Source organism: Tritonibacter horizontis, assembly GCF_001518015.1.
Taxonomy (GTDB): domain Bacteria; phylum Pseudomonadota; class Alphaproteobacteria; order Rhodobacterales; family Rhodobacteraceae; genus Epibacterium; species Epibacterium horizontis.
The window spans coordinates 1-55,635 of record NZ_LPUY01000063.1 but is presented as its reverse complement, the minus strand read 5'-3'; the positions used below and the strand labels follow the sequence as shown (position 1 = coordinate 55,635).

At 64.0% G+C, this 55,635-nt stretch carries 53 protein-coding genes and 1 pseudogene (1 of these 54 only partly in view); 30 read left to right on the top strand and 24 right to left on the bottom strand.

Annotated features, from left to right (window positions below; all coding sequences use genetic code 11):
• The 3 genes from puuE to TRIHO_RS10725 form a co-directional block, all read left to right on the top strand.
• Nucleotides 1–135, top strand: the 3' end of a protein-coding gene (gene puuE / locus TRIHO_RS10735) for an allantoinase PuuE (RefSeq protein ID WP_068243061.1). 1,281 nt of this gene lie to the left of the window's left edge; the window shows 135 of its 1,416 coding nt (coding positions 1,282–1,416); its start codon lies beyond the left edge, outside the window; its stop codon occupies nucleotides 133–135.
• Complete coding sequence (locus TRIHO_RS10730) at nucleotides 132–626, top strand: ureidoglycolate lyase (protein WP_068243058.1); 495 nt, start codon at nucleotides 132–134, stop codon at nucleotides 624–626. The genes puuE and TRIHO_RS10730 overlap by 4 nt, the downstream gene beginning before the upstream one ends.
• A 73-nt stretch (nucleotides 627–699) precedes the next feature.
• Complete coding sequence (locus tag TRIHO_RS10725) at nucleotides 700–2,106, top strand: uracil-xanthine permease family protein (RefSeq protein ID WP_068243055.1); 1,407 nt, start codon at nucleotides 700–702, stop codon at nucleotides 2,104–2,106.
• Nucleotides 2,107–2,194: 88 nt separating this feature from the next.
• Here TRIHO_RS10725 and TRIHO_RS10720 read toward each other — a convergent pair whose 3' ends face one another.
• Nucleotides 2,195–3,025 carry a bifunctional allantoicase/(S)-ureidoglycine aminohydrolase gene (locus TRIHO_RS10720; RefSeq protein ID WP_068243053.1) on the bottom strand — a complete coding sequence of 277 codons (831 nt, stop codon included), beginning with the start codon at nucleotides 3,023–3,025 and terminating at the stop codon, nucleotides 2,195–2,197.
• Between the two features lie 194 nt (nucleotides 3,026–3,219).
• Here TRIHO_RS10720 and TRIHO_RS10715 point away from each other — a divergent pair, with 194 nt between their 5' ends.
• A complete protein-coding gene (locus TRIHO_RS10715; RefSeq protein WP_068243050.1) occupies nucleotides 3,220–4,485 on the top strand; it encodes a glycerate kinase type-2 family protein in 1,266 nt (421 codons plus the stop codon).
• A 16-nt stretch (nucleotides 4,486–4,501) separates the two neighbouring features.
• Here TRIHO_RS10715 and hpaR read toward each other — a convergent pair whose 3' ends face one another.
• Nucleotides 4,502–4,936, bottom strand: coding sequence for a homoprotocatechuate degradation operon regulator HpaR (hpaR, locus tag TRIHO_RS10710; protein WP_068243048.1), 435 nt, complete (start codon nucleotides 4,934–4,936; stop codon nucleotides 4,502–4,504).
• 141 nt (nucleotides 4,937–5,077) lie between these two features.
• Here hpaR and TRIHO_RS10705 point away from each other — a divergent pair, with 141 nt between their 5' ends.
• Nucleotides 5,078–6,490 carry a pyridoxal phosphate-dependent decarboxylase family protein gene (locus TRIHO_RS10705; protein WP_068243046.1) on the top strand — a complete coding sequence of 471 codons (1,413 nt, stop codon included), beginning with the start codon at nucleotides 5,078–5,080 and terminating at the stop codon, nucleotides 6,488–6,490.
• A gap of 66 nt (nucleotides 6,491–6,556) precedes the next feature.
• Here TRIHO_RS10705 and TRIHO_RS10700 read toward each other — a convergent pair whose 3' ends face one another.
• The 3 genes from TRIHO_RS10700 to TRIHO_RS10690 form a co-directional block, all read right to left on the bottom strand.
• Entirely contained in the window at nucleotides 6,557–6,889 is a 333-nt protein-coding gene (locus TRIHO_RS10700) for a hypothetical protein (RefSeq protein ID WP_068243043.1), read from the bottom strand.
• A gap of 130 nt (nucleotides 6,890–7,019) precedes the next feature.
• Nucleotides 7,020–8,657 (bottom strand): DUF4139 domain-containing protein, encoded by a 1,638-nt coding sequence (locus TRIHO_RS10695; RefSeq protein ID WP_068243040.1) that lies wholly within the window; start codon nucleotides 8,655–8,657, stop codon nucleotides 7,020–7,022.
• A 123-nt stretch (nucleotides 8,658–8,780) separates the two neighbouring features.
• Complete coding sequence (locus TRIHO_RS10690) at nucleotides 8,781–9,803, bottom strand: aspartate-semialdehyde dehydrogenase (protein WP_068243037.1); 1,023 nt, start codon at nucleotides 9,801–9,803, stop codon at nucleotides 8,781–8,783.
• Nucleotides 9,804–10,073: 270 nt separating this feature from the next.
• On the opposite strand from TRIHO_RS10690, the gene TRIHO_RS10685 reads away from it, so the two are divergent.
• On the top strand, nucleotides 10,074–11,231 hold the full coding sequence (locus TRIHO_RS10685; RefSeq protein ID WP_068243034.1) for a DUF3095 domain-containing protein: 1,158 nt from the start codon (nucleotides 10,074–10,076) through the stop codon (nucleotides 11,229–11,231).
• A gap of 19 nt (nucleotides 11,232–11,250) precedes the next feature.
• Here TRIHO_RS10685 and TRIHO_RS10680 read toward each other — a convergent pair whose 3' ends face one another.
• Nucleotides 11,251–11,901: a carbonic anhydrase gene (locus tag TRIHO_RS10680; protein ID WP_068243032.1), complete on the bottom strand. Its 651-nt coding sequence runs from the start codon at nucleotides 11,899–11,901 to the stop codon at nucleotides 11,251–11,253.
• A 197-nt stretch (nucleotides 11,902–12,098) separates the two neighbouring features.
• On the opposite strand from TRIHO_RS10680, the gene TRIHO_RS10675 reads away from it, so the two are divergent.
• The 3 genes from TRIHO_RS10675 (at nucleotide 12,099) to TRIHO_RS10665 (ending at nucleotide 14,696) form a co-directional block, all read left to right on the top strand.
• Nucleotides 12,099–12,437: a hypothetical protein gene (locus TRIHO_RS10675; protein WP_068243029.1), complete on the top strand. Its 339-nt coding sequence runs from the start codon at nucleotides 12,099–12,101 to the stop codon at nucleotides 12,435–12,437.
• 121 nt (nucleotides 12,438–12,558) lie between these two features.
• Nucleotides 12,559–13,959, top strand: coding sequence for a leucyl aminopeptidase family protein (locus tag TRIHO_RS10670; RefSeq protein ID WP_068243086.1), 1,401 nt, complete (start codon nucleotides 12,559–12,561; stop codon nucleotides 13,957–13,959).
• The gene (locus tag TRIHO_RS10665) at nucleotides 13,956–14,696 is read left to right on the top strand and encodes a C40 family peptidase (RefSeq protein WP_068243026.1); all 741 of its coding nucleotides are present in this window, start codon (nucleotides 13,956–13,958) and stop codon (nucleotides 14,694–14,696) included. The genes TRIHO_RS10670 and TRIHO_RS10665 overlap by 4 nt, the downstream gene beginning before the upstream one ends.
• Before the next feature lie 18 nt (nucleotides 14,697–14,714).
• Here the strand turns inward: TRIHO_RS10665 and TRIHO_RS10660 are convergent, their stop codons facing one another.
• The 3 genes from TRIHO_RS10660 to TRIHO_RS10650 form a co-directional block, all read right to left on the bottom strand.
• Nucleotides 14,715–15,059 (bottom strand): DUF2794 domain-containing protein, encoded by a 345-nt coding sequence (locus TRIHO_RS10660; RefSeq protein ID WP_068243023.1) that lies wholly within the window; start codon nucleotides 15,057–15,059, stop codon nucleotides 14,715–14,717.
• Nucleotides 15,060–15,090: 31 nt separating this feature from the next.
• Nucleotides 15,091–15,804, bottom strand: coding sequence for an ArsR/SmtB family transcription factor (locus TRIHO_RS10655; protein ID WP_068243020.1), 714 nt, complete (start codon nucleotides 15,802–15,804; stop codon nucleotides 15,091–15,093).
• A 73-nt stretch (nucleotides 15,805–15,877) separates the two neighbouring features.
• A complete protein-coding gene (locus TRIHO_RS10650; protein ID WP_068243017.1) occupies nucleotides 15,878–16,081 on the bottom strand; it encodes a hypothetical protein in 204 nt (67 codons plus the stop codon).
• Between the two features lie 2 nt (nucleotides 16,082–16,083).
• On the opposite strand from TRIHO_RS10650, the gene TRIHO_RS10645 reads away from it, so the two are divergent.
• A complete protein-coding gene (locus tag TRIHO_RS10645) occupies nucleotides 16,084–16,533 on the top strand; it encodes a c-type cytochrome (RefSeq protein ID WP_068243015.1) in 450 nt (149 codons plus the stop codon).
• 47 nt (nucleotides 16,534–16,580) lie between these two features.
• On the opposite strand, the gene TRIHO_RS10640 is transcribed toward TRIHO_RS10645, so the two are convergent.
• Nucleotides 16,581–17,195 carry a TetR/AcrR family transcriptional regulator gene (locus TRIHO_RS10640; protein ID WP_068243012.1) on the bottom strand — a complete coding sequence of 205 codons (615 nt, stop codon included), beginning with the start codon at nucleotides 17,193–17,195 and terminating at the stop codon, nucleotides 16,581–16,583.
• Nucleotides 17,196–17,432: 237 nt separating this feature from the next.
• Between TRIHO_RS10640 and TRIHO_RS10635 the strand changes: the two genes are divergently transcribed.
• From TRIHO_RS10635 to TRIHO_RS10620, 4 genes are all read left to right on the top strand, one after another.
• Entirely contained in the window at nucleotides 17,433–18,365 is a 933-nt protein-coding gene (locus tag TRIHO_RS10635) for an AEC family transporter (RefSeq protein WP_068243083.1), read from the top strand.
• Nucleotides 18,366–18,551: 186 nt separating this feature from the next.
• On the top strand, nucleotides 18,552–19,385 hold the full coding sequence (gene fghA / locus TRIHO_RS10630; RefSeq protein WP_068243010.1) for an S-formylglutathione hydrolase: 834 nt from the start codon (nucleotides 18,552–18,554) through the stop codon (nucleotides 19,383–19,385).
• A 4-nt stretch (nucleotides 19,386–19,389) separates the two neighbouring features.
• Nucleotides 19,390–20,874 (top strand): Si-specific NAD(P)(+) transhydrogenase, encoded by a 1,485-nt coding sequence (gene sthA / locus TRIHO_RS10625; RefSeq protein WP_068243007.1) that lies wholly within the window; start codon nucleotides 19,390–19,392, stop codon nucleotides 20,872–20,874.
• Entirely contained in the window at nucleotides 20,871–21,323 is a 453-nt protein-coding gene (locus tag TRIHO_RS10620; protein ID WP_068243005.1) for a YaiI/YqxD family protein, read from the top strand. The genes sthA and TRIHO_RS10620 overlap by 4 nt, the downstream gene beginning before the upstream one ends.
• A 544-nt stretch (nucleotides 21,324–21,867) precedes the next feature.
• Here TRIHO_RS10620 and TRIHO_RS23710 read toward each other — a convergent pair.
• Nucleotides 21,868–22,065 (bottom strand): hypothetical protein, encoded by a 198-nt coding sequence (locus TRIHO_RS23710; protein WP_131811194.1) that lies wholly within the window; start codon nucleotides 22,063–22,065, stop codon nucleotides 21,868–21,870.
• Here TRIHO_RS23710 and TRIHO_RS10615 point away from each other — a divergent pair.
• From TRIHO_RS10615 to TRIHO_RS10600, 4 genes are read left to right on the top strand one after another with little or no spacing between them, the layout of a single operon-like run.
• Nucleotides 22,028–22,990, top strand: coding sequence for a DMT family transporter (locus TRIHO_RS10615; RefSeq protein ID WP_068243080.1), 963 nt, complete (start codon nucleotides 22,028–22,030; stop codon nucleotides 22,988–22,990). The genes TRIHO_RS23710 and TRIHO_RS10615 overlap by 38 nt on opposite strands.
• Before the next feature lie 14 nt (nucleotides 22,991–23,004).
• Nucleotides 23,005–23,625 carry an HAD family hydrolase gene (locus TRIHO_RS10610; protein ID WP_068243002.1) on the top strand — a complete coding sequence of 207 codons (621 nt, stop codon included), beginning with the start codon at nucleotides 23,005–23,007 and terminating at the stop codon, nucleotides 23,623–23,625.
• Entirely contained in the window at nucleotides 23,622–24,539 is a 918-nt protein-coding gene (locus TRIHO_RS10605) for an ornithine cyclodeaminase family protein (RefSeq protein WP_068243000.1), read from the top strand. Before TRIHO_RS10610 ends, TRIHO_RS10605 begins: the two co-directional genes overlap by 4 nt.
• Complete coding sequence (locus TRIHO_RS10600; protein ID WP_068242998.1) at nucleotides 24,536–25,471, top strand: alpha/beta fold hydrolase; 936 nt, start codon at nucleotides 24,536–24,538, stop codon at nucleotides 25,469–25,471. The genes TRIHO_RS10605 and TRIHO_RS10600 overlap by 4 nt, the downstream gene beginning before the upstream one ends.
• Nucleotides 25,472–25,551: 80 nt before the next feature.
• Here TRIHO_RS10600 and TRIHO_RS10595 read toward each other — a convergent pair whose 3' ends face one another.
• Nucleotides 25,552–26,793 (bottom strand): MFS transporter, encoded by a 1,242-nt coding sequence (locus tag TRIHO_RS10595; protein ID WP_068242997.1) that lies wholly within the window; start codon nucleotides 26,791–26,793, stop codon nucleotides 25,552–25,554.
• A 162-nt stretch (nucleotides 26,794–26,955) separates the two neighbouring features.
• On the opposite strand from TRIHO_RS10595, the gene zapE reads away from it, so the two are divergent.
• Together zapE and TRIHO_RS10585 are read left to right on the top strand one after the other, a co-directional pair.
• Nucleotides 26,956–28,023 (top strand): cell division protein ZapE, encoded by a 1,068-nt coding sequence (zapE, locus tag TRIHO_RS10590; protein WP_068242994.1) that lies wholly within the window; start codon nucleotides 26,956–26,958, stop codon nucleotides 28,021–28,023.
• Nucleotides 28,024–28,164: 141 nt separating this feature from the next.
• Nucleotides 28,165–28,917, top strand: a complete 753-nt coding sequence (locus tag TRIHO_RS10585; RefSeq protein WP_068242993.1) for a DeoR/GlpR family DNA-binding transcription regulator — start codon at nucleotides 28,165–28,167, stop codon at nucleotides 28,915–28,917.
• A 21-nt stretch (nucleotides 28,918–28,938) separates the two neighbouring features.
• Here TRIHO_RS10585 and TRIHO_RS10580 read toward each other — a convergent pair whose 3' ends face one another.
• The 3 genes from TRIHO_RS10580 to TRIHO_RS10570 all read right to left on the bottom strand — a co-directional run bounded on the left by TRIHO_RS10580 (nucleotide 28,939) and on the right by TRIHO_RS10570 (nucleotide 34,456).
• Nucleotides 28,939–30,213: a bifunctional folylpolyglutamate synthase/dihydrofolate synthase gene (locus tag TRIHO_RS10580; RefSeq protein WP_068243077.1), complete on the bottom strand. Its 1,275-nt coding sequence runs from the start codon at nucleotides 30,211–30,213 to the stop codon at nucleotides 28,939–28,941.
• Nucleotides 30,214–30,321: 108 nt separating this feature from the next.
• Entirely contained in the window at nucleotides 30,322–31,278 is a 957-nt protein-coding gene (gene accD, locus TRIHO_RS10575; RefSeq protein ID WP_068242980.1) for an acetyl-CoA carboxylase, carboxyltransferase subunit beta, read from the bottom strand.
• A 70-nt stretch (nucleotides 31,279–31,348) separates the two neighbouring features.
• Nucleotides 31,349–34,456 (bottom strand): ABC transporter transmembrane domain-containing protein, encoded by a 3,108-nt coding sequence (locus TRIHO_RS10570; RefSeq protein ID WP_068242978.1) that lies wholly within the window; start codon nucleotides 34,454–34,456, stop codon nucleotides 31,349–31,351.
• 311 nt (nucleotides 34,457–34,767) lie between these two features.
• On the opposite strand from TRIHO_RS10570, the gene TRIHO_RS10565 reads away from it, so the two are divergent.
• From TRIHO_RS10565 to TRIHO_RS10555, 3 genes are all read left to right on the top strand, one after another.
• Entirely contained in the window at nucleotides 34,768–35,607 is an 840-nt protein-coding gene (locus TRIHO_RS10565; RefSeq protein WP_068242974.1) for a hypothetical protein, read from the top strand.
• Nucleotides 35,608–35,729: 122 nt separating this feature from the next.
• On the top strand, nucleotides 35,730–36,491 hold the full coding sequence (locus TRIHO_RS10560) for a DUF6478 family protein (protein ID WP_068242972.1): 762 nt from the start codon (nucleotides 35,730–35,732) through the stop codon (nucleotides 36,489–36,491).
• A gap of 24 nt (nucleotides 36,492–36,515) precedes the next feature.
• Nucleotides 36,516–36,893, top strand: coding sequence for a hypothetical protein (locus TRIHO_RS10555; protein ID WP_068242969.1), 378 nt, complete (start codon nucleotides 36,516–36,518; stop codon nucleotides 36,891–36,893).
• 9 nt (nucleotides 36,894–36,902) lie between these two features.
• On the opposite strand, the gene TRIHO_RS10550 is transcribed toward TRIHO_RS10555, so the two are convergent.
• The 6 genes from TRIHO_RS10550 to TRIHO_RS10525 form a co-directional block, all read right to left on the bottom strand.
• Nucleotides 36,903–37,988: a bifunctional transcriptional activator/DNA repair enzyme AdaA gene (locus tag TRIHO_RS10550; protein WP_068243075.1), complete on the bottom strand. Its 1,086-nt coding sequence runs from the start codon at nucleotides 37,986–37,988 to the stop codon at nucleotides 36,903–36,905.
• 156 nt (nucleotides 37,989–38,144) lie between these two features.
• Nucleotides 38,145–39,482: a S41 family peptidase gene (locus tag TRIHO_RS10545; RefSeq protein WP_068242967.1), complete on the bottom strand. Its 1,338-nt coding sequence runs from the start codon at nucleotides 39,480–39,482 to the stop codon at nucleotides 38,145–38,147.
• Between the two features lie 7 nt (nucleotides 39,483–39,489).
• Nucleotides 39,490–40,641 (bottom strand): murein hydrolase activator EnvC family protein, encoded by a 1,152-nt coding sequence (locus TRIHO_RS10540; protein ID WP_068242963.1) that lies wholly within the window; start codon nucleotides 40,639–40,641, stop codon nucleotides 39,490–39,492.
• Nucleotides 40,638–42,158: a 2,3-bisphosphoglycerate-independent phosphoglycerate mutase gene (gene gpmI, locus TRIHO_RS10535; protein ID WP_068242959.1), complete on the bottom strand. Its 1,521-nt coding sequence runs from the start codon at nucleotides 42,156–42,158 to the stop codon at nucleotides 40,638–40,640. The genes TRIHO_RS10540 and gpmI overlap by 4 nt, the downstream gene beginning before the upstream one ends.
• 134 nt (nucleotides 42,159–42,292) lie before the next feature.
• Nucleotides 42,293–42,766 (bottom strand): GNAT family N-acetyltransferase, encoded by a 474-nt coding sequence (locus TRIHO_RS10530; protein ID WP_232367769.1) that lies wholly within the window; start codon nucleotides 42,764–42,766, stop codon nucleotides 42,293–42,295.
• 18 nt (nucleotides 42,767–42,784) lie between these two features.
• On the bottom strand, nucleotides 42,785–43,714 hold the full coding sequence (locus TRIHO_RS10525; protein ID WP_068242956.1) for an ABC transporter ATP-binding protein: 930 nt from the start codon (nucleotides 43,712–43,714) through the stop codon (nucleotides 42,785–42,787).
• A 70-nt stretch (nucleotides 43,715–43,784) separates the two neighbouring features.
• On the opposite strand from TRIHO_RS10525, the gene TRIHO_RS10520 reads away from it, so the two are divergent.
• Both TRIHO_RS10520 and TRIHO_RS10515 read left to right on the top strand, forming a co-directional pair.
• Nucleotides 43,785–43,967: a zinc-finger domain-containing protein gene (locus TRIHO_RS10520; RefSeq protein WP_068242953.1), complete on the top strand. Its 183-nt coding sequence runs from the start codon at nucleotides 43,785–43,787 to the stop codon at nucleotides 43,965–43,967.
• 45 nt (nucleotides 43,968–44,012) lie between these two features.
• Nucleotides 44,013–44,498, top strand: a complete 486-nt coding sequence (locus TRIHO_RS10515) for a flavodoxin family protein (protein WP_068242950.1) — start codon at nucleotides 44,013–44,015, stop codon at nucleotides 44,496–44,498.
• Between the two features lie 67 nt (nucleotides 44,499–44,565).
• Here the strand turns inward: TRIHO_RS10515 and TRIHO_RS23280 are convergent, their stop codons facing one another.
• Nucleotides 44,566–45,099 carry a hypothetical protein gene (locus TRIHO_RS23280; RefSeq protein WP_082705106.1) on the bottom strand — a complete coding sequence of 178 codons (534 nt, stop codon included), beginning with the start codon at nucleotides 45,097–45,099 and terminating at the stop codon, nucleotides 44,566–44,568.
• A 30-nt stretch (nucleotides 45,100–45,129) separates the two neighbouring features.
• Here TRIHO_RS23280 and polA point away from each other — a divergent pair, with 30 nt between their 5' ends.
• The gene (gene polA / locus TRIHO_RS10510) at nucleotides 45,130–47,937 is read left to right on the top strand and encodes a DNA polymerase I (protein WP_068242947.1); all 2,808 of its coding nucleotides are present in this window, start codon (nucleotides 45,130–45,132) and stop codon (nucleotides 47,935–47,937) included.
• 86 nt (nucleotides 47,938–48,023) lie between these two features.
• Here polA and TRIHO_RS10505 read toward each other — a convergent pair whose 3' ends face one another.
• Both TRIHO_RS10505 and TRIHO_RS10500 read right to left on the bottom strand, forming a co-directional pair.
• The gene (locus TRIHO_RS10505) at nucleotides 48,024–48,791 is read right to left on the bottom strand and encodes a hydroxypyruvate isomerase family protein (RefSeq protein WP_068242944.1); all 768 of its coding nucleotides are present in this window, start codon (nucleotides 48,789–48,791) and stop codon (nucleotides 48,024–48,026) included.
• A 264-nt stretch (nucleotides 48,792–49,055) separates the two neighbouring features.
• Nucleotides 49,056–49,637 (bottom strand): DUF1285 domain-containing protein, encoded by a 582-nt coding sequence (locus TRIHO_RS10500; RefSeq protein WP_068242941.1) that lies wholly within the window; start codon nucleotides 49,635–49,637, stop codon nucleotides 49,056–49,058.
• 64 nt (nucleotides 49,638–49,701) lie between these two features.
• Here TRIHO_RS10500 and TRIHO_RS10495 point away from each other — a divergent pair, with 64 nt between their 5' ends.
• The 4 genes and pseudogenes from TRIHO_RS10495 to TRIHO_RS10480 all read left to right on the top strand — a co-directional run.
• A complete protein-coding gene (locus tag TRIHO_RS10495) occupies nucleotides 49,702–50,709 on the top strand; it encodes an AAA family ATPase (protein ID WP_068242939.1) in 1,008 nt (335 codons plus the stop codon).
• Between the two features lie 50 nt (nucleotides 50,710–50,759).
• Complete coding sequence (locus tag TRIHO_RS10490; RefSeq protein ID WP_082705105.1) at nucleotides 50,760–51,614, top strand: DUF58 domain-containing protein; 855 nt, start codon at nucleotides 50,760–50,762, stop codon at nucleotides 51,612–51,614.
• Nucleotides 51,611–54,391, top strand: coding sequence for a DUF4159 domain-containing protein (locus TRIHO_RS10485; RefSeq protein WP_068242934.1), 2,781 nt, complete (start codon nucleotides 51,611–51,613; stop codon nucleotides 54,389–54,391). The genes TRIHO_RS10490 and TRIHO_RS10485 overlap by 4 nt, the downstream gene beginning before the upstream one ends.
• Before the next feature lie 44 nt (nucleotides 54,392–54,435).
• Nucleotides 54,436–55,635, top strand: a pseudogene (locus tag TRIHO_RS10480) (hypothetical protein); the annotation flags it as partial.

The window sequence follows — 55,635 nt, the reverse complement described above, 5'->3', positions numbered from 1 at the left end:
CGCGACAACAACAAGGCCTCTATCCTGGCCGCCTTCCAGCGCCGCATCGACAATGACCGTGCCACAGAATTCGCCGAGGCCTGCCGCCAGGTTGAACGGATCGCCCAGTTCCGGCTGGCGGATCTTTTCCCATGACACGCGCGCTGATCGCCCGCCCGCTGACCGCCACGGGCTTCGCGCCGTTTGGCGACGTGCTGGAGCCAAAGCCGCACCCGGACAAGATCATCAACCAGGGCAAATGTGGGCGCCACCACGATCTGGCGCAGGTCGATTTCGCCGACGGGCGGGCCGGCATCAGCCTGTTCGACGCCGAGGCCCGGACCCTGCCCTATACCGTCGAACTGGTCGAACGTCACCCGGAGGGCAGCCAGGCCTTTGTGCCGCTCAACGGCGTGGCGATGCTGGTGATCGTCGCCCCCGACGCGGGCGGACAGCCGGGCACGCCCTTGGCCTTCGTCAGCCAGCCGGGCCAGTCGGTCAACCTGCATCGCGGCACCTGGCACGGGGTGCTCGCGCCCCTCGGCGCGCCGGGGCAATACATTGTCATCGACCGGATCGGACCCGGCGACAATCTCGAAGAACACTGGTTCGAAGACCCGCCTGTGGTCACCGAAATCGCAGACTGACCCATTCACAAACCGGATCATCCTGACCAGACAAGAAGCCAGGAGATCCCGAAACCAACAGGGAACAGAAACATTGACTGACACTTCGATAGGGACGCCGGAACAGCTGCGGGATCCCGACTATATGCCACCGCTCGCCAAGGCCATTCCGCTGGGCATCCAGCATGTGCTGGCGATGTTTGTCTCCAACGTCACCCCTGCGATCATCATCGCCGGGGCGGCGGGCTTTGGCTTCGGCTCCAACTCGCCGGATTTCCCAGAGCTGTTGTACCTGATCCAGATGTCGATGCTCTTTGCCGGCATCGCGACGCTCTTGCAGACCATCTCGCTGGGTCCTGTCGGGGCGCGGCTGCCGATTGTGCAGGGCACATCTTTCGCCTTTCTGCCGATCATGATTCCGCTGGTCGCTGGCAAGGGCGTCGATGCGCTGGCCGCACTGTTTGGCGGCGTGCTGATCGGCGGGCTGTTCCACGCCTGCCTCGGCCTGTTCATTGGCAAGATCCGCTTTGCCCTGCCACCGCTGGTCACCGGGCTGGTGGTGACCATGATCGGGCTGGCGCTGGTCAAGGTCGGCATTCAATACGCAGCCGGCGGTGTGCCCGCCATTGGCACGCCGGAATATGGCTCGCTGCTGAACTGGTCTGCCGCCGTCGTCGTGATCCTCGTCACCCTGGGGCTGAAGTTCTTCACCCGTGGCATGCTCTCGGTCTCGGCCGTGCTGCTGGGGTTGATCGCGGGCTATATCTACGCGCTGATGGTCGGGATGCTGACCTTTGACGCCATCGCCGGTTCCTGGAGCCGCGCGGCCAGTTTTGCTCTGCCGCAGCCCTTCAAATACGGGTTCGAGTTCTCCCTCGCGGCGATCATCGGCTTCTGCCTGATGGCCTTTGTGTCGGCTGTCGAAACCGTTGGCGATGTCTCCGGCATCACCAAGGGCGGCGCCAAGCGCGAAGCAACCGATGCGGAAATCGAAGGCGCGACCTTTGCCGACGGGATCGGCTCCGCCGTGGCGGGGATCTTTGGCGGCTTGCCAAACACCTCCTTCAGCCAGAACGTCGGCCTGATCGCCATGACCGGCGTCATGAGCCGCCATGTGGTCACCTGCGGGGCGATCTTCCTGATCATCTGCGGCCTGATCCCAAAGGTGGGCGGCGTCATCCGGACCGTCCCGATCGAAGTGCTCGGCGGCGGCGTTATCGTCATGTTCGGCATGGTGGTCGCAGCCGGCGTGTCGATCCTGTCGGATGTGGACTGGAACCGCCGCAACATGGTGATCTTTGCGATCTCGCTCTCGGTTGGCCTCGGCCTGCAACTGGAGCCGGGCGCGCTGCAGCACGTTGCGGACACCCCGCGTATCCTGCTGACCAGCGGTCTGCTGCCCGCCGCCGTGATCTCCATCGCGCTGAACCTGCTGCTGCCCGAAGAGCTGACGGCGGAATCCACCGAAGAGGTCTCTGGCGGCATGGCCGGTCACAAGTAACCTCTGACGGACCTGCAACAGCACAAAAGGGCCGCATCACGCGGCCCTTTTTCATCAATCGCAGCCCGGTGGTCTTAGCCCGGCGGCCCTAGCGCAGCGGCGCCAGCGGCATATGGCGGTTCACATCTTTATAGAGCAGATAGCGGAACAGCCCCGGCCCGCCGGCATAGCAGGCCTGCGGGCAGAAGGCGCGCAGCCACATGTAATCGCCGGCCTCGACCTCGACCCAATCCTGGTTCAGCCGATAGACCGCCTTGCCCTCCAGCACGTACAATCCGTGCTCCATCACATGGGTCTCGGCAAAGGGGATCACCGCCCCCGGCTCAAAGGTCACCACGGTCACATGCATGTCATGGCGCAGGTCTTCGGGGTCAACGAACCGCGTGGTGGCCCATTTGCCATCGGTGCCCGGCATCGCCTTGGGCGCGACCTCCTGTTCGTTGGTGACAAAGGCCTCGGGCATGTCGATGCCCTCAACCGCCTGATAGGCCTTGCGGATCCAGTGGAACCGCACCGGCGCATCACTGGTGTTGGTCAGCTTCCAGGCCGCACTTGGTGGCAAAAAGGCATAGCCGCCTTCGGCCATCTCATGTTCGGCGCCGTCGATGGTCAGCACCATCTGGCCTTCGACCACGAACAATACCGCCTCGACGCCAGCCTCGGTTTCCGGGCGCTCCGATCCACCGCCAGGCTGCACCTCGGCGATGTAATGCGAAAACGTCTCGGCAAAGCCCGAGAGCGGCCGCGCGATGACCCAGAACCGGGACTTGCCCCAGAACGGCAAGAAGCTGGTCACGATGTCGCTGTTGGTTCCCTTGGGGATCACCGCATAGGCCTCGGTGAACATGGCGCGGTCCGTCAGCAATTGGGTTTGCGGCGGCAATCCCCCCTTGGGGGCGTAATAAGTCGGTTTTGTCATGGCGTGGCTTTCTGAAACGAATGCCCCAACCAAACCCTGCCTGCGGCCAAAGGCCAATCACAAAGACGTCCCGGAATGCAGAAAGGATCATATGGCCTAATTTGAAAGCCCCGCCGCCTTCGGCCATTGACCCCTTGGTCCGAAGCTCTCCAATATGGCGCCGAAGACGTACCCCAAAAACGGAAAGGCTGGGAATGACCACGCCGCTGACGGACACTGCCCTCGATCTATTTCACACCGCAATCGCGCGGGCCGACCCGGCCGCAGCGGTGGCGCAGCAGCTGGCGCGCGCCCCGCTGGCACCGCTGCCGACCGGTGGCCGCCGCATCGTGATCGCGGTGGGCAAGGCTGCCGTGCCGATGATGCGCGCGGCCCTGTCGCAGTTGCCACAGCCGCCAGCCGTCGCCCTGGCGATCACCAATCCCGAAAACCTGACCGAGCTGGCCGGGGCACAGGTCATTGCCGGCGCCCATCCGGTCCCGGACGCCTCCAGCGCCGCCGCCGGCCAGCAGGTTCTCGACAGCCTCGCCGATCTGCGCGCCGAGGATCAGGTGCTGATGCTGATCTCCGGCGGTGGCTCCGCCCTGATGGTCGCGCCTGCCCCCGGCGTCACCCTGGCGGACAAGGCCGCCGTGAACGAAATCCTTCTGGCCTCCGGGCTGGAGATCAACCGCATGAACCTCGTCCGCCAAGCGCTGTCGCGGCTCAAGGGGGGCGGCATCTGTCGCGCGGCGGCCCCCGCCCGCGTCACCGCGCTGATCCTGTCGGATGTGATCGGCGACGACCTGCGCGCCATTGCCTCCGGCCCGACCGTCAGCCCGCTTGGCGACCGCAAGGCCGCCGCCGCGCTGCTGCAAACCGAAGGGCTCTGGGACAAGCTCCCCGTCTCGGTCCAGCAGGCGCTGTCGGCGCCGGAACAGCAACAGGACACGCCCACGGCCGACAACATCCTGATCGGCTCCAACCGCTTCAGCCTGGATGCGATGGCAGAGCGGGCCCGCGCCTTAGGGTGGGAGGTCGCAAGTGTGGTGGATGACCTCACCGGCGATGTGGCCGACGCCGCCCAGCGCATTCTTGACACAACGGAGGCCGCCGCCTCTGCCCACCCGCAGGCGCTGTTGTTTGGCGGTGAAACCACCGTGCGTCTGGCCGGAACCGGGCGGGGGGGGCGCAATCAGGAACTGGCGCTGCGCATTGCCGAGGCCGCGGACCAGATCGACGGCGACTGGCTGTTCCTGTCCGGCGGCACCGATGGCCGCGATGGCCCGACAGAGGCGGCCGGCGGCATCGTCACGCCCCAGACCTGGGCCGACATTGCCGCCACCGGCGCCGATCCAAAGGCGCTGTTGTCCAATAACGACAGCAACGCGGCGCTGAAGGCGGCAGGGGCCCTGGTCACCATTGGCGGCACCGGCACCAATGTCGCGGATGTGCAGATTTTCCTGCGCCGCCCCGCCTGACCGCCCCCAAACCGGGTTAGATGTCCAGTTCGTGGAGATCGTTCAACAGGTCCAGCAGCGTTTCATAGCGCTCTGGCCCCATTTTCTCACGGGTGCGCTCTATCAATTCGAGGCTGGCGTCGATGTTTTCCTCGATCACCGTCAGACCGGCAGAGGTCAGGGTGACAACCTGACGCCGTCGGTCCGCCTCGTCCCGGACCCTGTCGATCAGGCCCTTTTCCTCGAGCTTTTGCAGAATACGCGTCAGGCTGGGCAGCAACAGACAGGCTTGGTCCGCAATCTGCGTCGGGTCGATCGGCCCGCCTTCCTGCACCACCCGCAGCACGCGCCATTGCTGTTCGGTCAGGTCTGCATCTGTCAAAAGATAGCGGATCGGGCCCATGATCCGTTCCCGCGCGCGCAACAGGGCAATGGGAAGGGACCGGTTCGTGGATGGCAAAGACTGTTTCATGCGCTCCTGTATCGCCCGCCCGGCGCCACTTGGCAACAACTTAGCAAAGTTAAGTATTTCGGCGACTGGCGTTGACAGGGTCGGTGAATTATACAACATGTTAAGCAAATGCGCGCGGGATGTCGCCCCAAGGAGGACCACATGAACTGGAATGACTTCGCAGGCTGGGGACGCAAGGTCGCCGACTGGGCCCAGGACTACCACCTGACCGTGGGCGACCGCCCGGTGCGCGCCCAGACCAAACCCGGCGATATGCTGAACGCCCTGCCCCAGACGCCGCCGGAACAGGGCGAAGGGATGGAGGCGATCTTTGCCGATTTCGAGGAAAAGGTGATGCCCGGCATCACCCATTGGCAGCACCCACGCTTTTTTGCCTATTTCGCCTCCAATGCCGCCGCGCCTTCGGTGCTGGCAGAGTTCCTGACCTCTGCCATCGCGCCGCAATGCATGCTCTGGCAGACCTCCCCCGCCGCCACCGAGATGGAAACCCGGATGATGGACTGGCTGCGCCAATCGCTTGGCCTGCCAGAGGATTTTCAGGGCGTCATTCAGGACAGCGCCTCCTCGGCCACGCTTGCCGCCGTGCTCACCATGCGGGAACGGGCGCTGAACTGGCAGGGCAACCAGCAGGGTCTGTCCGGCCTGCCCACCCTGCGCATCTATTGCTCCTCAGAGGTCCATACCTCGGTGGATCGGGCGATCTGGGTGGCCGGCATCGGACAGGCCAATCTGGTGCGCGTGCCGATCAAAGGCGACTGGCGCGGCATGGACCCCGCCGCGCTTGAGACCGCCATCCAGGCCGACAAAGCCGCCGGGCTGCAACCCGCAGGCGTGATCCTCTGTGTCGGCGGCACCGGCACCGGCGCCACCGATCCCATCGCCGACTGCATCACAATCGCGCAAAACCACGGGCTTTATACCCATGTGGATGCCGCCTGGGCGGGGTCCGCGATGATCTGCCCGGAGTTCCGCACCTATTGGCCCGGCATCGAGGGCGCCGACAGCATCGTGTTCAATCCGCATAAATGGCTCGGCGCGCAGTTCGACTGCTCCGCCCATTTTCTGCGCAACGCCGACGATCTGGTGCGCACCCTTGCTATCAGCCCGGAGTATCTGAAGACTCACGGCCATGATGGCATCATCAATTATTCAGAATGGTCGGTGCCGCTGGGGCGCCGGTTCCGCGCGCTGAAGATCTGGTTCCTGATCCGCACCTACGGCATCGAAGGATTGCGGCAGCGCATTCGCAATCACGTCGCATGGTCGCGTCAGCTGCACAGCGCGCTGACGGCCGAACCCGATTTTGAAGCCATCACGCCGCCGATGTGGTCGCTCTGGACCTTTCGCTACGCGCCCAAAGGGGCGACGGATCTCGACGCGTTAAACCTGGCGCTGGTCAATGCCATCAATGACGATGGCCGCATCTATCTGACCCAGACCCGGGTCGATGGCGCGCTGGTGATCCGCTTTCAGGCCGGGGCGTTTGAAACCACCGAGGCCGATGTCATGCTGGCCCATCAGGTCATCTGTGACATGGCACGAAACCTGACGTAATCCGCTGTGCCAGCCCAGACCCAGGCGCGTCATCCCGGTGGGGGAGGCGCCTGCGACGCGGCGCAGTCAGTGCATTTGCGGGTGACCGCCAAACCGTTTTTCCAGCTCGACCCGCGGATGACCCAATAGGCCAAAGGTGCAGATCTCAACCCGGCTCTGCAGATCCACCAACCGCAGCCGTCCGGCGCGCGGTGTCATGTCGAACCCTTTGCCGCGTAGCATTTCACGCAGGCTTGGCCAGCTATCGGCCTTGTTCAGCGGTTCAAACAGGCTGGCCCGCAACATCATCATCGTTTCGGAATCCAGCCGCTTGCGCATCTGTGCACAGGCCCAAGGGGTTTGCCCATAGGCCATATCCTCGGTTTCGCTGACGACGCTCTGTTTCTCATTGACTTTCATGATACACCCTCCGATCCACTCCATCCAAGAGTAGCTTGATCGGTGGCGAAAATGTGGCACCCATTGGATTGCAAGGTGACGCAATGGTACAGTTTTCCGGGTTTTTGATCGACCCGAGGTCGCCCGCGCCCTACCGCAGCACCTTGTCTTCGGGCCAGTCCAGGCGGGTGTTGAGGGTGATCAGTCGCGTCGATCCCGGTTGCAGCTCCAGATCCCAGGCGAGGATGCCGCGCTGTTTATCGACGTTTTCCTCGCTTGGCGTCGGGCTGGCGGACCAGGTGATTTCCAGGTCTTCCTGCTCCGAATAGGGCACTTGGTCGAGCACCCGCAGCGGCCAGACCTCATCGGTCAGGTTCTCCACTTCGATCTCGGCGACCGCGTTGCGCTGATTGCTGCGGCTGATCACCCCGCGCCCGCCCTCGCTTTGGTCCAAGACATCGCGGCTGATCCGCAGCCCGTCGATGGGACCAAAGCCAAGGTCGGTGTCCTCCTCGGCGGCCAGCCCCGCGAATTCGGCACTGCCGATCAGCTCTCCATCGACAAAGAACCGGCTGTTGGAACTGGCCAACAGTTCCTCCCCGCTGGAGTTCGCCACATGCGCGATGCGATAGGCGGTCTCATCCCGGCGCGGCACCGCGAGGGCAGAGACCTCGGCCGACAGCGTCACATCCGGCAGGCTGAGATAGGCTACCTCGGCATCAGACCGGACGCTCACGAGATCGGCAAAACTATAGGTGACGCCAGCTTCGCTTGTGATCGTCTCAAAAGAACGATCCGCTTCCTCGACAATGATCGGGGCTTCGACCACAGGTTCAGCAAGGCTCCCAGCGTAAAGGCGGCGCTCCATGTCCTGCGGAACCGGGGCAGCGGGGTCTTCGATCCGACGGCGTTGCGGATAAAGTGGCCCAGCCTCGATCTGCTGATCCGGCATCGAGGTGGAGACACGCAAGGCAACATCCACCCAATCCTCGCCGGTGCCCTGCTCCACCATGACCTCGCGCCGTAGGGTCACTTGCGGTGCATCCCCTGTGGTCAGATCAAAGGCATAGGCCGGCCCCCAGCGCACATCCTGCGCCGCATAGCTCAGCGCAAGAGGGACTGTCACGTCCGTTGCGGCCACCACATCCAGCGCAAGGTAGACTTCCTCATCCGACTGCTGCGACAGGGCCTCCAGGGCGGCCTGCGCAGCGCGCAAGGCGGTCTTCAACTCCACCATCTGCCGGTCAAACCCCGCCTGCTGCGCTTCGGCCCGCAGGATTGTGTCGCGGGCTTGGGCGGTTTCCTCGCCAATGGTGGAGATCACCTCGCGCAGCTGCTCCGGTGCTGGCAGAGCCGCGCCCTCGCCTCGGCCCAATTGAGTGAGAAAGGCCAGAACCGCCTCCGCCCCATCCGCCGCCAGCCGCGCCTCGGCGGCCTCGCGTTTCAGGGCGGCGATCTGGTCCTCGACCTCTTCCACCCGCGCCTTGGCCGCAGCCTTCTCGGCCGTCTCGCCCTGCGCAATCACGGGAAACCCCGCGCCAATATGCATCGCCACCCGCGTCAGCCCCGGATGGGTGATCTGCAGCGTCTCAAGGGCTTCCGGGTCATAGGGCAGCCCGCCGATCACCAGACGGTGGCTGCCTGCAGGCAGGGTCACCTCCGCTGTGCGGGTGACGCGGGCTTCGCTCGGATAGACGGTCACGGCAGAGACGCGGCTCTGGGCCGTAAAGGTCTCCGCCATGGCGGTAGAGGCAAGAAGGCTGGCAACAAGAGGCAGAACAAAGCGCATGGCAATCACCTAAAGGTCAAATCGGATGCGCGAAGCCTCTCCCGCAGGGGGGCAAAAAGCAAGAGGCGCCCCCGTGGGACGCCTCTCGATAGTCAGGTCTTTGCCGATAACAGCAAGGAGGGCTTAGCCCTTTTTCAGAACCTCACGGCCCAGCAGCTCGGCAATCTGCACCGCGTTCAGCGCCGCGCCCTTGCGCAGGTTGTCGCTGACGCACCACAGGTTCAGACCGTTGTCGATGGTGCTGTCCTGCCGGATACGGCTGATGAAGGTCGCAAAATCGCCAACGCATTCCTTTGGCGTCACGTAGCCGCCGTCCTCGCGCTTGTCGATCACCATGATGCCGGGGGATTCGCGCAGGATGTCGCGGGCTTCATCCTCGTCGAGGAAATCCTCCGTTTCGATGTTGATCGCCTCAGAGTGGCCCACAAAGACCGGCACCCGCACGCAGGTCGCGGTGACCTTGATCGAGGTGTCGATGATCTTCTTGGTTTCCGCGACCATCTTCCACTCTTCCTTGGTGGAGCCATCTTCCATGAAGACGTCGATGTGCGGGATCACGTTAAAGGCGATCTCTTTGGTGAACTTTTTCGGCGGCACGTCAGAGGTCGGGTTGTAGATCGATTTGGTCTGATCCCACAGCTCGTCCATGCCGTCCTTGCCCGCGCCGGACACCGACTGGTAGGTCGAGACCACCACACGCTTGATCTTGGCGCGGTCATGCAGCGGCTTCAGCGCCACCACCATCTGCGCGGTCGAACAGTTGGGGTTGGCGATGATGTTCTTCTTGGAATAACCGTGAATCGCCTGCGGGTTTACCTCCGGAACGATCAGCGGCACTTCGGAATCGTAGCGATAGAGCGAGGAGTTGTCGATCACGACACAGCCCGCCGCTGCCGCCTTGGGCGCATAGATCTTGGTGGCGTCAGAACCCACCGCGAACAGCGCCATGTCCCAGCCACTGAAATCGAATGTGTCCAGATCCTGGGTCTTCAATGTCTTGTCGGCGAATGTGACCTCGGTACCCAGCGAACGACGCGACGCCAGCGCGGCGATCTCGTCCACAGGGAACTGGCGCTCGGCCAGGATGTTCAGCATTTCACGGCCCACGTTACCCGTGGCGCCGACGACAACGACGCGATAACCCATATGTGTTTCTCCAATATTGCCCGATCTCATGACCGGCTGCGGTGTGATATAGTTTCTGCGCCCGCATTGAAAGGCGTGATTCTGGGCGAAACGCCCTGGAATCGGCCTTTGTTCCGCGAAATTCCTGAAAACCGACGTGTCCGGCGCGGGCGGATGCCTCTGTTGCAACCTCTCACACCTGCGAGAGCGCCCTTGCTCGACCCGCGGAACAGTGCATGTTGCGCAGAAGGCGGTGACGACTGGCAAGGCCGCGATTGACCAAGGCGTTCCATGTCCCCCGCAGCGACCCCCAGCGATCCGTTCTACACCCGCCTCGACAAGGTGCACCGCTTTGCCCGGCTGACCGACGGCGCGCCCTTTGCGCCGCTGCCCGGCGATTGGTGGGTGGGCTGTTGCGATATCATCGATTCCACCGGCCTGATGGCCCGCGGCCACTACAAGACCGTGAATATGGTCGGTGCCTCGGCGATTGCCGCGCTGATGAATGCCTTTGACCACCAGCCGTTTCCGTTTGTGTTCGGCGGCGATGGCACCTCCTTTGCGGTGCCCGCCGCGCTGGCGCCAACGGCACGGGCCGAGCTGGCCAAGCTCCGGTCCTGGGTAGAGCAGGAATTCGGCATTGGATTGCGCGCCGCGCTGGTGCCGGTGGCCGAGGTGCGCGCCAGCGGCCATGATGTGCGGGTTGCCCGCTTTGCCGCCTCCGACCATCTGGACTACGCGATGTTCGATGGCGGCGGGCTGTCCTGGGTCGAGGACCAGATGAAGGCAGGCGCCTTTGACATTCCCCCCGCCCGCCCGGTGCAGTCGCCCGACCTGACCGGCCTGTCCTGCCGCTGGAACAACGTCCCCTCGGTGCACGGCCAGATCCTGTCCTTGCTGGTGCTGCCAGACACCCGCGCCCGCCGGGCGGAGTTCGACCAGCTGGTCAGCACCATCCTGGCCGAAGTGGCCAAGGGCGACCGGGGCGGCCATCCGCTGCCCAAGTCGGGGCCGGGCATGCGCCTGCCGCCGCGCGGTTTGACCACCGAGGCCCGCATGTCGCGGGGCCGCCTGCCACACGGTCTGCGCGCGCTGACCCTGCTTGTGAACACGCTCTTTGCTGCGGCCCTGTTTCTGCGCGGACGGCCGACCGGAAATTTCGATCCGGTGGCCTATCGGAGCGTGCTCGTCGCCAATGCCGATTTTCGCAAATTTGATGATGGGCTGAAGATGACGATTGATTGCACTGATTCGATCCGGCAGCGGCTCGAGGCGCTGCTGACCGAAGCGCGTGCAAAGGGGATCGCCCGTTTCGGACTGCATGCCCAGGACGAGGCGCTGGTCACCTGTATCGTGCCCTCGCCCATGCAGGACGATCACATGCATTTCGTGGATGGTGCTGCCGGCGGCTACGCACAAGCCGCCCTGCAGCTGAAATCCGGGGCCTGACCGGCCCCGGATTCAGAACTCAGACCGGGAGGAATTTTTTCCCTTTGGGATCAAAGCATTCCAGCCCGCCTTCGCCGATATCGGTCCACAGGCCATGCAGGCTCAGCTCGCCCGATTTGACAGCGCTTTCGATGAAGGGAAAGGTCATCAGGTTTTCCAGCGAGGCCACCACGGCCTGGCGTTCGAACTGGCGCGCCTGTTCGGTGGCGTCCACGATGTCTTCGACCTCGGAAAAGCGCGGCTTCAGGATGTCCATCCAACGCCCGACAAAGCTGGTTTTCTCTTCCAGTTCAGGGGCATGGCCCTTGCACATGTCGATGCAGCCCTGCACGCCACCGCATTGCGAATGGCCCAGAACGATCAGATGCGCGACCTTCAGCACCGTCACCGCATATTCGACCGTGGCAGAGGTGCCATGGTGGTCGCCGTCCGGCGCATAGGGCGGCACCAGATTGGCGATATTTCGATGGATGAAGAATTCGCCCTGATCGGCACCAAAGATCGAGGTCACGTGCACCCGGCTGTCACAACAGGAGATCACCATGGCGCGCGGGCGCTGGCCTTCTTTGGCAAGGCGGCGATACCAGCCTTGGTTTTCCGTGTAAGAGGTTGCTTTCCAACCATGATAGCGGGTCACCAGATAGTTTGGCAGCGGCTTAGCGTAGTCCATTTGCATACACCTCGGTTTGTCGACTGACAGGGTTGATAGCCGCAATTCACACCAAATTCGAGAGATATACGCATCTCTTGGAAACCTTTTGACAACCTGTGCGGCGCAGATTGGGCCCATGCCGTGGGGGCATACCGAATACGGGGTGAATTGTGGTGGCTAACATTCTAACAGTCAATCATAGGGAAAACGTCCACTTGGACCCGCAAAAGCTGACCGATCTATACTCGCAGCTTGGCGAGACCAGTGCCGAGGACGTTGTGTGTCGTGCAATCGAGGAACTTGCCGTGCGCTTAACGCATTGCGAGCGATTGTGGCGACAGAACGATGTCGAAAACCTGCGCAAGAGCGCGCGATCCCTGATCGCGATCTCGGAACAGATCGGCATGATCGCCATGGCCAGCATCGCACAGGATGTGACCAATGCAATCGATTCAGATGACGCTCCGGCGGTGGCGGCAACGCTGTTCCGCCTGATCCGCGTCGGCGAAAGCTCTCTGACAGCGGTCTGGGAACAGCACGACCTGACGGTCTGAAACGTCGCGCCAAGGGGCGCGCGTCATGGAATGGCTCAGTTGGGCTTGCGGCGGCGGCTGCGACAGATACTCTGACGGCAAACGGTCAATCGACCACGCGCCCTTCACAGAGGACCTGTCCATGCAGCCCCATTTTGCCGTGTCCACCGACGCAACCCTCCCCCTTCACATTGTCGAAGAGGCGACCCTCCGGGACCAGCTTGCGGCCCTGTCGCCTGCGGTTGCGACCTGGGCAACCGGCATGGGGTTTACCGGCGCCTGGGGGCAGGTTCTGGTGTTGCCCGGCGCGGACGGCGGCCTGGCCGGGGCGCTGCTTGGTGCCGGGTCCGCCGCTGCGCGCAGGCGCAACCGGTTCCTGCTGGCGGCGGGGGCGGCGAAACTGCCCGAGGCCAGCTTTGCCCTCGCCGCTGACCTGCCGGCGGATCTGTCCACCGAGGTCGAGTGTTTTGGCTGGCTGATGGCGCAATATGCCTTTGACCGTTACGCCACGGCCAAGGGCGCAAAAGCGCAGCTGGTCGCCCCCGAGGGGATCGACGTTGCCCGAGTGGAGGCGATGGCGGCCGGCGAATGCCTGACCCGCACCCTGATCAACACCCCGGCCGAGGACATGGGCCCGGCCGATTTGCAGGCTGCGGTCGAAGCCCTCGCCGCCCAACATGGCGCCGAGGTCTCCACCATCCTTGGCGACGATCTGCTGGCGCAGAACTTTCCGCTGATCCACACCGTGGGGCGCGCTTCGGACCGCGCGCCGCGCCTCATTGATATGCGGTGGGGCCACGAAGGCCCCCGGCTGACCCTGGTGGGCAAGGGCGTGTGTTTCGACACCGGCGGGCTGAACCTCAAACCCGGCGCCAGCATGGCCTTGATGAAAAAGGACATGGGCGGCTCTGCCAATGTGCTTGGTCTGGCGCATATGCTGATGGCAACTGGGCAGAACCTGCAATTGCGGGTGCTGATCCCGGCGGTGGAAAACGCCGTCTCCGGCCCGGCCTTCCGCCCCGGTGACATCCTGCCCTCGCGCAAGGGGCTGACGGTCGAGATCAACAACACCGATGCCGAGGGGCGGCTGGTGCTGGCCGACGCGCTGACCCTGGCGGCAGAGGAAACCCCCGACCTGCTGATCTCCATGGCGACGCTGACCGGCGCGGCGCGGGTGGCGGTGGGGGCGGATCTGGCCCCCTTCTTTACCGATCACGAGGCGGATGCGCTGACCCTGGCCGATAGCGCCCTGCGCGCCGGTGATCCGGTCTGGCGCCTGCCCTTCCACGACCCCTACGAGGCGATGATCGAACCCGGCATCGCCGATCTGGACAACGCGCCCGCCGGCGGGTTTGCCGGGGCGATCACCGCCGCCCTGTTCCTGCGCCGCTTTGCCGGGGCGGCGCGGTATATGCATTTCGACATTTTCGGCTGGAGCCAGAGCGCCCAACCCGGCCGCAGCAAGGGCGGTCTGGGCCAAGGCACACGGGCGCTGTTCGCCGCCCTGCCGGAACTGCTCGCCACCAGCGGAGCGGCAAAGTGACCCTGGCCCGCATCCATCGTCCCGTTGTCGATCTGTGTCGCGCCCCCGACGGCGCCCGCGATCGCCAGCTGCTGATGGGCGCCTCCGTCGAGGTGCTGGAACGCCGCACGGGATGGTGCCACCTGCGGTCCACGCGGGATGGCTACACCGGCTGGGTGGCGGCAGATGCCCTGTCGCCGCCGCTGGACATGACCCATTGGGTGCATGCCCCCGCCAGCCATGCCTACCGCGCGCCCGATTTCAAAGCGCCGGAACTCCTGTCGCTCAGCCTCGGCAGCCAGGTGGCGCTGCGCGCCCGCGACGGCCGGTTTGCCGAGACCGATCAAGGGTTTGTGCCCCTGGTGCATTTGTCGCCACGAACCGAATTGGCCAGCGATCCGGTCGGCGTCGCCGAGGCGCTGATCGGCACGCCCTATCTGTGGGGCGGCAACAGCCGGTTCGGCATTGATTGCTCCGGTCTGGTGCAGCTGGCCTGCCACGCCTGCGGGATCGACTGTCCCGGCGACAGCGGCCCGCAAGAGGCTGATCTCGGCCATCGCCTGCCCGCCGGCACCGCCTATGAGCGCGGCGATCTGCTGTTCTGGAAGGGGCATGTGGCCTGGGTCCGCGACCCGCTGACCCTGCTGCACGCAAATGTGCACAGCATGTCGGTGGCGCTGGAACCGCTTGCCGCCGCGATCATCCGCATCGAAACACAAGGCGACGGGCCGGTCACCGCGCACAAACGGCTGGGGTAACGGCTGGCGTGAGGCCGGTCACTCGACCGCGCGGATCAGTTTACGTTCCAGCACCCGCAGCACCACGGCCAGGTCGTTGCCGCGTTTGAGGATCTGGCCATCCATCGCGACCACCGCGTATTGGCCCTGCCGGTTGCGCAGCTTGGGGCGTTTTTCGATCCGGTACAGCGGGTTTTCCGCCGTGCGGCGAAAGACCGAGAACACCGCCAGATCGCGCAGCGTCGAAATCCCGTAGTCGCGCCATTCACCCGCTGCGACCATACGGCCATACAGCGACAGAATGACAGACAGTTCACGCCGGTGAAAGGCGACCTGCTCGGGCAGGGACGATGTCGGGAAGGACCCTGTGGATTGATAACTCATGAGTTCAAGCTCGGACCATTCGGCCGCAAAATCAAGCGTCTTCGCGCGGTGGCGTGACGTTTATCCGCTCCAGCCGGGCGCCCAGCCCAAGAATGTCGTGAAACGCGCGCAGACCGGGCTGGGTGACAACCAGCCCCCGGCCCCGCGACGGGCGGCGCAGCCAATCCGCCGCCAGCGCCTGTGTCAGGATCTGCGTCCCCAACGGCCCGGCCAGATGCAACCGCCGTTCGGTCCAATCAAGACAGGGACGGACAAAGGGTTTGCGACTGGTGGCCGTTGGCAGCGCCACTCCGAGCCGCGCCCAGACCGGCCCTGCAACCGCGACAAAACCGCCATTGTCCTGACGCAGATGCCCGCGCGCCAAAAGCGCCTCTGTCATCGCAACCGCCAGCGGACCGGCGAGATGGTCATAGCAACTGCGCACCTGCGCCAGGTCCTTGGCCTTGTGCCGTTGCGCCCGGTACAGGCTGTCGGTGGGGGCGATGCCGGCCAGCTGTTCCAGCACCTGCGCCACCTCGGGTCCGGCCAGACGGTGAAAGACGCAGCGTCCGCGTTTTTCGGCAACCACCAGACCGGCGTCCTGCAACAGGCGCAGATGCGCGGTAGCGGTCTGGGCGGTGATCCCCGCCGCCCCGGCCAGTTCCTTGTTGGTGAAGGACCGTCCCTCCATCAACTCGCACAGCATCCGCGTGCGGCTTGCGTCGCTCAGGGCCTGTCCGATGATGTCAAAACGCGGTGTTGCCATGCGAGGAGCCTAGGCCCTGCCGGCCTCTTTGCCCAGCATCAACACTTCGCTCCGCACCGCAGTGTTGCCACTGTCACCGGGCGGGCAGGCCCGGCCAGATCACCGGCGCATCGGCAAAATGTCCCGGATTTAACGCAGAAATAACCTTGGTGCGAAAGACTCCGCCCAATTGCTCCCGCGTGCTGCCCGACAGAGGACCGACCCTTGCCCAACCATAGCCCTTGTCCTGACCGTTCTGGCCGTTCTGGCCGACCGCTGCGCCGTCGCCTGACCGCATGGATGCCCATCGGGCTTGTGGTGGCGATGCTGGTCGGGGCGCAGGCCACCTCTGGCGCGGCCCCGATCGAGGACAAGCATGTCCGCGCCCGCATCGCCTTGATGAACAGCCAGAAATACGCGCTGGAAGGGCTGATCGCCCTCAGCTCTGGCCGGGTTCCCTATGACAGCCGCGCCGCCCGCAACCTGCGAAAGCAGTTGCTGGCCACCACCAAGGATATTGACCGGCGGTTTCGAAAGCAGCGCGACGATCCGAATTCCCATGCAAAACCAGAGGTCTGGATCTACTGGGACGATTTCAAGGCGCGCGCCAAACGGGCAGAGGCCGCGACCAAGGCGGTAAAGACCTGGTCGCTGGAGGATCTGCGCGGCAGCCTGCCGAACCTGATCCGGGCCTGTCACAGCTGCCATCAAAGCTTTCGCGAACATGTGAACGAATTCACCACGCATTAGGCTCGGACCGGCGTAAAGACCGGCCTCCGGCGCAGCTCGCCCCCTGTTCAGACCCCGTAGCGGGCCAGGAACATCTCCACCGTTGCCGTGACCACACGCTCCACATCCGCGTCGCTGACGCTGTCGCGGATGTGGAAGATCATATGCGGGAACAGATCGGCCCGGCACAGCGCCATCCATTGTTCCGCCGCCATGTCGAGATCCTCGATCCGCAGTTCCCCCCGCGCCACCGCTGCCGCGAAATAGGCCTTGAGCTTGTCGCGCTCCACCTGCGGCCCGCTGGCAAAGAACTGTTGGCCAAGGTCGGGAAACCGGTCCGTTTCCGCCACGCAGATGCGAAAGATCTTGCGCCCGAAATCCGACAGGATCACCGACAGCATATGCCGCGCCACCTGGGTCAGCACCACCCTTGGGCTGGCATCCTCGGGGAAATCCGGGTGACGGCAGGCATGGCGGGCGCATTCGCTGCGCGCGACCTCCATGAACAACAACCGCTTGTCCGGGAAATAGCTGTAGAGCGTGGCCTTGGAGACCTCGGCCACCCGCGCGATGTCATCGACGCTGGCCCCTTCGAAGCCATCCGCCATAAACACCTTGCGCGCGCCTTCCAGCACCTGATCGAATTTTCGCCCCGTGCGCACAATGGCTGCACTCTGGTTCATTGCCTGTCCATCCTTGTTGCGACGCGACCGGGCCGTCCCTTGCCCGTTAAAGATGCCGCGTCCGACCTCCTGTCACTTGCAAACGCCCGTCCCATGACCGCGCGGGCGGCCAGGACGCTTGCAATCCTTCAGCCATAGCGCAGTTGCGCAGAGCAGGAAAGCAACTGTGCGCCCTGGCCCCGGAGGAGCGCGAATAGGGCTTTTGCTTTGGCGCGGATCGCGGTACCAATCGCCGCGATGGCCGAGATTTTTTTCCGCACCCTTCCTTTCTTTGCAATCATCGGCCTTGGCTACTGGGCCGGGCGCACGCGGTTTTTTACCGACGAAGCCACCGCCTATCTGACCAAATTCGTCTTTTTCTTTCCGCTGTCAGCGATGATTTTCCGCTTTGCCGCGAACCTGTCGTTCAGCGAGATCTTCGACCTCGATCTGATCGTCGGCTATCTCGCCGGGACCTTGGTGGTCTATCTGGTTGCCACATTGGTCGCGATGCTGCGCAAACAGGACCTGTCGACGGCGGCGGTCGAGGCACAATGCGCCGCCATCGGCAATGTCGGCTTTCTCGGCATTCCGATGATGGTGATCCTGTTTGGCGAGGCCGCCGTGGGGCCGATGATGATGGTTCTGGCGGTTGATCTGGTGGTGTTTTCCTCGCTGATCGTGATGCTGATCAACGCCCATCGCGGCGCCGGGATGAGCCTGGCGACGCTGCGGCTGGTGGGGCTTGGCCTGCTGAAGAATCCGATGATCCTGTCGATTGTCGCCGGTCTGGCCTGGTCGGCCGGACAGATCCCGATCCCGACGCCGATGAATGACTTTCTGGCCATTCTGGGCGGCGCGGCCACCCCCGGTGCGCTGTTCGCCATCGGCGCCTCGCTGGCCTCGAAATCCGCCGAACGGGTCGAGGTCGCCGCCTGGCTGTCCTTTGCCAAGCTGGTGCTGCATCCGGCCGGGGTGGCCATCGGGGTGCTGTGGCTGATGCCGGTGACGCCGTTTTCCGCCGCGGTTGCGATTTCCGCCGCTTCGCTGCCGGTGGCCGGCAATGTCTATATGCTGGCGCAGCACTATGGCGTGGCACCGCAACGGGCCTCGGCGGCGATCCTGATTTCCACGGTGATTTCCATCGTGACGGTGCCGCTGGTGATCGCCTGGGCCAATACGCTGCTCTGACAGCAAAGGCGCGCATGGGCGGGCCTTGCGCCCACAATCAGACCCGGCTGTGCGCCTTCGGAAACGCAATCTTCAAGCATTTGCAACCTTCTGGCGCAAAAAGGGAAGAAGCCACCGCACCAACACTGGATTAATCGGCCCCGCCCGGTTAGCGATGGGCCAACACCGATCTTCAGGAGGTCTTCGATGGAAACCCAATCCGAAAACCGGGCCTTTGGCGGCACTCAGGGCGTATATCGCCACGCCAGCTCCACCACCCATTGCGAGATGACCTTTGGTCTGTTCCTGCCGGAAGAGGCCAAGGACGGTCCGGTGCCCCTGCTGTGGTATCTGTCCGGTCTGACCTGCACCCATGAGAACGCGATGACCAAGGCCGGCGCGCAGGCCTGGTGCGCCGAGCAGGGCATCGCCATCGTCTTTCCCGACACCAGCCCGCGCGGCGACGGTGTTGCCAATGACGACGCCTATGATCTGGGTCAGGGCGCCGGCTTTTACGTGAATGCCACGCAGGATCCCTGGGCCAAGCATTTCCAGATGTGGGATTATATCGCCGAGGAGCTGCCGGCGCTGCTGGCGGAGACCTTCAACCTCGATATGTCCCGCCAGGCGATCACCGGTCATTCCATGGGCGGTCACGGCGCGCTGACGCTGGCGATGCGCCTGCCGGGCCGGTTCCGCTCTGTGTCCGCCTTTGCCCCGATCTGCAACCCCACCGCCAGCGACTGGGGGCGCAAACAGCTGGGTGCCTATCTGGGCGACGATACGGCCGCCTGGACCGCCCATGATGCAACCCTGCTGATGCGGGAGGTCGGTTTTGACGGCCCGGTGCTGACCGACACCGGCACCGCCGATCAGTTCTATGAGCTGCTGAAGCCCGAGGCGCTGGCCGCCGCCGTCTCTGACCGCCGTCAGGAGGCGACGCTGCGGCTGCAAAAGGGCTATGATCACAGCTATTTCTTCGTCTCCACCTTCATGGAAGAGCACGTCGCCTTCCATGCGGAAGCCCTCTATCGGGAGTAAAACCATGACCGAGACCACGCCCAAATACGACTATGATCTGATCGTCATCGGCTCCGGCCCATCGGGTCGCACCGCCGCCATTCAGGCGGCCAAGCTGAAACGCCGCGTGCTGGTGATCGACCGCAAGGACCGGCTGGGCGGGGTCTCGGTTCACACCGGCACGGTGCCGTCAAAAACCCTGCGTGAAACGGTGCTGAACCTCACCGGCTGGCGCGAGCGCAGTTTCTATGGCCGCGCCTATCGGGTGAAGGACCAGATCAAGGCCGATGACCTGAAGGCGCGGCTGGATATTACCTTGGGCCATGAGGTCGACGTGCTGGAACACCAGTTCAACCGCAACCACGTCGAGACCCTGATGGGGCTGGCCCATTTCATCGGCCCGAACGAGGTCGAGGTGGACATCGAGGCGGGCGATACCACCCGCGTCACCGGCGAGAAGTTTCTGATTGCCACCGGCACCCGCACCTATCGGCCCGAGTATGTGCCCTTTAACGGCACCACCATCGTCGATGGCGACGAATTCCTGGAAATGGCGGAAATCCCGCGCTCGCTGATCGTGGTGGGCGCCGGGGTGATCGGGGTGGAATATGCCACCATGTTCTCGGCGCTGGACGTGCGGGTGACCTTGATCGAACCGCGCGAGACTTTCCTTGATTTCATCGACCGGACCCTGATCCAGGAATTCACCCATCAGATCCGCGAGAATGGCGTCGACCTGCGGCTGGGCTCCGCGATCGAGACCATCGCGGATGAGGGCGACCATATCGAGGTGACGCTGGAAAACGGCCGCCACGTGCGCGGCGACATGCTGCTGTTCGCCGCCGGGCGCATGGGCAACACCGAGAAGCTGAACCTCAAGGCCGTCGGGCTGGAAACCGACCATCGCGGCCGCCTGGAGGTGGAGCGCAAGACCTATCAGACATCGGTGCCGCATATCTATGCCACCGGCGATGTGATCGGCCACCCCTCGCTGGCCTCCACCTCGTTGCAGCAGGGCCGCGTCGCGGCCTGTCATGCGATGGATGTCCCCACCGTCCCCGAGAGCCCCTGGTTCCCCTATGGCATCTATTCAGTGCCGGAAATGTCCACCTGCGGCATGTCCGAAGAAGAGCTGAAAGAGCGCGGCGTGCCCTATGAGACCGGCATTGCCCGGTTCCGCGAAACCTCGCGCGGGCATATCATGGGGCTGGAGCATGGCATGCTCAAGATGCTGTTTTCGCTGAAAACCCGCCGGGTGCTCGGTGTGCAGATCGTGGGCGAGGGCGCGACGGAGCTGATCCATATCGCCCAGGCGGTGCTGAACCTCAAGGGCACAGTGGATTACTTCGTGCAGAACACGTTCAACTATCCCACCCTTGCCGAGGCCTATAAGATCGCCGGCCTTGATGCCTTCAACCGGATGCCGATCCCGGAGGAATACAAGGACAAGAAACCCGCCAAGGCGAAGAAGACCCCGGCAAAGAAACCACAGGGCAAGGCCGACACGTGAGCGCGCTCTACATTGATGCGGACGCCTGCCCGGTCAAGGCCGAGGCAGAGCGGGTGGCCAGTCGGCATGGGCTGCGGATGTTCGTGGTGTCCAACGGCGGCTTGCGTCCCTCGCAGAACCCTTTGGTGGAAAACGTCATCGTCGATGCCGGCGCCGATGTGGCCGATATGTGGATCGCCGAACGTTGCGGCCCGGGCGATATCGTCGTCACCGGCGACATCCCTCTGGCGGCGAAATGCATCGCGGCGGGGGCGCGGGTGTTGCGCCACAATGGCGACCGCTTCACCGAGGCCAATATCGGCCAGCAACTGGCGATGCGCGACCTGATGGCCGACCTGCGGGCGGCCAACCCCCTCGGCATGGCCGGCGGCGGCAAAGGCTTCACCAAGACCGATCGCTCGCGGTTTCTCGACTCGCTGGAACGCGAGATCCGCGCGGCCAAGAGCTGAGGCTGCCGCGACCTGCGGCCACGTCTGCCGCCTGATCCGTCACGCGCATGAACGCGCGCCGCCCAGACGGCGCGGGGCGGGGACAGGAACAGAACGATGGGGCCTGCGGCATGCGCAAGCCTGATGTGGGTGTCTCGGCAGCAACGGATCCGGTCTGTTTGTCGATCTCTGGCGTTGCGGCCGGTGGGTCGGGTCGGTCCTTGGGATAAGGATGGCGGCGCCGCCACAGGGGCGGAGGTGGCCGGGAGTATCCTCCCGCGTGCTCAACGTTATCTCTGCACTGCCCCCGATGGTCAGGGAGCCGGGTCCTGGTGTGCCGGGCGTGTCAGACCCGGCGAATGATCGCGATCCTCCACAGGCTACGCGCAGCGGCTGAGGATTTTGCAACCAGGGCGCGCGCCGCTCCGGCAACACCCTGCGGGGCGGGGGCGCGGGCCCGAAGGGCGCGCGGCGCCATGCCCAACCGGAGGGTCTGTGCCTCTGGCGCAGGGCAAACGGGCGGGAGCCCCACCCAATGGATTTCGGCCGATCTGGCTCCCCGCATTCAATCCGCGCCGGTGGCCGCAGGCACCACCGCAAAAGTCGCCTGTCCCTGCGGACTGGCGCGAGGCGTCACTTGGTACATCCCGTGGAATTGTACCTCTGTCTCATTCTCGTTGCCCTTCCCGTCACCATGCGCGACAACCGCGATGGAGGCCATATTGATGCGCGCAAACCCGATCCATTCCAATGTCTTGGGCATCCTTGCCGCCTGCGGCGCGGCAGCGGCGTTTTCTGTCATTGATGTGACGTTCAAATTCCTGTCCGCCGCCTATCCGCTTTATCAGGTGGTTTTCTTTCGCTCGGTGGTGGCGCTGGCTCTGTTGCTGGCGATCATCATCCCGCTGGAGGGCGGCTATCACATCCTGCGGACCCGGAACGTCAAACTGCACCTGATGCGGGTCACCGCCGTGACCTTTGCCAATATCTGCTTTTTCAGTGGCCTCGCGGTGCTGCCTCTGGCCGAGGCGGTCGCCATTGGCTTTGCCACGCCGCTGATCGTCACGACACTCTCTGTCCTGTTCCTCGGGGAGAAGGTCGGGGTCTGGCGCTGGGGCGCGGTTTTTGTCGGGTTCGCCGGCATTCTGGTGATCGTGCAGCCGGGGGCTGATACCTTTCAACCCTATGCGCTGTTGCCCTTTTTCGGTGCCTGTGGCTATGCCACCCTGCATGTGTTGACCCGGCGCGCGGGGGGATCGGACAAGGCATCGACCCTGTCGTTCTACCCGACCTTGGGCTTTCTAGTGATCAGCGCCATGGCTGGCCTTGCTTTCGGCCATGGCAAGTGGGTCACCGGCACGCCGATTGCGGACCTGGTGCTGCGGGCCTGGGCCTGGCCGGTAGGGATCGAATGGGGGCTGTTTGCCATTGCCGGCGTCTCGGGCGCGGTCGGCGGCTACCTGGTCGGTCAGGCCTACCGCCAATGCGAGGCCGGGCTGGTCGCGCCGTTTGAATATATTGCCATGCCACTGGCCGTGTTCTGGGGCGTGCTGGTCTTTGCCGAATGGCCGGACCGCTCGGTCTGGCTCGGCTCAGCCTTGATTATCGGCGCCGGGCTTGTTTCAGTCTGGCGTGAGACCCGCACACCGGGGCCGCCAACGCGCCCCCGCCCCAGATCCTCCGGCTAGAAAGGCCCTGCCCCATGCCCATCACCGCCGTCGTCTTTGATATCGGTCGCGTTCTTATCGAATGGGAGCCGGAGCGCTTCTATGACAGCCTGATCGGCGAGACCCGCCGCAAGGCCCTGTTCGAGGAGGTCGACCTGCATGGCACCAACCTCAACGTCGATCGCGGCGACCCGTTTCGCGACAGCATCTATGCGCTGGCAGACAAACACCCGGACTGGGCCGGGGAAATCCGCCATTGGCACGACAGCTGGATCAAGATGGCCAGCCCGGAGATCCCCCATTCGGTCCGTTTGTTGCGGGCGTTGCGCACCAAGGGGATCCCGGTCTACGCGCTGAGCAATTTTGGCGCCGAGACGTTTGTGATCGCCCAGACCGTCTATCCGTTCCTGCGCGAATTCGACCAGGCCTTTGTCTCGGCCCATCTGCGGGCGATCAAACCGGATGCGGAGATCTATGCAGAGCTGGAGGCCGGCACCGGCCGCCGCCCCGAAGAGCTGCTGTTCACCGATGACCGACCCGAAAACATCACCGCTGCCGCCATCCGGGGCTGGCAAACCCATTTGTTCGATCAGCCAGAAACCTGGGCCGCGCGCCTTGTCGCGGAGGGTTTGCTGACAGAAGAGGAAGCCCGATGACCCTGGTACAGATCGGTTTCGACGAAGGCGAAGCCCTGCTTGACTGGATCCCCCTGACCGATGCGCTGGCCGCAGGACATGACCTGCCCCGTGCCGAAGTGGATGATACCTTTCTCTATCGCGGCGAGGACACGTTGCTGTCCCGTTCGGCCTGGATCGACGGGCTGGGCATCGCGGTGAAAACAGCGATGATCTTTCCCGGCAACGCGGCGCGGGGCCTGCCCGGCGTAAACGGCGGTGTCAGCCTGTTTTCAGACCGCACCGGGGTGCTGGAGGCGCTGGTCGATTTCCATTTGGTGACCAAATGGAAGACCGCCGGCGACACGCTGCTGGGAGCGCGGCGTCTGGCCAATCCCGACAGCCGGGACATCCTGATCGTCGGCGCCGGCACGGTGGCGGGCACATTGATCGAGGCCTTCTCTGCCGCCTATCCAAAGGCGCAGATCCGGCTGTGGAACCGGACCGCGTCCAAGGCCGAGGCGCTGGCGGCGCAATATCCCGGCACCCGTGTCGCCCCGGATCTGGAAGCCGCCACCCGCCGCGCCGATATCGTGCTGACCTGCACCATGTCGACGGATCCGGTCATTCAGGGCGCCTGGCTGCGGCCCGGTCAGCACCTCAATATGATCGGGGCCTATCGGCCCGACATGCGAGAGGCCGACGACGCCGCATTGGCGCGCTGCCAGATCTATTGCGACAGCTTTGCCACCACGCTCGACCATATCGGAGAGTTCAAGATCCCGCTCGCCACCGGCGCGCTGCAGCGGGCGGATGTGCTGGCGGACTTCTATACGCTTGACCAGTTTCCAACGTTTGACCCCTCGGTCACCACCCTGTTCAAGAACGGCGGCGGCGCGCATCTGGATCTGATGACCAGCCGCCATATCCTTGACCTGTGGACCGGGGCGCAATGACCTGGCTGCTGATTGTCGCCTTCCTTCTGGTCGGCCTGTTGTCACTGCCATCGGTCAAGGAAAGCCTGCGCCGGCCGGTCACGGAATCGATGCGCCGCTTTGCGCCCGGCCAGTTTGCCGAGCTGTCCCAGGGGGTGACCCATTACCGCTGGATCGGCCCGGAGCGCGGGCCTGTTGCCGTCTGCGTGCACGGGATCACCACCCCGTCCGAAGGGTTTGCGCCGCTGGCCCAGGAGCTGGCCGGCATGGGATACCGGGTGCTGGTCTATGACTTGTTTGGCCGTGGCTATTCCGACTATGTTCCAGGGCCGCAGGGCAGCGCGTTTTTCCATCAACAGTTGCAGGATCTTCTGGCGCATGAAGGCGTGGTCGAGGATTTCCTGCTGATCGGCTATTCGGCTGGCGGCTGTATCGCCACCTCCTTTGCGGCGCAGAACCTCGCACGGGTGCGTCAGCTGATCCTTATCGCCACGGTGGGGTTGCATGCCCCCCGCACCCCGGTCGCCGCCTTTATGGAAAAGCGGCCCGGCCTGCGGGACCTGTACCTGCAATGGACCTATCCGATGGTGGCGCGGCGCTATCTCAACACGGAACTGACCGATGGGCTGACCCCGGACGCCGTGACCCGCGCGCAGCGGGCGCAAACACGGCGACGCGGGTTTTTCCCCTCCAACCTCGCCGCGATGCGGGGTCTCCTGCGCGAGGATCTGGATGCCGCGCATCGCAGCTTTAACCAGCAGGGCTTGCCGGTGCTGGCGCTGTGGGGCGGCGAAGACCGGATCATCCCGGCCCATGTGATCGGGCGGATGGCAGAACTGAACCGGTCCGCCAAACAGGATGTGATCGCCGGGGCCGGCCATGGTGTGGTCTACACCCACCCAAAAGAGATCGCGCAGCTGATCTATGAAAACCAGCGCCACGGTATCTATTGAGGCGCACGCCGCCGATCGTAAGCCCACGGGGGCCGGGCGGGGGCACGCACGAGGCAGCCGTGAGCCGCGCCAAGGCCGGATCAGGCGGGGGCCGCCGTGCCCAGGGGACGTTCGCGGATCGGCAGATGGACAATGGCGCTGAAGGCTCCGACGCCGACGCCGATCCACCACACCATGGTGTAATCGCCATAGATGTCATACATCCGCCCGCCCAGCCAAACACCGAGAAAGCCGCCGATCTGGTGACTGAGGAACACGATCCCATAGAGCGTGCCCATGTAGCGCAGCCCGTAGATATGGGCCACCAGGCCCGAGGTCAGCGGCACGGTCGCCAGCCACAGCGACCCCATCGCAACAGAGAACACGATCACCGTCAGCGGCGTGATCGGCAGCAGGATGAACGCGCCTGCAACGAGGGTCCGGGCCGTATAGATCCCCGCCAGCAGGTATTTCTTTGAGTAATATTTTCCTGCCCAGCCCGCCAGCAGGGTGCCTGCGACATTGGCCAGACCGATCAGTGAAATCGACACCGCCCCGAGCGCGGACGTGGTGGTGATACCGAGCCCGTGCAACACGCCACCCGGCATGATGGGGCCGCACATCTCAGTCACAAAGGCAGGAAAATGCGCGGTGACAAAGGCCAGCTGATAGCCGCAGCTGAAAAACCCGAGAAAGATCAGCGTATAGGACGGATCCCGAAAGGCTTTTTTCAGGATCGTGCCCATGCTTTCTTCCAATTCCGCCTTGGTGGCGGAAACCGGCGCGCGCATCAGCGGCAGTGACAGGATCAGCGCCAGCACCACACCGGCAAAGACCAGAAAGACAGATTGCCAGGGCATCAGCCCCAGCAGGTATTCCGCAGTCGGCGCGCCGACGATCTGCCCGGCGGAGCCTGCGGCGGTCACGATCGCCAGCGACATGGAGCGGTTTTCGGTCGAACTGGCCCGCCCCACGACCGCCAGCACCACACCAAACCCGGTGCCCGCGACGCCGAACCCAACCAGCCATTCATAGCTCTGCATTTCAAACGGCGTCGTCGCGCCGGCACTGAGCACCAGACCAGTGGCATAGATCACCGCGCCGATGATGATCGCCTTGCGGTCCCCGATCTTTTCCGCCACCGCGCCAAAGATCGGCTGCCCGATCCCCCAGGCCAGGTTCTGGATCGCAATCGCCAGCGAAAATTCACTGCGCAGCCAGCCGAAATCCTCGGCAATCGGAATCTGAAACACGCCAAAGGACGCGCGAACGGCAAAGCTGACCATGATGATCAGGCAGCCCACCAAAAGAACTGGGGTGAAAAGAGAGGCCTGACGGTCCATGCGATTTCTCCGGGGATGCGGTTTGGCAGCAGTCTCGCCATTCCGGCCTTAACGTCAATTCAGGAGTTTTGTGTCCATACATTAGAAAAATTGAACAGTCCGGTTCGGTTCCATCCCTGCTGCGGCTTTCCTTTGCAAAATCATCCCGCTAAGGCATGGATCATGACACATATGAGCGTTCTTTATCAGGCCCGGGTCGATGCCGGGCAGATCCAGCCAGACCCCGCGCAAGAGGCGGTCCTGCCGGAATTCGACCGGATTGCCGAAGGGCTGCGGGCCGAGCCGGTGAAGCGCGGGCTGTTTCGCAAGGCTGTTCAGCCTGAGGTCAAGGGGTTGTATCTGTGGGGCGGCGTCGGGCGCGGCAAGTCGATGTTGATGGATCTGTTCGTCGAGAGTCTGGACGACATCCCCAGCCGTCGCGTGCACTTTCATGCCTTCATGCAGGAGATCCACGCCAAGATGCATCAGGCCCGCGAACAGGGCATCGAGGACGCCTTGGCCCCTGCTGCTGCAGAGGTGATCGCCTCGGTCCGGCTGCTGGCCTTTGACGAGATGCAGATCACCGATATCACCGATGCCATGATCGTCGGCCGCCTGTTCGAGGCGCTGTTCGCGGCCGGCGTGACGGTGATCACCACGTCAAACCGGGTGCCGGACGATCTTTATAAAAATGGCCTGAACCGGCAGCTGTTCCTGCCCTTTATCGACCTGATCAAGGACAAGATGCAGGTCCATGAAATGGTCAGCCCGCATGATTATCGTCAGAACCGGCTGACCGGGAGCCGGGTCTATTTCACCCCGCTGAACGCTGCGACCCGCGCCGAGATGGAAACGATCTGGCGCGATCTGACCGGTGGCGCGGCGGAACCGCTGGTGCTGACGGTCAAGGGTCGCAGGGTGATCCTGCCGGCCTATCGCAGCGGTGTGGCCCGGGCCAGTTTCTATGATCTTTGCGGCACGATGCTGGGGCCCGGCGACTATCTTGCCATCGCCGATGCGGTCAAGGTTCTGGTGCTGGAAGACATCCCCAGCCTCGGGCGCAGCAACTTCAACGAGGCCAAGCGGTTTGTCACCCTGGTCGATGCCCTCTACGAGGCGCGGGTGCGGCTGATCTGCTCTGCGGCGGCCGAACCGGAATACCTCTATCTGGAGGGCGATGGCGTCTTTGAATTTGAACGCACCGCCTCGCGCCTGCGGGAGATGCAGGACAAGACCTGGGCGCAGGACTGACCCGGCCGTGAGGCTCATATGAGCAAACTGACGTCTCATCTGAGCCTAAACCGGCGGCATTGACCGGCGGCGCCAGAGTGTCCTTGCCTACCCCACCGGTTCCCCTACAAAGGGGATGTTCGTATGAACAGGGGACGCTTGATGAACGCCACAGACCTGTCCGACCGCCAGCGCGATATCATCCGTCTCGTGGAGCAGACCGGGTTTGCCACGATCGACGATCTGGCCGACCGGTTTTCCGTCACCACCCAGACCATCCGCCGGGATGTCAACGATCTGCGGGATCGGGCGTTGTTGACGCGGGTTCATCGTGGCGTGCGCCCGGTCGATGGCGCGCGTCCCTATGCGTCGCGCGCGGTGGAGCAGACCGGTGAAAAGGCCGCCCTCGCCCGCGAGGTCATGCGGCTGATTGCGCCGGGGGCTTCGGTGTCGATCGGACTGGGCAGCACGCCCGCAGAGGTCGCGCGGCTACTGGCGGAGGCCGGGCCGCGCGATGTGATCACCAATAACCTCGTCGCTGCCAGCCACCTTTGGGACGCCGAGGACATTTCCCTGTCGATCTGCGGCGGATCGGTGCGGGACCGCAGCGTGTCGGGCAGCGCGGCGGCGGACTTCTTTGCCAGCTACCGGGTCGATGTGGCGGTGTTTGGTGTCGCCGGCGTGGACGACGACGGGGCATTGCTGGACTTTCGCGCCAGCGAGGTGCGGGCGCGCGCCGCCATGCACGCCCATGCCCGCCAAACGGTTCTGGTGCTGGATCAGGTCAAATTCCACCGCCGCGCCTCGGCCCGCGGAGGCTGGCTGTGGGATTTGTCGCATGTGGTCACCAATGCGCCACCGCCGCTGGATCTGGCCCAGAAACTGACAGCGCAATCGCTTGTTCTGGCGGGATAAACCCCTGGCGCAGGCTGGCGATCAGCCGTTTTCCCGCAACACCGCCCCAGCCAGATAGAGCGAGCCGCAGATCAGCACCCGGCAGTCGGGGTCGCGGGCCAGGATCGCGCGCAGTGCCTCGATGACGCTTGCCGCCATATAGGCCTCAAGCCCGACAGATTTGGCAGCGGCCTCCGTTTCTTCGGCGCTGAGCGTGGCCGCCTCGCCGGGGATCGACACAGCGGTGAGACTGCGTGCCACGCCCGCAAGCGGCCGCAGATAACCGGTCACGTCCTTGGTGTTGAGCATACCGCAGATCAGATGGGTCGGACGCGCCGGCAGCTCTGCCAGAACCGACGCCAGCGCCAGCCCCGCAGCGGCATTGTGACCGCCATCCAGCCACAACTCGCCCCGCCCCGCCGTGGCCTCGACCAGGGGGCCGGATTTGAGCCGTTGCATCCGCGCGGACCATTCGGCATCGGTCATCGCCGCTTCGCAGGCCGCTTCACCGGCATCAAGATGGCGCAGCACCGCCAGCGCGGCGCCGGCATTCTGCACCTGATGGGCGCCGATCAATGCCGGGCGCGGCAGATCCAGCAGCCCCCGGTCATCCTGATAGACCAGCCGGCCCCGTTCGGTGCTGACATGCCAGTCCTGACCATAGGCGATCAGCGGCGCGCCGAGACGCTGCGCGGTGGCCTCGATCACCTCCATCGCCTCGTCCGGTTGCGGGCCGACCACCACGGGCACACCGCGTTTGATGATGCCGGCCTTTTCGGCGGCGATCTTGGCCAGCGTGTTGCCAAGGTATTGTTCGTGGTCGATGGAAACCGGCGTGATGACCGAAACCGCTGGCGTCACCACATTGGTGGCATCCAACCGCCCGCCCAGGCCGACCTCAAGCAGGGTGAAATCCGCAGCCTGCCGTGAAAAGGCCAAAAGACCGGCAACGGTGGTGATTTCAAAATAGGTGATCGTGTCGCCATCGTTGGCGGCATAGCAGTCATCCAGCACCTGCGTCAGGTGGTCTTCGGTGATGAGCGTGCCGGCCAGCCGGATGCGTTCGTGAAACCGCGCGAGATGTGGCGAGGTATAGGCGTGCACCGATTTACCCGCGGCCTCCAGCCCGGCGCGGATCATCGCCTGGGTGGACCCTTTGCCATTGGTCCCGGCGATATGGATCACCGGCGGCAGCTTGTCCTGCGGGTTGTCCAGGGCGGCCAGCAAGCGCCAGACCCGATCCAGCGTCAGATCAATAATCTTGGGATGCAGCGCCATCATGCGGGCCAGGATGGCATCGGAAGTCGTGTTGGTCATGGCGTCGGCCTCAGGATCAAAAGGCAGGATCAAAAAAGCCCGCCTCGCGCCTGTGGGTTGGTCCCGGTGGCGGCAAGGCGGGCCTGCTTGCAATCGGATGTTGCGCCGTTATTCGGATTTTTCTTCCGGTTTTGCGGCACTCTTGGCGGTGTTTTCGTCTTTTTCGATCAACGCCGGTTCAGGTGTGGGCGCGGGCAGGTCGCCGTGCACCTGCGGCGGCAGGTTCAACAGCATCCGAATGATGGTGATCAGCTCTTCGCGCAGCTCGGTCCGGGGAATCACCCGGTCCAGCATGCCGTGATCCAGCAGGTATTCCGCGCGCTGGAACCCCTCGGGCAGCTTTTCGCGAATGGTCTGTTCGATCACCCGTGGCCCGGCAAAGCAGATCAGCGCGTTGGGTTCGGAGATATGCACATCGCCCAGCATCGCATAGGAGGCGGTGACCCCGCCGGTGGTCGGATGGGTCAGCACCACAATATAGGGCAGGCCGGCTTCTTTCAGCATCTGCACGGCCACGGTGGTGCGCGGCATCTGCATCAGGGACAGGATGCCCTCCTGCATGCGCGCCCCGCCGGCCGCCGCAAAGAGCACAAGCGGGCGGTGCAATTTGACCGCTTCCTGTGCGGCGGCAATGATCGCATTGCCGACATACATCCCCATGGACCCGCCCATGAAGGAGAAATCCTGCGCCGCCGCTACGATGGGCGTGCGGCCGATTTCGCCAACAGCGACCAGCATCGCCTCTTTTTCGCCGGTCTTTTTCTGCGCCGCGCGCATCCGTTCGGGATAGCGTTTCTGATCGCGGAATTTCAGCGGATCAACAACGGGTTCCGGGACCTTGACCTCGCCAAACACACCGCCATCGAACAGCGCCTCGAACCGGTCGCGCGGTGTGATATGCATGTGGTGGCCACAGCTGGTGCAGACGTTCTGATTGTCGCTCAACTCGCGGTGAAACAGCATGGTGCCGCATTCATCGCATTTTCTCCACAGGTTCTCGGGCACTTCGCGGCGCGAAAAGATCGAGTTGATCCTGGGGCGGACGTAGTTGGTGATCCAGTTCATCTATTGGCCTCTGCCTGGGTGGCGGTTTGACCCCCAGATAAGGCCAGTTGCCATCAATTGCAATCGGACCTTAGCCGGGCGGCGGCGCGGGTGGCGCATCCTGGGCGGCGGGCCCGTCTTCTGTCGGGGGCGTAACCATGGGGTGGTTTGCCCGCGCGGCCTGTAGCGCCACAGCCGCGCCGGACAGATGGCCCGAGACGGTTTTCAGCAGTTGCAGCGCCACCGAGATGTCGCTTTCGATCACCGTGCGGTACTCTTCCGCGCCGATGCGCAGGAACACGCAGTCCTCCACCGCAATCAGATCCAGGCTGCGCGGCTCGTCGACAATCACCGCAAGATCGCCAATCAGCCGACCGGGGCCGACAAGGTTCACCGGGCTGGCATCCTGCGGAAAGCGCAGCTCCGCCTGGCCGGACAGACAGAGATAGACCGCGTCGCCCGGCTCGCCCACGCGAAAGACCGCCGCCCCGGTCGGCACCCGCACCCAGGAGGCGGAGAAGGCCAGCAGGCGGCGCTGGCGGGCGTCCAGACCGGCAAACAGATCCACCGCGCTGATGGTGGCAAGCTTCTGGTCGAAATCGCCGCTGCTGTCGTCGGGTCGGGTCTGCGCCCGACGGGGGTAGGCCTCGGCCCCGTCGAGGCGGCCGTCCTTCAGCTCCAGGAACAGGTCATAGCGGCTGGGGTTCTCGAAATGGGATTCGATATGGATCATGGTGGTTTTGGGTAGCAGTTCCTGCAGGCGTGTGCGGGTTTTCAGGCGGCTTTCGGCATCATGGCTGGCCAGCACCTGTTCAAGGATCAGGATATCGGGCCGTTTGATCGCAGCGCGGGTAAAGGCCGCGCGTTCGCGAAACACCGGCGCCAGCAGCGCCCCACCAAGACCAGTGGGCAGGTCGTAGATCATCAGCGCCAGCCGAGCCTTCAGATCGTGGTCGGCCATCACATCGGCCACCACATCCTCTACCGCCTGTGCCTTGGCGCCGGCATGGGTGGCGATCCGGCCAAACAGAGCGTTTTCCAGCACCGTCAGCTTGCGCGCGTATTCGTCGGATCGCAGGCGGCGATAGACCCCGGCACACTCTGCCAGCAACAGATCCCCGCGCCGCGCCCGGAGCCGCAGGATCTGCGTCTTGTAGGCGCGCGGCAGGCCCGGTCCGAACTGCTCCTCCGGCAACAGGAAGGGCAGCGTACACAGCAACGCGCGATCCTCGCGGCTGAGGCTGTCGCAGGCCGCATGGCGGTCCGCCGCCTGAGTGATTTGCGCATAAAGCGTTTCGTCGAGGCCGAGCCTGCGGAACAGCGGATGGCTGGTGTCGCCCCGTCCAAAGGTCCGCTTCAACGTATCCAGAAGCGCCAGGCTGATGGCGCGGGTTTCCTCCTCGAGACGCTCTGCGCGCAGGACCCGCTGGAACGGGCCGTCGGGATCGGTGAACAGCTCCGTCGGCACCGGCGCGACCGCAAAGGCGAACATCATGTTCTCGGCCAGGGGCAGCGCTGGATTGTAGAGATCGGGCAGGAAGCGATAGACGACATCGCGCAGGCCCTGCTCTGCCAGCCGGGCCTCGATCTGGGGGCGCAGCGCCGTGATCTGCGATTCAAGCGCGCGATGGCGATCCTGCAGCCGGGCGTGCAGCGTGCGGTGGAACAGCTGACCATCGACGCCCATCGCCTCGACCAGCTGGAACCACCAGTCGCGCAGATCCTGTTCCGAACCAAGCCCGGCCAAATCCGGGTTCACCCAATCCGCATGCAGGGGATCGGCGCTGTTGCCCGCCCGTACCGCCTCGGCCCGTTGCAACAGCTGCACCTCGGGTTCGTTGGCGCGGGGGCGATTGCGCAACGGCATCAGGACGTTGTCCCCAAGCGAGCCGTCAAACAGATAGGGCGCGCTGAAGGCATAGCCGATCCGCGTCGCAATCACAGCCTGATGCAGGGTCTGCAGCGGGCGGCCTGCGATCACCACCTCGCCCCGCGCCGGCAAGACGTCACGGGTGAGCACCTGCGCCAGCGCCTGACGTTCGGCGGCGGAACTACTCTGGATTGCGACCTGCGCTCCCGCCGGGATGGTCAGGTTCAGACCGTCAAGGATCGGCTTGCCCTCGGCATCCTTCACCGTGACATCGCGCAGTTCAATGACGCCGCGCAGATGCGGCACCTCTGTCGGTTCGCCTTCGAACAAAGCGGCGTCGATCATGCCGGGGGGTGCGAATTTCTCGGCCATCACCTGCCAGCGCAAGGACATGTCCTGCACCTGGTTGTAATAGGTCAGCAGCTCGCGCCAGGGGCCGGAAAGGTCCTTGTAGGCGGCCAGCGCGGCGACCAGCGCCCCCACCGTGATCTCGCCCCGGATCGCCAGAATGCCGCCAACAGAGTAAAAGAAAAACGGCGTCAGATGACCGATCAGATTGTTGAGGAACTTCATGAAGAACTTTTTCATGAAGATGCGGCGGCGGATCTCGAACAGGCGGCCCAGACGGTTTGACACCTGCGCCAGCCGATAGCGCCAGCCGCCATTGGTGCGCAGATCGCTGAGGCCCGCCGCCGTTTCGCCGATTTCCGACGCCAGGGCGCGCACTTCGGCGATGCGATCCTTGTTCAACAGGTTGATCTGGCGTTGCAGCATCGGGATCAACCAGGCCTGCAGCGGGATCAGCGCCACCGAGGCCAGACCGAACCAGACGCTCTGCACGAAAAGAAACACCACGATGGTCAGCATCTGGCCGGCCTGGAATGCCGGCTGCGCCACCGCATCCCCCATCAACCCGCCCATGGGTTCGGATTCCGAGGTGATCATCGACACCATCTCGCCCTGGCTGGTGGTGCGGAAATAGCTGGTGGGAAAGCGCATCATGCGCGAAATCATCTGATACCGCAGACGCCGCAACAGACGTTCCGACAAGACCCCTTTGAGCGTATTGAGGCGCATCTTCATCAGGCCGCTGGCCAGCACCGCCGCCAGAAAACCAAAGCACAGCACCAGCAGGAAGTTTTCGGTCGTCAGCCGATGTCCCCAGACCTCAACCGTATCCGAAGGCGCGCCAATGGCATCGTTGACGATCCGCTTGGGCAATTCCAGCGTCGCATAGAGCAGCGGAAACGTGACGATGGTCAGCAGCAACAGACCAAGTTGCTGCCGTTTCGAGTAGCGCCAGATAAAGGAAAACAGACTCGGCTCCACGCCTTGTCCTTTCTGTGGGTCGGGTCCGCCATCGGATCGGGCGGGCTGGAAGTGGCGGATGCGGTCGCGACGGACGAAACTCTGGGATCACGCCATATCCAGGCAGCCGATTCGGCGGGCTCGTTCTGGCGAAGGGGCGTCAAGTAAGCGCCTCACCGGCCCAATTCAAGGCTTCAAGCGCGACTCCGCCTTAGGTCTTGTTCCGTTTCAAGGCTGTGTTTAAATCTTTTGTCTAGGAAAACACAGCCACCGGGTTACGCTGCGGGGCGCATGGCGGGATCGGACGAGGGCACAGTTTGGCACGAACGGGGTTGAGACAAACACGGCACCGCACCAGAGTTGGGGCGCTTGGGGCGCAACGGGCCCGAGGGCCGGTTCGCCGTTTTCTGACCCGGCTGGCGCTGGTGCTGCTGCCTGTCGTGCTGGTGTCGGGCTGCATGGAGGGCAACCGCCTGGCCTTTGCCCCTGCCGGTGAAATCCAATCGCGCCCCGGCATCGGGCGGGGCAAGGCGCTGACGGCGGTCTTTGGCGAAGGCACGCTGGTGCTGGCGGCCCCCAGCGGGTTCTGCTTTGACGCGCAGATGGAAGAACACACCACGACCGGCGGCTTTGCCATGCTGGCGCGCTGTGACCGGCTTAGCGCCTTTGGCGGTTTTCGCACCAGCGAGGGCGCGATGCTGACGGCCACGGTGGGCACGGTCGCGGAAAACACACCGACCCCCACGGCAGAGGCCCTGCGCTCTGCCTTTACGGCGTCGCGGACGGCGGCACGGGTGCTGGAAACCAGAGGCGACCGGGACATCCCGCTGGTCAAACTCTACCTGAGCGACCATTCGGCGCTGGGGGCCAGCGGCACCCACTGGCGCGGCGCGTTTGTGATCCGTGGGCATTTGGTCTCTGTTGCGCTTTATGCGCCCGAGGGCAGCAGCTATCTGGGCGAGAAGGGCGCGCGATTGATCCAGGAGTTCATGCGCGCAACCCGCAACGCCACCCAATTGGCCGAGGCCACAACCCCAGCCGACCCCGGAGACGCGGCCCCCGTCGAGACAACACGCCCCCGCGCGCGGGTCTGGCAGATTGGACGGGCCGGGCGGGTCGGGGCTGCGGCTGACGCCGCGACGTCTGCAGCAGCGGATGCGACCAGCGGCTGAGCATCGCCTGTTCATGACCGCAGAAACGTCTTTTGGCGCGACGCCTAATCCGTTAATATGTCGGGAAAATCCGCGCAGCACATGCACGGGGAACACGCGAGAACGCGACCCGCGGGGGCAGAATGGGCAAACGATTTGATCAACTGTTAGGCCGGGCGGCGCTGCGCCGGTGGCGCAGGCTGGCCCGCAGCGCGGCGACGACGCCCCTGTCGCGCTTGCGGCAACAGCGCAACGAGGCCCGCAAACTGCGCGGACATCTCGACCAGCTACTCCATGTCGCAGACAACCGACTGGCCCTGCCGCTTGTCGGATCGTCGTTTTTTCCACGCCCGCACGGCACCGACTGGTCCTGGCGTCCCGAGGTCTGGCGCGGCCCGCTGCCCGTGCTTGGCGTGTCCTCGGTGCCCAGCAAGACGCAATTGGGCAGCGAAGTGAAGATGTTCCACGACTGCAGAATTTCGGAACTGACCCTGCGCCAGCTGCGCAACACCCGCGAGGAGGACATGGCCCCCTTTGGTCTGCGGATGGATGTCTTCAAGTTTGACGGCTCTTTCCTGTCGCTGGTCATTGACCTGCCGGGCGAGTCGATGGCGGGGCTGACCCGGGAACATCTGATCCGGATGGACTGTATTGTCGAAACCGAAAAGCCGATCGAGATCTTCTCGCGCCTCAACATCAAGCACGGCCCCAATACCGAACAATGGGTGCGGGAACTGCCACCGGGCGAGAAAAACGTCACGGTAGAGTATGATCTGGCCTATTCACGCCTGAACGAGAAACGCATCGAAAACGCCTGGATCGACCTGATCTTTGAAGCGCCGGACATGAACCAGGTGGTGTTGCACGATATCACCTTTGCCCGGTATCTGCGCGCCAATATCTGACCGGAACCCGTTGGGAGACACATCATGAGCGCATTGACCCTGAACAAGATCCGGTTTCACGGCGGCGTCTGGGAGGGCGTGATCGACAGCGCCGACACCCCGGGCTCGCAGCCCGGCGTAACGGTGCGGCTGCTGGACCGAAAGATCGACGGGGTGACCCTGCGGGCGGCCGAGACGGCAGGCAGCTGGCATCTGTCGATCCCGGTCCCGGCAGAGGCGCTGGGCGACGGGGTGCAGTGCTTTGTCATCTATGATGAAGCGACGGGTACGAAACTGGGCGATTTCACTGTGATCTCCGGCGAGCCGCTGGCCGATGATCTGCGCGCCGAAATAGCGCTGTTGCGGGCCGAGCTGGACATGCTGAAACGGGCCTTTCGGCGCCACTGCCTGGAAACCGCCTGAAGCGCATCCTCAGGCCTTGGCGCGCTGCGCCGGTTCGGTCGCCGCAGCAGCAAGGCTGCGTTCGATTTCGATCAGCCGTTGTTTGCGCCAGAGCCCGCCGCCGTAGCCGGTCAACGACCCATCCGCGCCCAGAACCCGGTGGCAGGGGATCATCACGGCGATCTGGTTGGCCCCATTCGCCCGTGCCACCGCGCGGCTTGCGCCCGCCCGACCAAGATCCCGGGCCAATGCTCCGTAGCTGCGGGTCTGGCCGACCGGAATGTCGCGCAACGCGCGCCAGACCTCGGTTTCAAAGGCGGTGCCGTGATAGGCCAGAGGGGTCTCGAACCGGGCCGTTTGACCGGAGAAATACCGCGCCAGTTCCTCTGCCGCCTGATCGGTCACGGCGGGGCGTCCAAAGCCGAGACCCCCGGGCTGGCGTTTCTGCAGTTTCGCCACTTCGCGCGGCAAGGCCTTGCGGTCGGCGAATTCCAACAGATGCAGCCGGTGCTGACAGGCCACGGCCAACATCGCCCCCAGAGGCGTGTCGATCCAATCCACCAAAAGCTGTGCATCCTTGCGAAAGGCCCCCGGCGCGATCCCCACAAGCCGGGCAAAGGCCGCGCGAAAGGCGCTGGGACTGTCAAAGCCCGCGTCGATCTGCGCCGCGATCACCGGTTCGCCGGCGCCAAGCGCGGTGAACCCCTCGCGCAGGCGCCGCTGCCTGGCCATTTCCAGAAAGGTGATCCCGAACTGACGTTTGAAAGCGCGGCGCACGGTTGATGGATCATGGCCAAGCGCCACGATGTCGCCCTCGGCCCAACGATAGGCCGGGCGCTGATCCAAGGCAGCCAAAAGCGATTGCACCATCGGGTCATTCCCCGCAGCCGCGCTGAGTGGGTGGCACCGCTTGCAGGCCCGGAACCCGGCTTCGATACAGGCACCGGGCGTGTCGAAGAACTGGCAGTTCTCGTATTTGGGTTTTCGCGCCGGACAGGTCAGACGACAAAAAATCCCGGTCGAGGACACACCAACATAGGCGCGCCCGTCATAGGCTGCATCGCGCGCCAGAAGCGCCGCATAGAGGGTTTGGGAATCGGGCAGGTCAAACATCATCATGAGATCGTTTTACCCCCTGGCCAATGGCAATGCCGCCGAAATTCGGGCGTCTATTCGTCTTTTTGCGGCCCCCGAAACGCCGCGGCCAGGGGAGCAACGACAAAGGCCGCCCCGAAGTGCGGGACGGCCTTGATAGAACACATGATGCGGGGCTTAATCCTTGGGACCCAGCGCTGACAGGCCCTTGAGGATGTCGATGGCATAGGCCAGCTGGTAGTCCTCTTCGCGCAGTTCGGCCGCTTTTTCCGCCTTTTCGCGATCCGCCTCGATCTGGCGCACCTCGTCTTCGGACAGGCTGTCGTTATTGAGACGGCCGCGCAGGTCTGCCTCGGAGCGGGGATTAAAGACGCTGTTGGCCTCGTCGTCTTCCTCTGTCTCCGGGCGGCGGCGGGGCTGTTCGACGACGATGTCCGGGCTGACGCCCAGCGCCTGGATCGAGCGGCCCGACGGCGTGTAATACCGCGCCGTGGTCAGGCGCATCGCCCCATCGCCGCGCAGTGGCATGACCGTCTGAACCGACCCTTTGCCGAAGGATTTTGTCCCCACGACGATTGCCCGGCGATGATCCTGCAACGCGCCGGCAACAATTTCCGAGGCCGATGCAGACCCACCGTTGATCAGCACAACAATCGGCTTGCCCCCGACCAGATCCCCCGGCGAGGCGTTGAACCGCTCGCCATCCTCGGGGTTGCGGCCCCGGGTCGAGACGATTTCGCCACTTTCAAGGAAACTGTCGGCGACGCTGATCGCCTGGTTGAGCAAACCACCGGGGTTGTTGCGCAAATCCAGCACGATGCCGTTGACACTGTCCATACCACCAAGTTCCTCGGCCTGCTCTTTCAGGCTTTCTTCGAGGTTCGGCGTGGTCTGTTCATTGAAGGTCGTCACCCGCAGCACCACGGTGTCGCCTTCGGTACGGGCTCGCACGGCGGTCATGGTGATGGTGTCGCGAATGATAGAAATCTCGAAGGGTTCGTCCTCGCCCTCGCGCACCACGGTGATGATGATCTCGGAGCCGACAGGACCGCGCATCAGTTCGACCGCCTCGTCCAGCGACAGGCCAAGCAGGCTCTCGCCATCAACATGGGTGATGAAATCGCCGGCCTCGACACCGGCGTCATAGGCCGGGGTGTCGTCCATCGGCGAGACCACTTTGACAAAGCCGTCTTCCTGGGTGACCTCGATCCCCAGCCCGCCGAATTCGCCACGGGTCTGGACACGCATCTTGCTGGCGTCATCGGGGGACAAATAGCTGGAGTGCGGATCAAGCGACTGCAGCATGCCGCCGATGGCTGCTTCGATCAGCTCTGTCTCGTCCACATCTTCGACGTATTGCGCCCGGATGCGTTCAAAGATGTCACCAAACAGATCCAGCTGCTCGTATACGGAGGTCTCGTTGCTTTCCTGAGCCAGTAAAGGCGCCGCGACATAGGTCGTCGCCACTATGCCCGCAAGCGTCCCGCCCAGAGCCGCCATCGCAAATTTCTTCATCTCTTGCCTATCCACCTTGCCCGGTCCGGAACCACGTTTCTGGGTCCACGGGACTGTTTTCCATTCTAACCTCTATATAGAGCGTTTCTGACCGGCCAGTTCCACCCCCTTCACCGCTTAGTGACAAAATCGCGCCGCTCTGCGCCGCTTCGCCCCCCATCAGGCCGACCGGAGTGTCTGCGGGGATCACCTGTCCGGCCTCGCCAAAGACTTCGTCGAGACCAGACAAGATGAACAATGTATCCGGTTGCGGTTCCAGAATCACCACGCTGCCGAGGTCCAGCAGCGGGCCAAGATAGCGGATCGTCGCCGCGGTCGGGCTGGTCACCAACGCCCGCGGCCGGGTGGCAAGAAGGATCCCGGACCGCGCCACCCCTGCCGCATCGCGTTCGCCAAAGCCGCGCAGCAACAGGCCCTCGACCGGCAAGGGCACCTCGCCACGCAGGTTGGAAATATCGGCCGAGATGGAGGCCACCCCGGTCGCCTCGGCGATGAGGGCAAGCCCGTCTGCAAACCCGGTCAGCGTTTCGGTCGAAGAAATCAGATTGGCGGTCTGCGCCGGGTCATCCGTGAACCGTTTGGGCAGGTCCTGACGGTCGGCGATGGCGGTGGACAGGGCGGCGCGGGCTTCCTGCACGCCTTGCAGGCCTTCCTCCAGCTGCTGCGCGGCATTCTGTTGCAACAGCCGCAGGTCGCGCACCTCTTGCAGGTCATTGCGCAGGGCATTGGCGCGGGCCTGCAGACCCGGTGTCACCTCTGCCAGCATCATCGCCGAACGGGCGGCCCCAAGCGGACCGGAGGGATGCAGCATCAGCACCGGCGGCGTCGAGGTCTCGATCGTGGTGATGATACCCAGAAGCTCCGCCACCTCGCCTTCGCGCGCCTTGAGCTGGGTGGTGAGCTGCGTTTCCCGCCTGGCGACGCGCCGCAGACCTTCGCGCATGGCCTGAAGCCCATCCTCATAACCGCGCACGGTTTCGGTCAGGGCCTTGACCCGGTCACCGGCGCTTTGGGCGCGGATCAATTGCTCCGAGGCGGCTTCCAGGGCGACCGCAGCCTGAGTGGCCGCATCGGTGGGATCCTGGGCCCCGGCCCAAGTCGCGACGGACAGCGACAAAGCAAAGGCAAGGCAGGCGTAGCGCGCGCGCAATCGCGTCATACCAGCAGGCTCTCTCCGGTCATTTCATCGGGCTGATCCAGCCCCATCAGCGCCAGAAGGCTGGGGGCAAGGTCGGCCAGCCGCCCATCCCGCAGGCGCAGGCCCTCGGGACCGTTGACCAGCGCCACAGGCACCAGATTGGTGGTATGCGCGGTATGGGCGCCGCCGGTGGCCGGGTCCACCATCAGTTCGCAGTTGCCGTGGTCGGCGGTGACGATCATGACGCCGCCCGCCGCTTTCAACGCTGCGACCACCTCGCCCAGCCCCTGATCCACCGCTTCGCAGGCCTTGATCGCCGCGTCGAGATCCCCGGTGTGGCCGACCATGTCCGGGTTGGCATAGTTGGTCACGATCAGGTCATAGCCGGCGCCAATCGCCTCGACGAATTTCGCGGTGACCTCGGGGGCGGACATCTCGGGCTGCAAATCATAGGTCGCGACCTTGGGCGATTTTGGCATCGCGCGATCTTCGCCCTCCTCCGGGGTTTCCTTGCCACCGTTGAGGAAGAAGGTCACATGGGGATATTTCTCGGTCTCGGCCAGACGGAACTGCCGCTTGCCTTGTTTGGCGACCCATTCCCCCAGCGTGTTGACCAGCGCCGTCTTCGGGTAGGCCGTGGTCATATACTGGCTGTGGTCTGCCGAATATTCCACCATTCCCAGCAGTCCAGCGAGCGCAGGCCGGGTGCCGGTGTCGAATTCGGCAAAGCCAGGCTCGCCGATGGCGCGCAGGATCTCGCGGGCACGGTCGGCGCGGAAGTTCAGGCAGAAAACCCCGTCGCCGTCGCGGATGCCACCAAACCCGTCCACCACGGTGGCCTTGACGAATTCATCCAGCTCGTCGCGGTCATAGGCGTCCTCGATGGCGGATCTGGCGCTTTTCGCCGTGAACTGCCCCTCGCCCTGCACCATCGCCGTATAGGCCTGGCTGACCCGTTCCCAACGGTTGTCGCGGTCCATGGCAAAATAGCGCCCGGTGACAGTGGCGATCTGTGCCCCCTCGGCCATGCCGGCCTCCAGCTGGTCAAGATAGCCAAGCGCGGATTTCGGCGCCACGTCGCGGCCATCGGTGATCGCATGCAGCCAGACCGGCACGCCGGCATCGCGGATCGCCTTGATCGCGGCCAGGATATGGGTGACGTGCCCGTGCACACCGCCATCAGACACCAACCCCATCAGATGCGCGGCGCCACCGGTTTGCTTCAGCTTGGCAATAAACCCCTGCAGGGCGGCGTTGTCGTAGAAAGAGCCATCCTCGATCGCGAGGTCGATCTGACCCAGATCCATCGCCACCACCCGGCCGGCACCGATATTGGTATGTCCGACCTCGGAATTGCCCATCTGACCAGAGGGCAGGCCAACATCCGGCCCGTGGGTGATCAGCCGCGCCACCGGGCCCTGCGCCATGATGGCATCCAGCGTCGGGGTTTTTGCCAGGTAGGGCGCATTTGCCGGCCCCGGCTCGGCACTGCCCCAGCCATCAAGGATGCAAAGAACAACGGGTTTGGGTGCGGGCATGGTCGGTCTCCGGTCAGCGTTCACGATGTGCTGTTGGCGTTCTACAGGCTGCGGCACGGTTGGGGAACCGGGGATGCGCGGGCTTGGGCAGGGATTTGCCCCCTCGGCGCGGTTTTCGGCGAGGGCGGCGCTGCTCAGAGCGTTTTGGTCATCGCGTAGTTGTGGATCATCACGCCACGGCGCACGAAATCGCGCCGCCCCGCATCGGCAAAGCCCTGTCGCAGAAAGAACCGCCGCGCGGCCTCGCTGGCCTCGACATAAAGCACCGTGAGGCCAAGGGCGCGCGCCTCTGTTTGCAACCGGTCATAAAGGGCCGCGCCAATTCCCTGACCCGCCACATCCGGCGCGAGATAGAAACAGTCGATATGGCCGTCGGGTTCCAGCTCGATAAACCCCTGCGCCACATCCGCAGCATCGGTGGCCACCCAGATCCGGCGGCCATCGCGGGCCCGGTCCAGCACCCGTTCAACCGGGGCCGGCGCCGGGCTCCAGGCCGCACATTGGGCCGGGGAATAGTCGCGCCCGCCGATGTCATGAACCGCCGCGTGGAAGATGCGCGCCCAATCCGCGGCGTCACGGTCAGCAAAATCGCGGATCTGCATCGCCATGGCGCGCGCAGGCTCCGGTCAGCGGGATTTGGTGAGGGCGAGGAACACGTCTTCGAGGTCGGCCTCTTCGGTTTTGACATCCCGGATGGAGATCCCGGCCCCGCGCACCGCCTCAAGCACCGCTTCGGCTGGGGTTTCATTGCTGTGGTAGCGCAGCACCACGGCGCCATCACCGCGCAGTTCCGCCTCGATCCCGGCCCCTTGCGGCAGGGTCGTCACCGGATCGGCCGGCTGCACCACCATCGCGCGCGCATCCAGGCGGCCCAGCAGATTGGCGGTAGAATCGCGTGCGACCACCGCGCCTTCGTTGATGATAGCGATCTCGTCGCACATCTCCTGCGCCTCTTCGAGGTAGTGCGTGGTCAGGATGATCGTCATGCCCTCGGCGTTCAGCTTGCGGACGTTTTCCCACAGCATCTGGCGCAGCTCGATGTCGACGCCTGCGGTGGGTTCATCGAGCACCAGAATGGCCGGGCGATGCACCAGCGCCTTGCCCAGCAAGAGCCGCCGCCGCATGCCACCGGACAGGCTGCGGGCATAGGCTTCGGCCTTGTCCTCCAGCCCGATCAGTTTCAGGATGCCGTCGCTGTCCCGTTCGGATTTTGGCACACCATAAAGCCCGGCCTGCACTTCCAGCGCGCCCCGCGGCGTAAAGAACGGATCGAGATTCAGCTCTTGCGGCATCACCCCGATTGCGGCGCGGCTCTGGCGCGGATTGGCGTCCTGATCAAAGCCCCAGATGGTGACTTTGCCCGAGGATTTCAGCACCAGTCCGGCGAGGATATTGATCAGCGTCGATTTGCCGGCGCCATTCGGCCCCAACAGTCCAAAAACCGATCCGCGCGGCACGGTCAGGTCGATCCCCTTCAGCGCGTGTTTTTCTGGCTGGCCTTTGCGACCCTTGTAGGTTTTACGCAAAGCTTCAATACGGATTGCCTCGTCAGTCATCGCGGCTCTTGCCCCCGGTATTTCCATAGCTCATAAAGCCCCTAACGCATTAGCCAGAGGACTGCCAGCGATGAGCATTGAAGCGCCGGAAACCAAGATCGTAGACAGCTATCGTGTCGCCTGCGACGGGAGCGAAGGCGCGCTTGGGCATCCCCGCGTATATCTGCAGATCGCAGAGGACAGCGGATTTGTCGAATGCCCGTATTGCGACTGCAAGTTCATCCACAAGGATTTCGAAGGCAAAGTCGCCTGAGAGACCCCACTGGTCCGATGCGCCGCGCCCGCCTAGGATAAGGCCATGGCGGAGCTTTTGATTGTCTATCATTCACGCACCGGCGGCAGCCGGCAAATGGCCGAGGCCGCTCATGCGGGGGCTTTGGCCGAAGGATCTGCGCGCCTGATCCGCGCCGAGGAAGCCGGGCCAGAGGATCTGCTGGCGGCAGGGGGCTACCTGTTCTGTGCGCCGGAAAACCTGGCCACGCTGTCGGGTGCGATGAAGGACTTCTTTGATCGCTGTTATTATCCGGTGCTGGGCCGCCTTGAAGGGCGGCCTTACGCGCAAATGATCTGCGCCGGATCGGATGGCAGCGGGGCCGCCCGGCAATTGGCGCGCATCGCCACGGGCTGGCGACTGAAGGCAGTGCAGGAGCCGCTGATACTTTGCACCCATGCGCAGACGCCGGAGGCCATTTTGGCCGACAAGGTGATCCCAGAGGCGGAGTTGCAGAGCTGTCGCGCGTTGGGGCAAGCCATGGCGGCAGGCCTTGTGATGGGGATGTTCTAAACCTGTCTGACTGCCAGATGGGCCAATACCCTACCTGCAGGCCAGCACGACGCATGCGTGCAATACATCACAGTGCGGATCGGCGCTCTTTCAGGCCATCCAAAGCATCACATAGCTGATCAAAACGGCTCCCTGCCAATTGCAGCCGCTGAATGAGATCCCAACCGCCCCAGACCTGAAACGCCTCGGACGCATTAAATTCACCTCTCCCCCAGATCGTGCCGGGCTTCGCGCGATCATAGGAAAAACTTGCGTTGCCATAGCTGCCGTCTTCACAAATAAATTGAGCAGAACCGCTGGCATGTAACGTACTTAAAATCTCCCATTTTCCGCGGCACGCCACGCCATCCTGGGTCTTTCCCTCGATATTGCCCGACAACCATCCGAACGTCGTCCCATGGATGCTTCGCCCATTGTCGAAACAGGCCAAAAGCGGTGTGCAATGGTCGCTCTGACCCGGGTTCGAGGTGCAACCAGGCGAGAAAGCTGCCGCCTCGGAACTTGAGGCTTCGCGTTGGCAGGATGCAATCAAGAGACCGCTCAGGCCGAGCAGAGTGATTGCAGTGATGCGACGGATCGGAGATAAGGCGGATAAGAACATGTGGGAAACAATCGGTTGGGGTCAAACACCATGAGCACTAGCAATTTTGGCAAAGGCTGTCACCTCCACCTGATTGATGGCTCTGCCTTCATCTTTCGCGCCTACCACGCGTTGCCGCCGCTGACGCGCAAATCCGACGGGCTGCCCATCGGTGCGGTCGCGGGGTTTTGCAACATGCTGTTCAAACAGGTCGAGGACAACAAGGGCCCCGATGCGCCGACCCATGTGGCGGTGATCTTTGACCATTCGGGGAAATCCTTCCGCAACGACCTTTATGACCTCTACAAAGCCAACCGCCCGCCCGCGCCAGAGGATCTGGTGCCGCAGTTCCCGCTGACCCGCGAGGCCACGCGCGCCTTCAACATCGCCTGCAAGGAAATCGAAGGCTTCGAGGCCGACGACATCATCGCCACCCTGGCCTGTCAGGCGCGCGAGGCCGGGGGCCGGGTCACCATCATCTCGTCCGACAAGGACCTGATGCAACTGGTCGGCAACGGCGTCGAGATGCTCGACGCGATGAAGAACAAGCGCATCGACAGCGATGGAGTGCGTGAAAAATTCGGCGTCGGACCGGAGCGGGTGGTCGATGTGCAGGCGCTGGCCGGCGACTCGGTCGACAACGTGCCAGGCGCGCCCGGCATCGGCATCAAGACCGCCGCCCTGCTGATCAATGAATTCGGCAGCCTTGAGGACCTGTTGGACCGTGCCGAAGAGATCAAACAGCCCAAGCGTCGCCAGACCCTGGTGGAAAACCGTGCTCAGATCGAAATGTCCAAGACGCTGGTGCAGCTCGACTGCGAGATGGAGCTTGGCTTTGGCCTGGATGAGCTGGAAATTCGCGATCCGGACCCCGAAGTGCTGCTCGGGTTTCTCTCCAGCATGGAATTCCGCACGCTGACAAAACGGTTTGCCGACCAGCTGGGCCTGGAGGCCCCCACCATCCCCGAGACCACGCCGCAAGCCGCCGCCGCGCTGGAGACGCCGGAAGCCCCTCGTTTTGACACTGCCGAATACACCACCGTCCGCGATGCCGAGGGCCTGCAGAGCTGGATCGACCTCATTCGCGAACATGGCTATGTCGCGGTGGACACGGAAACCACCGGGCTGGATGAAATGGTTGCGGATCTGGTCGGGATCTCGCTCTGTGTGCTGCCGGGACAGGCGTGTTACATCCCGCTGACCCACAAGGCGGGCAGTTCCGACGACCTGTTCGGATCAGACGCGCTGGCCGAAGGGCAGATGGATCTGGAGACGGCGCTGGCGATGCTGAAACCGGTCCTGGAGGACAGCGCCATCCTCAAGATCGGGCAGAACATGAAATATGACGCCAAGATCTTTGTCCGCAATGGCATCGAGGTGGCCCCGATCGACGACACCATGCTGCTGTCCTATGCGCTGAATGGCGGGCTGCATGGGCACGGGATGGACACGCTGTCGGAACGCTATCTCGACCATCAGCCGATCCCGATCAAATCGCTGCTGGGCACCGGAAAATCAGCGATCACCTTTGACCGGGTGCCCATCGACGACGCCACCCCCTATGCCGCCGAGGACGCTGATATCACCCTGCGTCTATGGTCGCAGTTCAAACCACAGCTGCACCAGAAACAGGTGACCACCGTCTATGAGACGCTGGAACGTCCGCTGGTGCCCGTACTGGCCCAGATGGAGCGCCACGGGATCAAGGTTGACCGCGACACGCTGAGCCGCATGTCCAATGCGTTTTCACAGAAAATGGCCGGGCTGGAAGCAGAAATCCACGAGCTGGCCGGCGAAAGCTTTAACGTCGGCTCACCAAAGCAGCTGGGCGAGATCCTGTTCGACAAGATGTCCTTACCGGGCGGTAAGAAAGGCAAGACCGGTGCCTATGCCACCGGGGCGGATATCCTCGAAGATCTGGCGACCGAACACGTGTTGCCCGCCCGGGTGCTGGACTGGCGGCAGCTGTCCAAGCTGAAGTCGACCTATACGGATGCCTTGCAGGACCATATCAACCCAGAGACCGGCCGGGTTCATACTTCGTATTTGCAGACAGGGGCGAACACCGGGCGCATGGCCTCTTCCGATCCGAACCTGCAGAACATTCCTGTGCGCAGCGAGGAGGGGCGACGCATCCGCGAGGCCTTTGTCGCCGATGAGGGCAACGTGCTGCTGTCACTGGATTATTCCCAGATCGAGCTGCGCATCCTGGCCCATGTCGCGGATATTGACGCGCTGAAACAGGCCTTTGCCGATGGTCATGACATTCACGCCATGACCGCCTCCGAGATCTTTGACGTGCCGCTGGCGGAGATGACCTCTGACATTCGCCGCAAGGCAAAGGCGATCAACTTCGGGGTGATTTACGGCATTTCCGGCTTTGGTCTGGCGCGCAATCTGCGCATCCCGCGCGGCGAGGCGCAGGGGTTTATCGACCGCTACTTTGAACGGTTCCCCGGCATTCGGCAGTACATGGATGACACGGTCGCCTTTGCCAAGGAACACGGCTATGTGCAGACCCTGTTTGGCCGCAAGATCCACACGCCCGAAATTGCCGCCAAGGGACCGCGGGCCAGTTTTGCCAAACGCGCGGCGATCAATGCGCCCATTCAGGGCACCGCCGCCGATGTGATCCGCCGCGCCATGGTGCGTATGCCCGAGGCGATTGCCCACCTGCCCGCGCGGATGTTGCTACAGGTGCACGATGAATTGCTGTTCGAAGTGCCCGAGAGCCACGTGGAAGAGACCATCGAGACCGCCCGCCGGATCATGGAAGGCGCGGCAGACCCCGCCGTGCACATGACGGTGCCGCTGGTGGTCGAGGCAGGCCGCGGCGCCAACTGGGCCGAAGCGCACTAGGATCGCGCCGCTCAGCGGCCCAGAATGCAAGGCAGGGCGGTCGGCGACTGGCGCGGCCTGACAAAGCCGGTCTGGCCCGGCCAGCGTCAGGCTGGCTGAAGCGCCCGCATCCAGGTCAGGCTGTCCTCGGTTCGGGGCGTGCTGGGGGTGTATTCGGCGCTGACCCAGCCGTCATACCCGCTCTCATCAATCGCGGCGAAAAGCGCGTCGAAATCCAGCGGTCCACGCCCGGGTTCACAGCGCAAAGGCGCTGCTGCAAACTGCACATGAGACGCCCGGTGCCCGAAGTTCTGCCAGACCTTGAGCGCATCGCCATGGATCAGCTGGGCGTGATAGGCATCAAACTGCAGCGCGACATTGTGGCAGCCAACCTCGTCGAGAATATCCAGGGCAAGGTTGTAATCATCGAGGAAGTAGCCCGGAAAATCCCCGCTGTTGAGCGGCTCGATGGTGAATTTCTGATAGGGCGCGGCCTCGGCTGCGGTGCGCAAATTGCGCACAAAGGTGTCGCGCGCCTCGGCCCCCTTGGCTGGCCCTGCCATGATGTGAATGCGGCCCGCTTTCAGCACATCGGCATATCGCAAAACCCGCCGAATGTCGCGCTGGAACCGTTCCGACAGCGCCGGAACGGCCGCATAGCCCGGATCACCACCGGTGTAGTTCGGCGGCGGCGCATTGATCAGGATCAGCTCCAACCCATTGGCAAGCAAGGCCCTCTGAGTGTCTTTGGCAGCAAATTCGTAAGGGAACAGCACCTCGACCGCATCGAAACCAGCAGCCGCTGCTGCTGAAAACCGGTCGAGAAACGGAAGCTCTGCAAAGAGCATGGATAGATTGGCCGCGAACCTTGGCATTCTCAACTCCTGTTGCGCTTGCAGTTCCTGCGCATCCTTATCCTACCACAGTCTGACGACCGACGTGGCAGGGCTTTAGTTTAAGTTTGAACTGCACTTGCTCTCACACTGGTTGCTGATATGCCCCTGCCGGTTGCAGATGAAAATGGGCTTGTTTTGCGCAATTTTAACGGTCGAAACATTCACTGAACAGCTGCGCTGCAAGGCGGCACCATGGGAAAATTGTGGCGCAGGGTTGCGCCTCTGGCAAGGCCGTTGCCAAGATCAGGCAAGATCCAGCTGCTCGGCCGGAAGAATGCGGAAAAATTCACCATCGGACCACAGGCCGAACCAGCCTTGCCTGACCTCGCCGATCTCCACCAGCCGGTAAAAACTCTTGCGATCAATCAGGGCGTCGAGACCGGCCCGGACGTGAATATAGGGCGTCGGCTCACCCGTTTCCGGATCATGCTCCAGCCGGATCCGGTGGTCCGGCCCGGCGGTCATCTTGTCGCCGACCTGCGTGACAAAGGTCAGGCGCTGCGCCGCGCCTTCGCCCGTGACATCGAAATCGACCGCGACAAAAGGGGCGTCATCGACGGTGATTCCCACCTTTTCCGCTGGGGTCACCAGGAAAAAGCGGTCGTCTTCTGTCTTCAGGATCGACGAAAACAGTTTTACCAATTCAAAGCGCCCAATCGGTGTGCCAAGGTAATACCAGGTGCCATCACGGGCGATGCGCATATCCAGATCACCGCAAAAGGGCGGATTCCACAGATGCACCGGCGGCAATCCGCCTTTGGTCGCGGCCTTTGTACGCGTTGCAAGCGTCTCTGGGGTTGGGGTCACGGCTTTTTGTCCACTCATAACTTTTGCCATTCCATCTCTGCGCGATACACTCACACCATATAAGCCCAAGGGAAGGGAAGTCATGAGCGATCCACAAGACCTGTTGTCAGACATCGAAGCGCTGGAGACCAAGCTGCAGCAGGCCCGCCAATCGATCACCCGCCGCTTCATCGGTCAGGAGCGCGTTGTGGATCTGACCCTGGCGACCCTGCTCTGTGGCGGACATGGGCTGCTGATCGGCTTGCCCGGCCTTGGCAAGACACGGCTGGTCGATGCGCTGTCTACCGTGATGGGGCTGAAGGGCAACCGGGTGCAATTCACGCCGGACCTGATGCCGGCCGATATTCTCGGCTCCGAAGTGCTGGACAGTGCGCCGGACGGGACGCGGGCGTTCCGATTCGTGCAGGGGCCGATTTTCTGCCAGCTTCTGATGGCCGATGAAATCAACCGGGCCAGCCCCAGAACTCAATCCGCATTGCTGCAGGCGATGCAGGAAAAGACGGTGACTGTCGCGGGCGAAGACCGGGCCCTGGATGAACCATTCCACGTTCTGGCGACGCAGAACCCGATCGAACAGGAAGGCACCTATCCGCTGCCCGAGGCGCAGCTCGACCGGTTTTTGCTGCAGATTGACGTGGCCTATCCTGATCGCGACACTGAACGCGCGATCCTGCTGGCCACCACCGGCGTTGAAGAGGAAGAGGCGCATCAGGTCTTTACCACCGAGGACCTACTGGCGGCCCAGACCCTGCTGCGGCGGATGCCGGTCGGCGAGTCTGTGCTGGAGCTGATCCTGGACCTCGTGCGGGCCTTCCGCCCGGACGAGCCCGGCGTGTCAGAACGCGTCGCGCAGACTGTGGCCTGGGGGCCGGGCCCGCGGGCGGCGCAGGCGCTGATGCTGGCGGTGCGGGCGCGGGCATTGCTGGAGGGGCGTCTGGCCCCCAATGCAGAAGATGTGATCGAAATGGCGCGTCCGGTCCTGATCCACCGGATGCAGTTGAACTTTGCCGCCCGCGCGCGCGGGGAAAGCCTGGCTGACCTGATCGACGAAACCGCCGCGCGGATGATCCGGGCCGAGGCCGCCGCGTGAGTTTCAGCGCCACCTCGCGAAGCCAGGCCGCACGCGGTCCCGCAGGCCAGATGCGCACCCGCGCCGAAGAGGCGGCAAGCGTTCTGCCGCCCCTGCTCGTGCAGGCGCAGCAGCTCGCAGGGGCCGTATTGCTGGGGGACCACGGCCGCCGTCGGGCCGGGGTGGGCGATGATTTCTGGCAATACCGCCCGGTACAACAGGGCGACAGCCGCCGGATGATCGACCACCGCCGCTCGGCGCGGGGGGATCAGCAATTCGTGCGCGAGCGGGAATGGCAGATTGCCCAGACCGTGCATCTCTGGGTCGATCAGGGCGGCTCCATGCGCTTTGCCTCTGATGCGAACCTGCCGCGAAAGGTCGACCGCGCCCGCCTGCTGGCGCTGGCCTCTGCCGTGCTGATGGTGCGCGGCGGCGAACGGGTGGGGCTGACTGGCGGGCTGTTGCCGCCCCGACGTGGCAATATGCAGATCCTGCGGCTGGCAGAGCATTTCACCAAGGACGATACCGCCGCCTATGCGCCACCGGAACATCGTGCCCTGATCCCCCATGCGCGGGCGCTGTTCGTCTCGGATTTCCTCGGCCCCTTCGAAGAGCTGGAGCTTGCCCTGTCCAAAGCCGCAGATCGCGGGCTGCGCGGCGTGTTGTTGCAGGTTCTGGACCCAAGCGAAGAGAGCTTTCCCTTTGCGGGGCGGACCAAGTTCGAAAGCATGGGCGCAGATGTCAGCCATGAAACGCTCAAGGCCTCTGCCCTGCGCGACCGGTATCTGGACCGGCTGGCGGAACGGCGGGATGCGCTGGACCAATTGTGCCGCGCGGCAGGCTGGAGCTTTGGCGTCCATCATTGCGGCGACAGTGCCCAGGCGGGGCTATTGTGGCTTTATCACGCATTGGAGCGTCGCCCATGACCATGATCGCGGGGATAGGATTTGCCAGCCCCTGGCTGTTGCTCGGGCTTCTGGTGCTACCGATCCTGTGGCTTTTGTTGCGGGCTGTCCCGCCTGCGGCCAAGCGGCAACCCTTTCCCGCGGTGACACTACTGCTGGGGCTGCGCGACGACGAAAGCCTGTCGGACCGCACCCCCTGGTGGCTTTTGCTGCTGCGGATGCTGGCGGTGGCGGCGGCCATTGTCGGTCTGTCCGGGCCGGTTCTGAACCCGGCGCAGGATATCACCGGCAGCGGGCCGCTGCTGATCGTGATGGATTCAAGCTGGGCCGGCGCACCGCATTGGGACCAGAACCGCAGCCAGATCGAGGCCGAACTGGAAGAAGCAGGACGCGCCGGACGCCCGGTTGCGGTGCTGCGCCTGACCGCCCCGGAGCCGCTGCAATTCCTCGCCGCCGGGCAATGGAGCCGTCAATTGGCCGGGATGACGCCGCAGCCCTGGGTGGCAGGGCCGGACCAGCTGGCCACGGCACAAGAGATGATCACCGCGACGGAGTTGAATTTCGACACGCTCTGGCTGAGTGATGGCATCGAAATGGCGGGGCGCGCAGATCTGGTGAGCCGCCTTGCGGAACGCGGCGCAATCGAGGTCTACGAAAGCGCCGAACCCGCCATCGGGTTGCTGCCGGCCACTTACGAGGACGGAGCCATCGTCCTGCGCGCGCGCCGCAGCGCGACGGGCCTGGCCCAGGAGGCAACGGTCCAGGCCTTCGGCCTAGATCCGGGCGGCGCGGAGCGGGCCCTGACCTCTGCTACGCTGGCCTTCGACGCGGCCTCTGCTCAGGCCGAGGTGCAACTGTCCCTGCCGATGGAGCTCAGATCGCGGATCACCCGCTTTGAGATCCAAAACACCCGGTCGGCCGGCGCAGTCTCCCTGACCGACGACCGCCTGCGCCGCCGTGAAGTGGCGTTGATTTCCGCACAAAGCACCGACGAGGGCCTCGCGCTGCTGTCGCCGCTGCATTATCTGCGACAGGCGCTGGAACCAACCGCCGAGCTGCTGGAAGGGGCGCTGGCCGATCTGCTGCCCGCAAACCCGGATGTGGTTGTGCTGGCGGATGTCGCGCGTCTGGCCGCCGATCAAGAAACCGCTTTGACCGAATGGGTCGAACAGGGCGGGCTGCTGCTGCGCTTTGCCGGGGCGCGTCTGGCCGCAAGCGACACCGCCCGCGACACCGAAGAACCCTTGATGCCTGTCCGCCTGCGCATCGGCGGGCGCAGCATTGGCGGCGCGATGAGCTGGGGTGAGCCCAAATCGCTGGCCCCGTTTGCCGAGGGCACGCCGTTTTACGGCCTGCAGATCCCGCAGGATGTCACCGTCAGCTCGCAGGTGATGGCACAGCCCGACCCGGAACTGGCCAATCGTGTCATTGCCGAGCTGAGCGATGGCACGCCGCTGGTCACCCGCAAACCGTTGGGGCAGGGACAGGTCATCCTGTTCCACGTCACCGCCAATGCAGAATGGAGCACCCTGCCGCTCTCGGGCCTGTTCGTCGAGATGCTCGAACGGCTGGCGGTCTCTTCCGCCGCAAAACTGCCCGATGCGGAGGACCTCGAAGGCACCACCTGGCGCGCGACCGAAGTTCTCGACGGGTTCGGCCGCCTGAGGGATGCGGATACCTTGCCCGGTGTGAACGGCCCGGATCTGGTGGCGGCAGCAGCGGGGCCGGGCCTGCAGCCGGGGCTCTATACCAGTGGCAACCGTGCCTATGCCCGCAATGTGCTGCGCGACGGGGACACATTGCGCCCGGCGGTCTGGCCCGCCTCGGTGCCGGTTCTGACCTATCAGGGCGCCGAAGAACGCCCCCTGAGCGGTCTGTTGCTGGGGTTTGCCCTGGTGCTGATGGCGCTGGATATCGCCGCCGCGCTGCTTGTCTCTGGCCTCTGGTCGCCGCCGCGCACAGCGGTGCTGGCGCTGGCCCTTGGGTTCGGCCTGGCGATCGGCGCTGGTCCGCAGGAGAGCGCCGCACAATCGCCAACCGGACAGCCCAGCGCGACCGACCTAACCTCGGATCTGACGCTTGCCTATGTGCTGACCGGAAACGCCGAAGCCGACCGAATTTCCGAGGCCGGATTGCGCGGCCTTGGCAATGTGCTAAACCTGCGCACCTCGGTCGAACCTGCCGCCCCCTACGGCGTCGATCTCGAAGTCGACGAACTGGCGTTTTTTCCGTTTCTCTACTGGCCGATAACCGACCGGCAACCGATGCCCTCATCCGAGGCCTACGCCCGGCTCAATGCATATCTGCGCACCGGCGGCATGATCCTGTTTGACACCCGCGATGCCGATCTGTCGGTCGCCGGGGCCACCAGCGCCGCCGCACGCAGGCTGCAACAGATCGCGCTGCCGCTCGATATTCCACCGCTGGAACCGATGCCGGCCGATCATGTGCTGACCCGCGCCTTTTATCTGCTGCAGGATTTTCCGGGCCGGTTCCCACGGGGCCAGATCTGGGTCGAAGCCGCCCCCGCCGATGCGGAGCAGGTCGAAGGCCTGCCCTTTCGCAATCTCAACGATGGCGTCACCCCGGTGGTGATCGGCGGCAACGACTGGGCCGCCGCCTGGGCCGTGGACGCCAACAACGTCCCGTTATACCCCGTCGGTCGGGGGTTCTCGGGCGAACGCCAGCGCGAACTGGCGCGGCGTTTCGGTGTGAACCTGTTGATGCATGTGCTGACCGGCAACTACAAATCTGACCAGGTGCATGTCCCTGCCCTTCTCGACCGGCTGGGGCAATAACGAATGCGCTGCCAGCCTGACGCGCGCCAAGGAGCGCTGTGACGATGACGCAAACGATCCTGTTCGACCCGCTGCTGCCCTTGCCGGTGCTGGCGGCGCTGGCGGCGATCAGCCTGCTGGCGCTGTCCGTTGCCATCTGGCGTCGGCTGCGTGGCTGGAGCCTTCGGGCCGCGGCCACAGCCGTATTGCTTGCAACCCTGTCGGGACCGGTGATTCAGCAGGAAGACCGCAGCCCGCTGCGCGATATCGTGATCGTGGCCGAAGACAAAACCGCCAGTCAGCGCCTGTCGGACCGGCCGGATCAGATGGCTGCAGCCCGGTCCGAACTGGAACAGGCCCTGACCGCTCGTCCCAATACAGAGGTCCGCTGGGTCACCGTCGATGACAGCCCCGATGACGCGGGTACCACCCTGATGGCGACAGTTGCCCGCGCGCTGGCGGATGAACCCCGTGCCCGGGTGGCGGGGATAATCGCCGTTTCCGACGGTCAGGTGCACGATATGGACCGCGCCCCGGACCTGCCGGCCCCGCTGCATTTGCTGATGACCGGCCACAGCGATGATTGGGACCGCCGCCTGATCGTTCGCAATGCACCCTCCTTTGGCATCATCGGCGAACCGATCACCCTGACCTTGCGGGTCGAGGATCAGGGCGCGGTTCCCGAAAATCAGCGGCTGACCGAGTTGCAAATCTCGGTGGATGGGGGCGCAACCCAGAGCTTTCGCCTGCCGGTCGGGGTGGATTTCGACTTGCCGCTGACGTTGCCCCATGGCGGGCGCAACGTGATCGAATTCCGTGTCCCCGAGGCAGAAGGCGAACTGACCGCGCGGAACAACTCTGCCCTGTTGCAGATCAACGGGGTCCGGGATCGCCTCCGGGTGCTGTTGGTTTCAGGCGCGCCGCATCCGGGCGGCCGCACCTGGCGCAATCTGTTGAAATCCGACAGCGCCGTGGATCTGGTGCATTTCACCATTCTGCGCCCGCCGGAAAAACAGGACGGCGTACCGGTTGACGAGCTGTCGCTGATCGCCTTCCCGACGCGCGAGTTGTTTCTGGAAAAGATCGAGGATTTCGACCTCATCATTTTTGATCGCTACAAGCGGCGCGGCATTCTGCCTTCTGTCTATCTTGAAAACGTGGCCAACTATGTCCGCTCGGGTGGCGCGGTTCTGGTGGCCGCCGGACCGGATTTTGCCAGCGCCGACAGTATCTTTCGCACCCCGCTTGCCGACGTGCTGCCCGCC

Coding starts and splice junctions, on each gene's coding strand:
- TRIHO_RS10730 (WP_068243058.1), top strand. CDS start 132: ATGACACGCGCGCTGATCGCCCGCCCGCTGACCGCCACGGGCTTCGCG.
- TRIHO_RS10720 (WP_068243053.1), bottom strand. CDS start 3,025: ATGACAAAACCGACTTATTACGCCCCCAAGGGGGGATTGCCGCCGCAA.
- TRIHO_RS10715 (WP_068243050.1), top strand. CDS start 3,220: ATGACCACGCCGCTGACGGACACTGCCCTCGATCTATTTCACACCGCA.
- hpaR (WP_068243048.1), bottom strand. CDS start 4,936: ATGAAACAGTCTTTGCCATCCACGAACCGGTCCCTTCCCATTGCCCTG.
- TRIHO_RS10705 (WP_068243046.1), top strand. CDS start 5,078: ATGAACTGGAATGACTTCGCAGGCTGGGGACGCAAGGTCGCCGACTGG.
- TRIHO_RS10700 (WP_068243043.1), bottom strand. CDS start 6,889: ATGAAAGTCAATGAGAAACAGAGCGTCGTCAGCGAAACCGAGGATATG.
- TRIHO_RS10695 (WP_068243040.1), bottom strand. CDS start 8,657: ATGCGCTTTGTTCTGCCTCTTGTTGCCAGCCTTCTTGCCTCTACCGCC.
- TRIHO_RS10690 (WP_068243037.1), bottom strand. CDS start 9,803: ATGGGTTATCGCGTCGTTGTCGTCGGCGCCACGGGTAACGTGGGCCGT.
- TRIHO_RS10685 (WP_068243034.1), top strand. CDS start 10,074: ATGTCCCCCGCAGCGACCCCCAGCGATCCGTTCTACACCCGCCTCGAC.
- TRIHO_RS10680 (WP_068243032.1), bottom strand. CDS start 11,901: ATGGACTACGCTAAGCCGCTGCCAAACTATCTGGTGACCCGCTATCAT.
- TRIHO_RS10670 (WP_068243086.1), top strand. CDS start 12,559: ATGCAGCCCCATTTTGCCGTGTCCACCGACGCAACCCTCCCCCTTCAC.
- TRIHO_RS10660 (WP_068243023.1), bottom strand. CDS start 15,059: ATGAGTTATCAATCCACAGGGTCCTTCCCGACATCGTCCCTGCCCGAG.
- TRIHO_RS10655 (WP_068243020.1), bottom strand. CDS start 15,804: ATGGCAACACCGCGTTTTGACATCATCGGACAGGCCCTGAGCGACGCA.
- TRIHO_RS10650 (WP_068243017.1), bottom strand. CDS start 16,081: ATGCGGTCAGGCGACGGCGCAGCGGTCGGCCAGAACGGCCAGAACGGT.
- TRIHO_RS10645 (WP_068243015.1), top strand. CDS start 16,084: ATGCCCATCGGGCTTGTGGTGGCGATGCTGGTCGGGGCGCAGGCCACC.
- TRIHO_RS10640 (WP_068243012.1), bottom strand. CDS start 17,195: ATGAACCAGAGTGCAGCCATTGTGCGCACGGGGCGAAAATTCGATCAG.
- TRIHO_RS10635 (WP_068243083.1), top strand. CDS start 17,433: ATGGCCGAGATTTTTTTCCGCACCCTTCCTTTCTTTGCAATCATCGGC.
- fghA (WP_068243010.1), top strand. CDS start 18,552: ATGGAAACCCAATCCGAAAACCGGGCCTTTGGCGGCACTCAGGGCGTA.
- sthA (WP_068243007.1), top strand. CDS start 19,390: ATGACCGAGACCACGCCCAAATACGACTATGATCTGATCGTCATCGGC.
- TRIHO_RS10615 (WP_068243080.1), top strand. CDS start 22,028: ATGCGCGCAAACCCGATCCATTCCAATGTCTTGGGCATCCTTGCCGCC.
- TRIHO_RS23710 (WP_131811194.1), bottom strand. CDS start 22,065: ATGCCCAAGACATTGGAATGGATCGGGTTTGCGCGCATCAATATGGCC.
- TRIHO_RS10610 (WP_068243002.1), top strand. CDS start 23,005: ATGCCCATCACCGCCGTCGTCTTTGATATCGGTCGCGTTCTTATCGAA.
- TRIHO_RS10605 (WP_068243000.1), top strand. CDS start 23,622: ATGACCCTGGTACAGATCGGTTTCGACGAAGGCGAAGCCCTGCTTGAC.
- TRIHO_RS10600 (WP_068242998.1), top strand. CDS start 24,536: ATGACCTGGCTGCTGATTGTCGCCTTCCTTCTGGTCGGCCTGTTGTCA.
- TRIHO_RS10595 (WP_068242997.1), bottom strand. CDS start 26,793: ATGGACCGTCAGGCCTCTCTTTTCACCCCAGTTCTTTTGGTGGGCTGC.
- zapE (WP_068242994.1), top strand. CDS start 26,956: ATGACACATATGAGCGTTCTTTATCAGGCCCGGGTCGATGCCGGGCAG.
- TRIHO_RS10585 (WP_068242993.1), top strand. CDS start 28,165: ATGAACGCCACAGACCTGTCCGACCGCCAGCGCGATATCATCCGTCTC.
- TRIHO_RS10580 (WP_068243077.1), bottom strand. CDS start 30,213: ATGACCAACACGACTTCCGATGCCATCCTGGCCCGCATGATGGCGCTG.
- accD (WP_068242980.1), bottom strand. CDS start 31,278: ATGAACTGGATCACCAACTACGTCCGCCCCAGGATCAACTCGATCTTT.
- TRIHO_RS10560 (WP_068242972.1), top strand. CDS start 35,730: ATGGGCAAACGATTTGATCAACTGTTAGGCCGGGCGGCGCTGCGCCGG.
- TRIHO_RS10555 (WP_068242969.1), top strand. CDS start 36,516: ATGAGCGCATTGACCCTGAACAAGATCCGGTTTCACGGCGGCGTCTGG.
- TRIHO_RS10550 (WP_068243075.1), bottom strand. CDS start 37,988: ATGATGTTTGACCTGCCCGATTCCCAAACCCTCTATGCGGCGCTTCTG.
- TRIHO_RS10545 (WP_068242967.1), bottom strand. CDS start 39,482: ATGAAGAAATTTGCGATGGCGGCTCTGGGCGGGACGCTTGCGGGCATA.
- TRIHO_RS10540 (WP_068242963.1), bottom strand. CDS start 40,641: ATGACGCGATTGCGCGCGCGCTACGCCTGCCTTGCCTTTGCTTTGTCG.
- gpmI (WP_068242959.1), bottom strand. CDS start 42,158: ATGCCCGCACCCAAACCCGTTGTTCTTTGCATCCTTGATGGCTGGGGC.
- TRIHO_RS10530 (WP_232367769.1), bottom strand. CDS start 42,766: ATGGCGATGCAGATCCGCGATTTTGCTGACCGTGACGCCGCGGATTGG.
- TRIHO_RS10525 (WP_068242956.1), bottom strand. CDS start 43,714: ATGACTGACGAGGCAATCCGTATTGAAGCTTTGCGTAAAACCTACAAG.
- TRIHO_RS10520 (WP_068242953.1), top strand. CDS start 43,785: ATGAGCATTGAAGCGCCGGAAACCAAGATCGTAGACAGCTATCGTGTC.
- TRIHO_RS10515 (WP_068242950.1), top strand. CDS start 44,013: ATGGCGGAGCTTTTGATTGTCTATCATTCACGCACCGGCGGCAGCCGG.
- TRIHO_RS23280 (WP_082705106.1), bottom strand. CDS start 45,099: ATGTTCTTATCCGCCTTATCTCCGATCCGTCGCATCACTGCAATCACT.
- polA (WP_068242947.1), top strand. CDS start 45,130: ATGAGCACTAGCAATTTTGGCAAAGGCTGTCACCTCCACCTGATTGAT.
- TRIHO_RS10505 (WP_068242944.1), bottom strand. CDS start 48,791: ATGCCAAGGTTCGCGGCCAATCTATCCATGCTCTTTGCAGAGCTTCCG.
- TRIHO_RS10500 (WP_068242941.1), bottom strand. CDS start 49,637: ATGAGTGGACAAAAAGCCGTGACCCCAACCCCAGAGACGCTTGCAACG.
- TRIHO_RS10495 (WP_068242939.1), top strand. CDS start 49,702: ATGAGCGATCCACAAGACCTGTTGTCAGACATCGAAGCGCTGGAGACC.
- TRIHO_RS10490 (WP_082705105.1), top strand. CDS start 50,760: ATGCGCACCCGCGCCGAAGAGGCGGCAAGCGTTCTGCCGCCCCTGCTC.
- TRIHO_RS10485 (WP_068242934.1), top strand. CDS start 51,611: ATGACCATGATCGCGGGGATAGGATTTGCCAGCCCCTGGCTGTTGCTC.